Genomic DNA, 51,014 nt, shown 5'->3' with positions numbered 1-51,014 from the left:
GCCGCCTGGGCCGCCCGGGTGGAGTCCTCGACCTCGCTGTCGGACGGCGTCGACCACAGGTACGCCGTGAGGCCGGCGACCGCCAGCGTCACCACCGCGAGCGCCACCACGGCCCAGGCCGGGACGGCGCCCGCCCGCAGCCCGGCGAGGGCGGCGCCGGGCGTCGCGCTGGGGGTCGTCGCGGGGACGGCCGCCGGTGCGGCCGGGCCCGCTCCCGCTGCCGCGGCCGCGGTCACGCCGGTCGCGCCCGGCTCATCGAGCCCGTCGGGCTCGTCCGCCGGCTCGGGCCGCTCGGCCTCGACGGCCGCACGCTCGGCGAGCGCGGCGTCGTACGCCGCCCGCTGCTCGTCGTCGAGCAGCACCTCCGCGGCCTGGTTGGCCAGCTTGAAGCGGCGGTCGGTGGGGTCGCGGTCGGCGGTCGCCGCCCTCCAGGCGTCCTTGATCTCGGCCTTGGACGCCGTCGCGTCGACGCCGAGCAGGTCGTACCAGCTGGGGCTGCCGGGACCGCGCGTGCTGTCGGGGGAACTGGTGGCCATCACTGCGCCTCCGAGGCCGACTCGTAGGAGTCCACGAGCCACGTGCCGTCGATCTTGTCCAGGCTCATCACGTAGCGGAACGGGACGGTCGCGGGCTGCCCCTGACCGCCGCCACCGGGGAAGGACGTCTCGAACGTCCCGGCGACGAGCACCTCGGCGGAGTCCTCGTCGATCACCGAGACCCCGGTCGCGAAGACCTCCGCGGAGCGGCTCGCCTGCGTCTGGGCGACGGTCTGCTCCGCCAGCGGAGCGCCGTTCTGCTCGAAGTCGCCGGCGAGCTTCGGGGTCATCACCGCGGCGACCTGCTCGCGGTACTCGGGCATCTGCTCCCCCTCGAGCATCTCGGGACCGTAGGTCCCCACCCGCAGTGCGAGCTGCCGCGCCTGCGCCATGGCCGCCTCGCGCTCCGACTGGAGCTCCTCGGCGTCACCCTGGCGATCGGCGAGCAACCAGATCAGCAGACCACCGGACACGACGAGCGCGACGACCAGCACGCCGAGCAGGGCACGGCGGAAGGTGCTGGAACCGGTGCTCGTCGGGTCGGTGTCGTGGTCGCTGCTCGTCACTCCTGCGGGCCCAGCAGGGGCTGGAGGTACAGCCACTTCCACGACTCCTCTCCGAACGACGACGGGGCGAGGCTACCCGGGGACCGGTACGCCGACGGGACCCGGTCGCCCCAGTGGACGCGCTTCCGGTCGGGGTCGTAGGTCGCCACGACCGGCGCGCGGTAGGCGGCCCCCGCCCGGTTGAGGTGCTGGGCGCCCCGGGCGTTGGACACGGCCGCGGGCTCGGTGCAGCGGGCCTGCATGTTCATCGGCGCGTTGCTGCCGTCCTGCGGCGGGCGCTGGTTGGTGCTCTCGTAGCCCTTGTTGCAGACGTGGGAGTCCTGCTGGAGGATGAATCCGAAGTGGGCGTCGTACAGCCCGGTGTCCTTCGACTTCGACACCACCGTGAAGCCGCCCTCCACCACGTAGGGGTAGATCACGAGGATCTGCTCCACGCCGTCGAGGTGCTTCACCACGACCTCGCCGGTCGTGACCAGGTCGTTGATCAGCGCGCCGAGCGCGACGTCGTTGTCCTTGAGGAACGTGCGCAGCTGGTTGGCCGTCGCCGAGCCGTTCTCGATGACCCGGCGCAGGTCCTTGTCGGCCGCCGCCAGCGAGCCGCTGAACAGCGAGAACTCGCGGGCGAAGGTGCGCAGCGCCCCGGCCGAGGCGAGCTGCCCCTTGAGGACGGTGTTGCTGTCCTTGATGAGCGCGGTGGTCACGTCGAAGTTCGCGTTGGCCTCGCGGATGAACGCGTCGCCGGAGTCGATCATCCGGGCGAGGTCCTCGCCCGTGCCGGAGAACGCCTTGCCCATCTCCGTCACCGTCGTCTGCAGCGCCTCCTGGTCCACCGACTGCACGGTGTTGGACAGGTTGGTGAGCAGCGTCTGGGTCTTGATCGGGGTCCGGGTGTCCTCCTCGGCGATCTCGGAGTCCTCGCGGAGGTAGGGCTCGCTGTCCGCCTGCGGCTGGAGCTCGACGTACTGCTCACCGACCGCGGAGCGGTTGCCGACCACCGCGAGGGTGTCGGCAGGCACGGTGTCGTAGTCGTTGTCGATCGACAGGTGCACGTCGACGCCGGCGTCGGTGAGCTCCATGTGCTCGACCTGGCCGACCCGGACGCCGCGGTAGGTCACCTCGGCGCCGGTGAAGATGCCGCCGGACTCCGGGAAGTGGGCGACGACGGTGTAGGCGTCGTCGACCACGAGCCGGTCGAGCCGGGCGTACCGAGCCCCGACGTAGCTCACGCCGATCAGCGTGATCAGGACGAAGACCAGGAGCTGGATCTTGGTACGGCGCGTGATCATCGGGTCACCATTCCGGGGACGAGCAGGTGCACGAGGGTGGGGTCGTAGACCGCCATCAGCTGGCCCATCGTCGGGCCGTGCTGCGCGGACCACCGCTCGGCGAGCGGGCCGTGGGCCGCCCGGCCGAGGCCGCCGGTGATCCCGTCGAGCGGGCCACCGTCCTCGGCGCTGCTGGACGGGGTCGGCAGCCCGGGCACGAGGTTCAGCTCGCGGCAGACGTCCTTGTTCTCGTTCTGCGGCTTGCGGCACTCCTCGCGGAGCTCCTCCAGCGACTCGGCGTCGCTGATGACCTTCTTGCAGGCCTTGCTCTGCAGGTCGCCGCTCTCGATGCACTTCTGGACGTTGTCGACGATCACGGTGGGGTCGATCACCGACGGCAGGTTGGTCGGCGGCGTCGGGTTGTTCTTCGTGATCTTGAAGTCCATCTCGATCGACAGGTTGGTGTAGTCACCCATGTGCAGGTTGCGGGCGACCTGCGGGTCACGGCCCACCACCTCGTCGACGAACGGGTAGGTCAGGAAGACGTGGAACGCGTTGGCGAAGTCGTCGCCGGCGTTGCCGAGCTCGGTGAGCACCGGGCTGAGCTGGCGGAACGACTCGATGGTGGACCGCTTCGACTCCCGGATCACGCGGACGCCGACGTCGCCGAGCCGGTTGAGCGCCTTGAGCATCCGGACCAGGTCGTCGCGCTGCTTGTCGAGCGAACGCAGCGCGCTCGGCATCTCCTCGAGGGCGAGGTCGATGTCGTCGGTCTGCTCGTTGACGGAGATCGCGAGCCGGTTGAGGGACTCGATGGCCCGGACGATGTCGCCCTTGCCGTCGTCGAGCTGGCTCATCAGCAGCTCGATCTGCGAGAGCACCGACTTCGCGGAGTCCTCCCGACCCTCGAGCGCCTCGTTGAGCTCGCTCGCGATGGTCTTGAGCTGTGCGACGCCGCCGCCGTTGAGGACCAGGCTCAGCGCGCCCAGCACCTCCTCGACCTCGGGGTTGCGGCCCGAGCGGTCGAGCGGGATGGTGTCGCCGCTCTCGAGCGCGCCGGTCGGGGTCTCGTCCTGCGGTGCCGAGAGGGAGACGAACTTCTCGCCCAGCAGGCTGGTCTGCCGCAGCTCGGCCACCGCGTTGTCCGGGAGTTCGACGTCCGAGCGCACCTCGAGGGTCACCTTCGCGACGTAGCCGTCGAGGTCGACCTCGGTCACCTCGCCGACGCTGACGTCGTTGACCTTGACGGTCGACTTGGGCACCAGGTCGAGCACGTCGCGGAACATCACCGTGACGACCATCGGGTCGGCGCCGGTGTCCGTGCCGCCGGGGAGCGGCAGCTCGTACACGTCGAAGTCACAGGCGCTGAGGGTGAGCGAGGTCGCCACCCCCAGCAGCAGCAGCTTGAGTCGCTTCACTGCGCCACCTCCACCAGGCCGCCGAGGGTCGGGTCGTGGCGCTCCTGCCAGCCGGGACCGCCCATGGCGCCGAACGCCGTGCGGTTGAGGCCGGGGAAGCCGCCGTTCTGGATCGCCTTGCACATCTCGCCGGAGGTGTCCGCCTGGCTGACGATGCCGCACAGGAAGGTCTCCGGGTCGGCCGCGGCCACCTCGCCGACCTCGCCCTGGTTGGCGCGGGTGTCGAGGGTTCCGGCCTGCGGGTTGTAGGCGAGGTACAGGTTGTTCAGCGCCAGCGGGGCAGCATCGAGGATCTCGTCTAGCGCGCCGCGCTGCTTGGCGAGCACCTTCGCGAACCGGCTGAGCCCCTTGATGTTGCGGCCCAGGATCTCGCGGTTGTCGCGGACGAAGGACTCCACCTCGGTCATCGCCGTGGCGAGGTTGTCGAGCGAGGCCCGCAGCTCCTGGCGCTCGCCCGAGAGCATCTCGGAGACCTGCGCGAGGGACTGGTTGAACTCGCGGACCGTGCGGTCGTTCTCGGCGAGGGTGCCGATGAAGCCCTGCAGCGCCCGGGCGGAGCCGAACAGCTCCTCCTTGTTGTTGTCGAGCGTCTGGCTGAACTTCGAGAAGTCCTTGATGGTCTGGTGGAACTGCTCGCCCTGGCCGCCGAAGTTCTCGGCAGTGGTCTCGAGGAGGTCGGTCAGCGCGCCGTCGCGGTTGGCTCCGTTGGGGCCGAGCGCGACGTTGAGCTTGTCGAGGCCGTCGTAGATCTGGTCGAGCTCCAGCGGGACCGAGGTCCGGTCCTGGTCGAGCTCGGCGCCGTCCTCGAGCACCTCGCCGCTGCCGTCGTGGACCGGGGTGAGCTGGATGTAGCGGTCGCCCACGATCGAGGGGGCGATGATCACGGCCTTCGCGTCGGCAGGAATCTTCGTGTCGCCCTCGTAGGACATCGTCACGACGACGTCGGTGCCCGACGGGGTCACCGAGTCGACGGTGCCGATCGGGACACCGAGGACACGCACGTCGCTGCCCTCGTAGATCGAGATGGTCCGGGGGAAGTGCGCGACGAGGGTCTTGCGGTCCTCACCGCCGAACATCGTCACAGCGGCCGCGGCCAGCAGGGCGACGATGACGCCCGGGATGATCAGCTTCTTGATGCCAGGCATGTCACTCACCCGCCTGCGGGACCGGCGGGAAGTTCTGGATGTAGGTGTCGAACCACGGGCCCGTTCCGAGCGTGTTGGCGAACACCCGGTAGAAGGGCGCCATCAACCGCAGGCTGTTGTCGATGTTGTCCTCGTTCTTGTTGAGCACCCGGACGACGTTCTCGAGGTGCGTCAGGGCCGGCTTGAGGTCGGCGCGGCTCTCGCGCACCAGGGTGGTCAGCTCCTTCGAGAGCCGGGTGGTGGAGACGAGCAGCCGGTGGACGGCGTCGCGCCGCTGCACCAGCGCCTGGAAGAGCACGTCGGCGTCCTCCATCAGCGCGATGATGTCCTGGTCGCGCTCGTCGAGCACCGTGGAGACCCGCTCGAGGTTGCCGAGCAGCTGGTTGATCTGCTCGTCCCGCGCCGCGACGTTCGCGGAGAGGCGCGAGACGCCGTCGAGGGCCTCGCGGAACTCCTCCGGGGTGTTGCGGGTCAGGTCGGCGAGCGTGGTCAGCGACTTCGCGAGCTGGTCGGTGTCGATCTGCTCGGAGGTCTCGGCGAGGCCGGAGAAGGCCTCGACCACGTCGTACGGCGAGCTGGTGCGCTCCACGGGGATCTCGGCCCCCTCCTCGAGCTGGCCCGAACCGGCCGGCTCCAGCGAGAGGAACATCGCGCCGAGCAGCGTCTTCACCTTGATCGCCGCCGCGGTCTGGGTGCCGAAGTCGGCGTCCTCCTCGACCCGGAAGGTCACCCGGACGTGGTCGCCCTCGAGCTCGACGGCCTCGACCTTGCCGACGCGGACGCCGGCGATGCGGACCTCGTCGTTGGCCTTGAGGCCACCGGCCTCGCTGAAGGCAGCGTGGTAGGTGTCGCCGCCGCCGATCAGCGGCAGGTCCTGGGCCCGGAAGGCGGCGAGGACCATCGCGGCCAGCACGGCCATGCTCACGGCCCCGACGATCACGGGGTTGCGGTCACGGAAGTTCTTCATCCGAGGTCACACCTGTCCGATTCGGTCTGGTACTCGATCGGGTGGGACTTGCCGGCGAACTGGACGTCCGCCTTGAACGTGCAGAGGTAGAAGTTGAACCACGAGCCGTAGATCGCGGTCCGGCCGACCTTGGTCAGCTTGATCGGCAGCACCTGCAGCGCCCGGTCGATCTCGGCCTTGTTGCGGTCGAGATTGCCGGCCGCGCGGCGCAGCTGCTTGATGTCCTCGACGAAGGGCTCGCGGATGCCGTCGACGAGGTCGGCGGTCTCCAGCGACAGCGCGGAGATCTGGTCGAGCGAGCCGAGGATGGCCTGCCGGTCCTTCTTGAGCCCACCGATGAACTGGCGGAAGGTCACGATCAGCTCGCTGAGCTGCTCGTCGCGGTCGCCGACGTGGTCGAGCGCCTCGTTGAGGTTCTCGATGAGCTGGCCGAAGACCTGGTCGCGCTCGGCGAGGGTCTGCGTCACCGACGCGGTGTGCGCCAGCAGCCCCTCGAGCGTGCCGCCCTCGCCCTGGAAGACCTGGATGATCTCGTAGGAGAGCTGGTTGAGGTCGGAGGGCGACAGCGCCTGGAACAGCGGCTTGAAGCCGTTGAACAGCACGGTCAGGTCGAGCGCCGGGGACGTCTGCGAGACCGGGATGGTCGCGCCCTCCTCCAGCGGGGAGGCGTCCCCGATCTCCTGGCTCAGCGAGATGTAGCGCTGGCCGACGAGGTTGCGGTAGCGGATCGCCGCGTTGGTGGCGCCCGTCATCGGGGTGTCCTCCTCGACGGAGAACGTCACCAGGGCGCGGGTCCGGTCGGTGATCTCGATGTCCTTGACCGTGCCGACCTTGACGCCGGCGACCCGGACGTCGTCGCCCTCCACCACGCCAGTGGCGTCGGAGAAGACGGCCTTGAACTCCTTGCTGCCGGCGAAGGAGATGTTGCCGATCGTCATCACGAGCACGGCGGTGGCCATGGTCGTGACGAGCATGAAGATGAGGAGCTTCACCGCCGCCGAGGCGGTCTTCGCGTCGAGACCCATCATCGCTTGGCACCCCCTCGCAGCTCCGCCGCACAGCTGCGGCCGTGGTCCGCGAGCCGACCGACGCGGCTCCGCGCTTCGCGGGTGGTCATCGGTAGCTCACCTCCGCTCCGCGTGCCATCGGGCCGATCAGCAGGACGCCCAGGTCGGGCACGTCACCGGCGGTGACGCCGAGCGAGGGGCCGAGCAGGGACTTCAGCAAGGTGGACTCCCGGGAGCTGCCGGCGACGCCGAAGCCGGTCGGAGCGAGGTCCGCGGCGCCGACGCCGAAGCCCGGCGTGGTGCGGCTGGTGCCCTTGCCGGTCGGCTCGTCCACGCCGTCGTCCATGTTGGGCTGCGAGCGCACCGGGTTGGACTGGGAGTACGGCGGGTTCGGCAGCCGCAGGCAGTTGGGCCCGCGGTCCTCGCCGAAGCGCGGCTTGTCCTGCGGCTTGTAGCCACGGGGCTGGTTGGGCAGCGGCTCGAGGTTGATGTGCAGGGTGAAGTTGCGGAACGCCTCGGCCTGCAGCTTGCCGGCGTTGACGATGCCGCCCGCGAGGCAGGGGAACTCCGGGGAGTACTTGGCCAGGACCCGCAGCTGCTGCTCGCTGACCTCGCCGAGCCGGATGATGTTGTCGCCGTTGCGCTCGAGGAAGTCGCGCGAGGTGTCGGAGAACGCGGCCACGTCGGTGAACAGCGCGTTGACCTCGGCCTCCTTCTCCTCGAGCGTCGTCGTGGTGGTCACCGACGTCCGCAGGATGTCCGCGACCTCCGGCATGATGTCGGCGTAGACGTCGGAGACCTCGGCCGTGAGGCGCAGGTCCTCGACGATCTCGGGGATCTGCGGGTTCAGCCGCTTGAGGTAGCTGTCGACGGTCTCGAGGTTCTCGCCGATCAGCTCGCCGCGGCCCTCGAGCGCGGTCGCCATCGCGTTGAGCGTCATGTTGAGCTCGGCGGGCTGGACCGTGCGCAGCAGCGGGTAGAGGTCGGAGAGGACCTTCTCGACCTCGATCGACACCTCGGTGCGCTCGATCGTGGCACCGGGCTCGATGGGCTCGGACGCGCCGTCCTCCTCCGGGACCAGGGAGACGTACTTCTCGCCGAACAGCGTCTTGGGCACGATCGAGCCGGAGACGTCGGACGGAATGGTCTCGGTGTGGTCGGGGTACAGCCCGAGGGTGACGTCGGCACCCTCCGCCGTCGGCTGGAAGTCGAGGACCTCCCCCACGATGACGCCGCGGATCTTCACGTCGGCGCGCTCGGGGAGCTGCAGGCCGATGTTCGACGTCTTGAGGGTGACCTCGTCGTAGTCGGCGAACTTCTTGGTGAAGATCGCGTAGGTCAGGTAGACCGAGGCGAGCAGCATGGCCATGAAGGCCACGCCGAGGATCTTGTGGCTCTGGGCAAGTCTCATCGCACGCTCACCCCGCCAACCTGACAGTGGTGGTGGTGCCCCAGATGGCCATGGACAGGAACAGGTCGATGACGTTGATGGCCACGATGCTCGTGCGGACAGCGCGGCCGACGGCCACGCCCACGCCCGCTGGACCTCCCGATGCGGTGTACCCGTGGTAGCAGTGGATGAGGATGACGACGACGGCGAAGACGAGCACCTTGCCGAACGACCACAGCACGTCCCCTGGTGGCAGGAACTGGTTGAAGTAGTGGTCGTAGGTGCCGGTGCTCTGGCCGTAGAACTGGGTGACGATCAGCCGGCTCGCGAAGTACGACGACAGCAGGCCGACGACGTACAGCGGGATGATCGCGATCATGCCGCCGATGACGCGGGTGGCGACGAGGAACGGCATGGACGGGATCGCCATCACCTCGAGTGCGTCGACCTCCTCGGAGATCCGCATCGCGCCGAGCTGGGCGGTGAAGCCGCAGCCGACCGTCGCCGCGAGGGCGATGCCGGCCACGAGGGGCGCGATCTCACGCGTGTTGAAGTAGGCGGAGACGAACCCGGAGAAGGCGGCCGTGCCGAGCTGGTTGAGCGCGGCGTACCCGGACAGGCCCACCTGGGCGCCGGTGAAGAAGGTCATGCCGACGATGACGCCGACGGTGCCGCCGATGACGGCGAGCGCACCCGAGCCGAGGGTGACCTCGGCGAGGATCCGCATGATCTCGCGGGGGTAGCGCGCGACGGAGCGGGGCAGCGCCCGCAGGACGCGCAGGTAGAAGGCGAGCTGCTCGCCCATCGTGTCGAGCGACGACAGCGGCTTCTGGTACACGGTCTTCAAGGTGGCCACGGCGTCAACCCGTCTTCGGTGGGACGACTTGCAGGTAGATCGTGCTGAGCACGAAGTTCACGATGAAGAGCAGCAGGAACGTGATCACGACCGACTCGTTGACCGCGTCGCCCACGCCCTTCGGTCCGCCCGCGGCATTCATGCCCTTGTAGCAGGCGACGATGGCGGCGATCAGTCCGAAGACGAGCGCCTTGATGAAGCCCATCCACAGGTCGGGCAGCTGCGCCAGCGCCGTGAAGCTCGCCAGGTAGGCACCCGGGGTGCCGTCCTGCAGCATCACGTTGAAGACGTAGCCGCCGGCCACGCCGACCACGGTGACCATGCCGTTGAGGAAGACCGCGACGAGCATGCAGGCGAGGACCCGCGGCACGACCAGGCGCTGGATCGGGTCGATGCCCAGCACCATCATCGCGTCGAGCTCCTCGCGGATCTTGCGGGCGCCGAGGTCCGCCGCGATGGCGGAGCCGCCGGCGCCGGCGATGAGGAGCGCGGTGGCGATCGGGCCGGCCTGCTGGACGACGGCGAGCACCGAGGCGGAACCGGTGAAGGACTGGGCGCCGAACTGCTTGATGAGCCCGCCGACCTGGAGTGCGATCACGGCACCGAAGGGGATCGCGACCAGCGCGGTGGGGATGATCGTGACCGAGGCGATGAACCAGGCCTGCTGGAGGAACTCCCGGGTCTGGAACGGGCGCCGCGGCAGCTGGCGCGCGACGTCCAGCGCGAACGCGAACAGCTTGCCGGCTGTCCCGATCGGCGCCAGGACGCGCGAGGCGGTGAGGGTGGCCATGCTGCTCGTCACGCCCCGGTGGCCATGGACATGTTGTCGCTGAAGGAGCCCGGGGGCGGGGTGACGCCGTTCTCGCGGCACCAGGCGCCCGGCTCGCGCTGGCTGCGGCGCGGGATGCCGTTGGACGGCTCGAGCTGCAGCGGGATCGGCGGCAGCGGCGGCAGCTCCTGGTCCGCCTCGGCCGCGAGCTCGTCGGCGTCCTTCTCCTCGGACATGCCGATCGGGCCGACCCGCTGGGCGTTGAGGAACTGGCGCACCACCGGCTCCTCCGACGACAGCAGCATCTCGCGCGGACCGAACATCGCCAGGTGGCGGTGGTAGAGGAGCCCGATGTTGTCGGGCACCGTGCGCGCGGTGTTGATGTCGTGGGTGACGATGAGGAAGGTCGCGTCGATCTGCGCGTTGAGGTCGACGATGAGCTGGTTGAGGAAGGCCGTGCGGACCGGGTCGAGACCCGAGTCGGGCTCGTCGAAGAGCACGATCTCCGGGTCGAGCACCAGGGCGCGGGCGAGACCGGCGCGCTTGCGCATACCGCCGGAGATCTCACCGGGAAGCTTGTCCTCGGCGCCGATGAGACCGACGAGGTCCATCTTCTCCATGACGATGTCGCGGATCTGCGACTCGCTCTTCTTCGTGTGCTCGCGCAGCGGGAAGGCGACGTTGTCGTAGAGGTTCATCGAGCCGAACATCGCACCGTCCTGGAACAGCACGCCGAACAGCTTGCGGATCTCGTAGAGATCGCGCTCGGAGCAGCTCGCGATGTCGGTGCCCTCGATCACGATCGAGCCCTCATCGGGCTTGAGCAGCCCGATCAGGGTCTTGAGGAACACCGACTTGCCGGTGCCGGACGGTCCGAGCATCACGCAGATCTCGCCGGCCGGGACCGTGAGGGTGACGTCCCCCCAGATCAGCTGCTTGCCGAACGACTTGGTGAGGTGCTCGACCTGGATCTCCACACCCATCCGGTGCCTCCCTCTCGACTCTCGGTCGTGCCAAAGTTTCCCCGGGCGCGAACGAGCGAATCCCGAGCCCCCACTCGCCAGTAACAACGCGAGCTGGGCGGAGAGGTTACGCGCGTCCCCCGACTTCGTTCGCTGCTCCCCCTTCCCTGAGACCCGTGGTGTGACACCTGTGGTCCAGACCGTCGCGCGGCCGAGCCCGCGCGCCGTCCGGGGCCACCGACGCACGGGTTCCCGAGAAGGCCCGCCGACCGTAGCGGACGACCGTGGCGGGCGTCACAGCGGCCCCTTCGTGGTCGCGTGCGTCCGCAAATGACGAACGGGCGGCCACCCCGCAGGGTGACCGCCCGTTCGCGCGAGCGTCAGAGAGACGTCACTTGAGGGTGACGGTGGCGCCGGCGCCCTCGAGGGCCTCCTTGGCCTTCTCCGCCACGTCCTTGGCAACCTTCTCCAGGACCGGCTTCGGGGCGCCCTCGACCAGCTCCTTGGCCTCCTTCAGACCGAGGGAGGTCAGGCCGCGCACCTCCTTGATGACGTTGATCTTCTTGTCGCCGGCCGACTCGAGCACGACGTCGAACTCGTCCTGCTCGGCAGCGGCGTCGCCGCCGGCCTCGCCGCCGCCGGCGGCGGGGGCAGCAGCAACGGCAACCGGAGCGGCGGCGGTGACGCCGAAGGTGTCCTCGAACTGCTTCACGAACTCGCTCAGCTCAATGAGGGTCATCTCCTTGAACGCGTCGAGCAGCTCGTCGGTGGTGAGCTTCGCCATGGTGGCGTTTCCTTCCGTTCGGTGGCCCGCACGGTCGTGCGAGCCGGGTTTCAGGTGGTCGGTACCTCGGCCGGTCAGGCCTCGGTGGCTTCGCCCTCGTCGGAGGCCGCGGGGGCCTCGTCAGCGGGAGCCTCGGTCGCCTCCGTGGCGGCCGGGGCCTCCTCGGCGGCGGCCTCTGCCTGGTCGGCGGCCTCAGCCGCCGGGGCACCGGCACCACCTGCGAGGATCGAGGGGTCCTGCTCGGCCTTGGCCTGCAGGGCGCCGGCGAGCCGGGCAGCCTGCGAGATCGGGGCGTTGAGCAGGTAGACGGCCTGGCTGAGCGACGCGAGCATCGCGCCGGCCAGCTTGCCCAGGAGCACCTCGCGCGACTCGAGGTCGGCCAGCTTGGCGACCTCCTTCGCGTCGAGGGGCTTGCCGTCCAGGACGCCACCCTTGATGACGAGGGTGGGGTTCGCCTTGGCAAAGTCACGCAGACCCTTGGCCGCCTCGACGACGTCGCCGTTGATGAAGGCGATCGCGGTCGGGCCGGTCAGCAGGTCGTCGAAGCCTTCGATGCCGACCTCGGAGGCGGCGATCTTGGCGAGCGTGTTCTTGACCACGGCGTAGTTGGCGTTCTCGCCGAGGGAGCGCCGCAGTTCCTGCAGCTGCTTCACGGTGAGACCGCGGTACTCGGTCAGCACAGCGCCTGCGGATGCGTTGAACGACTCAACGATCTCCGCGACGGCTGCCTGCTTCTCTGGCCGCGCCATGGGTCTCCTTCCGGGCTGTGAGACCGCCCCGCCCCGGAAAAGACGAACGCCCCGGGCGCAGGAGCCCAGGGCGTGGAACGCGCTGCCGAGGCAGCTGTCATGCTCTGTCACCTGCGCTGGCCGTCCGCTTCGCGGAACCTTCGGTCGTGCTGCTGGTGCAGCCCGGCAACCGGCGGTCTCTGGTTTCGGTGATGAAGACTACGGGGCCGGCGTCCGAGCGCCAAATCGTGGCGCCGGAGCCGGGAGCGACCGGCCCGGATCCACCGTTCGTCCGACCCGCTGTCCCCCGTCTGGAGGAATTGTGGGCGTTCTCCGGCGGGCGCGGCGCGGTTCTGCTCCCATGAGGGAATGGACCACCAGATGCACTCGCTCAGCGACGTCCTGGAGCTGGCGGAGGCCCGCCTGCAGGGCGCCGCACACGCACCCGGACGGGTCTGGCCCACCGGCTTCGACCCGCTCGACGAGAACCTGATGGGCGGCTTCCGCGGCGGCGAGCTCGTGCTGCTCGCCGGCCCCCAGGGTCTCGGCAAGACCACCCTCGCGCTCCAGATGGGCCGCAACGCGGTCCGCCGGGGCCGACCGGTGGCCTACTTCTGCTTCGAGCACGAGCCGCAGCTGCTGCTCGAGCGCCTCGTCGCGATGGAGGCCGGCGAGATCGCCGGGTACGACGCCCCCGACCTGCGCCGCATCCGCAACGCCTTCGACGCCAGCGACCACCGCGCCGGCTCGATCGCCGAACGGCTGTCGGACAAGAGCGGCGCAGCGGAGGCCCTCAAGCGCGTCCAGGAGTACGCCGACCTCTACCACCTGCACCAGTCGAGCGGCCGGTCGACGACCGTCGACGCGATCGCCCAGGCCGCCGAGGCGATTCGCGACGAGCACGGCCAGCAGCCGCTGATCGTCGTCGACTACCTGCAGAAGGTCAGCGTCCCCGGCACGACGCTGCCGGACGAGGAGCGGATCACGCACGTCGTCGAGGGACTCAAAGACCTCGCACTCGACCTCGACTCGCCGCTGCTCTCGATCGCGGCCGCCGACAAGGCGGGCATCGAGTCCGGCCGCCGGATGCGGACGTCCCACCTGCGCGGCTCCTCGGCGCTCGCCTACGAGGCCGACGCGGTGCTCATCCTGAACAACAAGTTCGACGTCGTGGCGCGGCACCACCTCGTCTACGACCTCGGCGCCGCCGAGCGCTTCAAGTCGTGGGCAGTGCTCTCCATCGAGAAGAACCGCAACGGCATCGACAAGATCGACCTCGAGTTCCGCACCCGCCTTGACCAGAGCAGGTTCGAGGAGCAGGGCTCCGTCGTGGTCGAGCAGCTCATCGACGAGCGGGTCTTCGTCGAGTGACCCCGAGATGACCCCGAAATGACACCGACCCGCCCGAGACTTTCGGGCGGGTCGGCGTTCAGGTGGTCCTGAGGTCAGGCAGTGGCCTCGTCCTCGACCGCGACGTTGCGGGTGCGGTTCGGGTCGACCTGGATGCCCGGGCCCATCGTCGTGGAGACGGTGACCTTCTTGATGTAGCGGCCCTTGGAGCTGGCCGGCTTGAGCCGCAGCACCTCCTCGAGGGCGGCGGCGTAGTTCTCGGCGAGCTGGACCTCGGAGAACGACGCCTTGCCGATGATGAAGTGCAGGTTGGCGTGACGGTCGACGCGGAACTCGATCTTGCCGCCCTTGATGTCGGACACGGCCTTGGCCACGTCCGGCGTCACGGTGCCGGTCTTCGGGTTCGGCATGAGGCCGCGGGGACCGAGGACGCGGCCGAGGCGACCGACCTTGCCCATCATGTCCGGGGTCGCGACGACGGCGTCGAAGTCGAGCCAGCCGCCGGCGACCTTCTCGATGAGCTCGTCGCCACCGACGACGTCGGCGCCGGCCTCACGCGCCGCCTCGGCCTTGTCGGCGTTGGCGAACACGAGCACACGGGCGGTCTTGCCGGTGCCGTGGGGGAGGTTGACGGTGCCGCGGACCATCTGGTCGGCCTTGCGCGGGTCGACGCCGAGGCGCATGACGACGTCGACGGTCTCGTCGAACTTCTTCTTGCTGCCGGTCTTGGCGATCTTGATCGCGGCGAGCGGGGCGTAGATCTCGTTCTTGTCGAACTGCTCGGCCGCCGCACGGTAGGTCTTGCTGCGCTGCATGTCTGGTTTCTCGTTTCTTCCAGTGTGGTCAGGTGGGCCAGCGCGGCCCTGCCACAGATGTGTGGTCTGGTCCCGTCGCGCTCAGCGCGAGGAGGGGCAGGTCAGTCGGTGGTGACGCCCATGGAGCGAGCGGTGCCCTCGACGATCTTCATCGCAGCGTCGATGTCGTTCGCGTTGAGGTCGGGGAGCTTGGTCTGGGCGATCTCGCGGACCTGGTCCTTGGTCAGCTTGCCGACCTTCTCCTTGTGCGGGACACCGGAGCCCTTCTGCAGACCAGCAGCCTTCTTGATCAGCTCCGCGGCCGGCGGGGTCTTGGTGATGAAGGTGAACGAGCGGTCCTCGTAGATGGTGATCTCGACCGGGATCACGTTGCCGCGCATGGACTCGGTCTGGGCGTTGTACGCCTTGCAGAAGTCCATGATGTTGACGCCGTGGGGACCGAGCGCGGTACCGACCGGCGGGGCCGGGGTCGCGGCGCCAGCCTGCAGCTGGACCTTGACCAGTGCGGCGATCTTCTTCTTGGGAGGCATTCCAGGTTCTCTCTTTCGTGGTCATGACGGGGGTTTCCCTGCCACTGGTGGTACGCCGCTCCATTGTGGGGCGGTGGGCGCCCGATCGGAAAATCGGGCGAGGCACGGGGACAGGGCCCGAGCAAGCTCGGACCCTGTGCTCAGACCTTCTGGATCTGGCTGAAGCTCAGCTCGACCGGGGTCTCGCGGCCGAAGATCTCGACCAGGGCCTTGACGCGCTGCGACTCGGCATTGATCTCGGTGATGGTCGCGTGCAGCGTGGCGAACGGGCCGTCGACCACCATGACCGAGTCGGAGACGTCGAAGTCGGCGACCTCGACCGGCTTGCGGGCCGGGGCGGCAGCGCCGGCGGAAGCCGGGGCGGCAGCGGCGGCGGCGGTCTCGGCCTGCGCGACCACGGTCGGGGCGAGCATGCTCTCGACCTCGGAGAGGGAGAGCGGCACCGGCTGGTGGCTGTGGCCGACGAAGCCGGTGACCGACGGGGTGTGGCGCACGGCGGCCCACGACTCGTCGGTGAGGTCCATGCGGACGAGCACGTAGCCGGGGAGCACGGTGCGCTTGACCATCTTGCGCTGGCCGTTCTTGATCTCCGCGACCTCCTCGGTGGGGACCACGATCTCGTGGATGTAGTCCTCCATGTTGAGGGAGATGATGCGGTTCTCCAGGTTCGACTTCACCCGGTTCTCCATGCCGGAGTAGGTGTGGACGACGAACCAGTCGCCGGGCTTGGCCCACAGCTCGCGGCGGAACTCCTCGAGCGGGTCCTCGTCGCCGGCGTCCTCGTCGGCCTCGTGACCCTCCGCGGCCGCGTCGACGTCGGCGGTCTCCTCGGCGTCGTCGGAGTCGGCGTCCTCGCCGGTCTCCTCGTCGGCCGACTCCTCGACCTCGACAGCCTCGGGAGCGTCCTCAGGGGTCGCCTCGACCTCGACGGCCTCGGGGGCGTCGGTGAGGGTCGCCTCGTCGCCGGCCGTCTCGCCGGTCTCGAGCGGGTCGTACTGGTCCGACACGTGCTGCTCCGTCACTCGTTGTGCGATCTGGGGGTCCGGCCTGGCCGGACCGGGGCGGTGTACCGCCGTGGACTCCTGCGCGGGACTACTGCGACTGGCCGGCGAAGACCTCGAACGCCAGCTTGCCGAAGCCGAGGTCGAGGGCGGAGACCAGCGCCATGAAGAAGACGACGAAGACCATGGTCACCAGGAAGTAGGTGACCAGCTGCTCCTGCGTCGGCCAGACGACCTTCCGCAGCTCGGCAACGACCTGGCGGTAGAACGTGACCGGGCTCGTCCGCTTCTCGGCGTCGTGGTCGCGGCGCACTGCGCTGCTGTCCGACACGTCCTCACCTTCCTTCGTCGTCCTGAGCGTCCTGCCCAGGGGTCTTGCAGGGCACGAGGGACTTGAACCCCCAACCTTCGGTTTTGGAGACCGATGCTCTGCCAGTTGAGCTAGTGCCCTTCGCGATTCGCTCCCCGCAGCCTGCCGAAGGGCATGCCGCAGCATGTGGAGGAACCACCGGATGGCGAGTCTACGGGGTCGGACGATGCCGCGTCCAAACGCCCGTCCGGACGCCGCCGCGGACCGCCCTACGATGGGGCCCATGACCTCCACCACTCCCGCCCAGCCCGGACCTCGCGACCGTCGCATCTCCCAGCGGATCGGGGGGATCGCCGAGTCCGCCACGCTCAAGGTCGACGCCAAGGCCAAGGCGCTCAAGGCGGACGGTCGCCCGGTCATCGGCTTCGGCGCCGGCGAGCCGGACTTCCCGACGCCCGACTACATCGTCGACGCCGCGGTCGAGGCCTGCCGCGACCCGCGCAACCACCGCTACACCCCCGCTGGCGGCCTCCCCGAGCTGAAGAAGGCGATCGTCGAGAAGACCCGCCGCGACAGCGGCTGGGAGGTCGAGCCGTCCCAGGTGCTGGTCACCAACGGCGGCAAGCAGGCGATCTACGCCGCGTTCGCGACCATGCTCGACCCGGGCGACGAGGTCATCGTGCCCGCGCCGTACTGGACGACGTACCCCGAGGCCATCCGACTGGCGGGCGGCGTGCCCGTCGAGGTGCTCGCCGACGAGACCCAGGACTACAAGGTCACCGTCGAGCAGCTCGATGCCGCGCTGACTGACCGCACCAAGGTGCTGCTGTTCGTCTCCCCGTCGAACCCGACCGGCGCGGTCTACACCTCCGACGAGATCCGGGCGGTCGGCGCGTGGGCCGAGGAGAAGGGCCTGTGGGTCCTCACCGACGAGATCTACGAACACCTCGTCTACGACGACGTCGACACCGGCTCGCTGCCGGTGTTGTGCCCCCAGGTCGCCGACCGCACGGTCGTCGTCAACGGCGTCGCGAAGACCTACGCCATGACCGGCTGGCGGGTCGGCTGGATGATCGGCCCCGCCGACCTGGTCAAGGCCGCCACCAACCTGCAGTCGCACGCCACCTCGAACGTCGCCAACGTCGCCCAGCGCGCCGCCATCGCCGCGGTGTCGGGCGACCTGGCAGCCGTTGACGAGATGAAGGTCGCCTTCGACCGCCGTCGCCGCACCATCGTGAAGATGCTCAACGAGATCGAGGGCGTGGTCTGCCCGACCCCGCACGGCGCGTTCTACGCCTACCCGTCCGTCAAGGGCCTGCTCGGCCGTGAGCACGACGGTCGGCACATCGAGACCACCACCGACCTCGCGGAGTACATCCTCGAGAGGGCGGAGGTCGCCGTGGTCCCGGGTGAGGCTTTCGGCTCCCCCGGCTACCTCCGGCTCTCCTACGCCCTGGGCGACGACGACCTCGTCGAGGGCGTCACCCGACTGCAGAAGCTGTTCGCCTGACCACCCGCCGAGCTGCCACCAGTTGCCCCGCCCCCGGGAAACTGGCGGCAGCTCGGCCACACCACGGGGGAAACTGCTGGCAGCTCGGCACCGGCTACGGTGACCTGACCTGACCCGACGTGAACACGCACGGCCCGCTGAGGAGGAGGCTCCGCTGAACGGACACCAGCGCAACCTCCACACGCTGCCCAAGGCCCACCTGCACCTCCACTTCACGGGGTCGATGCGGCACGACACGCTCCTCGAGCTCGCCGAGCGCGACGGCATCCATCTGCCCGACTCGCTGGTCTCCGAGTGGCCGCCGGAGCTGTCCGCGGCCGACGAGAAGGGCTGGTTCCGGTTCCAGCGGCTCTACGACGTCGCCCGGTCGGTGCTGCGCACCGAGGACGACGTGCGCCGGCTGGTGCTCGAGGCGGCCGAGGACGACGTCCGCGAGGGCGGCCGCTGGCTGGAGATCCAGGTCGACCCCAGCGGGTACGCCGCCCGGTTCGGCGGGATCACGGCCTTCACCGACCTGGTGCTCGACGCGGTGGCGTCGGCGTCGCGCGAGACCGGCCTGGGCATGGCGCTGGTCATCGCCGCCAACCGCACCCGCCACCCGATGGACGCCCGCACGCTCGCGCGCCTCGCCGCGCAGTACGCCGACCGCGGCGTCGTCGGCTTCGGGCTGTCCAACGACGAGCGCCGCGGGACGACCTCGGAGTTCTCCCGGGCGTTCGAGATCGCGCGCCGGGCCGGGCTGGCGATGGTCCCCCACGGCGGCGAGCTGCGCGGCCCCGACCACGTCCGAGTCTGCCTCGACGAGCTCCACGCCGACCGGCTCGGCCACGGTGTCCGGTCGGTCGAGGATCCCGAGGTGCTGGCGCGGGTCGTCGACAGCGGAGTCGCCCTCGAGGTGTGCCCCGTCTCCAACGTGGCCCTCGGGGTCTACTCCGACCTGACCTCGGTCCCGCTGCCCGAGCTGCTGGCCGCCGGGGCGACCGTCGCGCTCGGCGCCGACGACCCGCTGCTGTTCGGGTCCCGGCTCGCCGGCCAGTACGCCACGATGCGCGCCGCCCACGAGCTCGACGACGCCCAGCTCGCCGAGCTGGCGCGGATGTCGATCCGGGCGTCGTACGCCCCGGACGACGTCAGGAAGACCGTGCTCGCCGACATCGACGAGTGGCTGGCGACACCCCCGGGACGGTGAGCCTCAGAGCTCGAGGCCGACGAGCACCGGCTCGTTGACCAGGCGGATGCCGAACCGTTTCTCGACGCCGTCGCGGACCTCGCGGGCGAGCGCGACCAGGTCGTCGGCGGAGGCGTCGCCGCGGTTGGTGAGGGCGAGGGTGTGCTTGGTCGACAGGGCGACCCGGCCGCCGTTGAGGTCGAGCCCGTAGCCCTTCGAGAAGCCCGCGCGCTCGATGAGCCAGGCCGCGCTGGTCTTCACGGTGCCGTCGGGCTGCGGCCACGCCGGCGCCCCCTCGGGCACGAGGTCGGGGTCGACCATCGGGTTGGTGAAGAACGACCCGGCGCTCCACGTGTCGTGGTCGGCGGCGTCGAGCACCATGCCCTTGCCGCCGCGCAGCGCCAGAACCGTCTCGCGGACGTCGGTCAGCGGGGCCCGCTCCCCCTCGTCGACGCCGAGCCGGCGCGCGAGCTCGGCGTACCGCACGGGCGCGCCGAGGTCGCCCTGCGCGAGCTGGAAGGTCACGTCGAGCACGACGTGGCGCCCCGGGTCGGCCTTGAACCGGCTGTGCCGGTAGCCGAAGCCGCAGTCGGCGTTGGCGAAGGTGCGGATGCCACGCAACTGCCGGTCCCAGACCCGCACCGTGGCGATGGTCTGCGAGACCTCCTGGCCGTAGGCGCCGACGTTCTGGATCGGGGTGGCGCCCACGGCGCCGGGGATCCCGGAGAGCGCCTCGATGCCGACCCAGCCGCGGTCGACGGCGTGGGCGACGAACGCGTCCCAGTCCTCCCCGGCCGCGACGCGCACCAGGACGCCGCCGCAGGAGACGCCGTCCTCGACGTCGGGGTGGATGCCCCGGGTCGCCACCTTCACGACGGTGCCGGGGAAGCCCTCGTCGCTGACGACGAGGTTGCTGCCGCCGCCGAGCACGAGCACCGGCTCGCCGGCGTCGTCGGCTGCCGAGACGGCGGCGACCAGCTCCTCCTCGGTCGTCGCGGTGACGAACCGACGGGCGGGGCCGCCGAGCCGCAGCGTGGTGTGGTCGCGCAGGTGCGCGGACGGCTCAGCCACGCAGGACTGCCTTCGGCATGCCGAGGACCTTCTGGCCGCCGCAGGTGACGGTGAGCGAGACGGTGGTGACGCCGTCCTGGTCGGCGGCCTCGCCGGCGACCTCGATCTCGACGCCGCCCTCGGCGGGCACGACGACCGGGTTGGTGAACTTGCAGCCCAGGCTGGCGACCTCCCGGCCGGGGAACCAGTCGGCGACGGCCCGGGCCGCCAGCGCCATGGTGAACATCCCGTGGGCGATCACCCCGGGCAGGCCGACGCTGCGCGCGACCTGCTCGTCCTGGTGGATCGGGTTGTGGTCGCCGCTGGCCCCGGCGTAGCGGACGAGGTCCTCGCGGGTGACCGTGAAGGTGCGGGTTGGCAGCTCGCTCATGCGTCCGCCCCCCGGTGGACGAGGGTGGCGGAGGTCGAGCAGACCGGTGCGCCGGAGGCGTCGGTGATCTCGCTGGTGGTACCGATGATGTCGTTGCCGGCGATCTGCCGCAGCGACGCGACCGTCAGCGTCGCGGTGAGCACGTCGCCGGGCCGCACCGGGCGCTCGTAGGCGAACTTCTGGTCGCCGTGGACGATGCGGGACAGCTCGATCCCCTCCGCCTCGAGGAAGGCGTTCATCGCGTCGAAGGCGAGGACGATCGGGAAGGTCGGCGGGGCAACGGCGTCGGGGCCGCCGGCGTACTCGCCACCCGTGGCGGCGACGAAGGCCGCCACCTTCTCCTCGGTGACGTCGTACGGCGCGGTCGGCGGGAAAGTCCTCCCGACGAGCGACTGGTCGACAGGCATGGACGCCACCCTAGTCCGGTCGCCGGGCGGGAAACGCGTCGAGGGCGGCCACCCGGATGGGTGACCGCCCTCGACGGAAGGACAGGATGCCGCTCAGCGGGTCTCGCGGTGCGCGGTGTGCTTGCGGCAGCGGGGGCAGAACTTCGCCAGCTCGAGCCGGTCGGGGTCGTTGCGGCGGTTCTTCTTCGTGATGTAGTTGCGCTCCTTGCAGTCCACGCAGGCGAGCGTGATCTTGGGGCGAACGTCGGAGCTCTTGCTGGCCACGGGAAGTCCTTCTGGTTGGTACCTGGGTCGAACTGAGTAGCGGGGGCGGGACTCGAACCCGCGACACCACGATTATGAGCCGTGTGCTCTAACCACCTGAGCTACCCCGCCACGGGGACAGGGCAACCCGGCCAGAATACCGGCCGGACGACCCACACCCAGAGCCCCTTTACGGAATCGAACCGTAGACCTTCTCCTTACCATGGAGACGCTCTGCCGACTGAGCTAAAGGGGCAACGAGCGAGAACAATACACACGACTGCGCGGCAACGAAAAATCGGCTGCGCACCCCCAGCGGGACGCCCTTCTCAACCGTCGATCCTGGGCCAGGGCGCAGCCTCCTCGAGCTCGTAGGCGAGCTCGATCAGGGTGGCCTCACGACCCCAGCCGGCGCTCAGCATCATGCCCTGCGGGAGCCCCTCGGCGGTCATCGCGAGGGGCAGGCTGAGCGAGGGGTCGCCGGTGGCGTTCTGCAACGGCGTGAAGGCCACCCAGTCGAGCAGCCGCTCCATCAGGTCGTCGTAGTCCCGCGTCGGCGCGAGGTGCCCGATCGTGGGCGTCGGCGCAGCCAGGGTCGGCGTGAGCAGCACGTCGTACCGGCGGAAGAAGTCGCGCGACCACCGGGTCGTACGCCGGAGCCGGACGATCGCCGACGGGAGCTTGTGGAGCCGGCGGGCGGAGTGCCGGGCCAGGCCGTGGGTGAGGTTGTCCAGCTGGGTGGGGTCCCACGACGGCCCGAACGCGCGGGCGCCGGTCCGCACGGTGAAGAGCGCCAGCATCGACCAGTACAGCAGGAAGTCGTCGGCGAACCGGGCCGGCGCCGGCTGCGGCACGGGGTGGACCCGGTGGCCGAGCTCCTCGAGCAGCGCGGCCGTCTTCCTGGTCAGCTCGGCGACCTCGGGCGAGGCGGAGCGGCCGATCCCCTCGGTGACGACCGCGACGTCGAGCCGCGCCTTGCCCGGCCGGGTGAGGTCGCCGACGGGCGGCAGCGCGAGGTTGCGCCAGACGCGCTCGGCCTCGCGGTAGAAGGCGGCCGTGTCGCGCACCGACCGGGTCAGCACACCGTCGGAGACGATGCGGACCGGCATCTCGCGCAGCAGCGGGTCCTGCGCCAGCCGGCCGCGGGTGGGCTTGAGTCCGACGAGCCCGTTGACCGAGGCGGGGATCCGGATCGACCCGCCGCCGTCGTTGGCGTGCGCCAGGGGGACCACCCCCGCGGCCACCATCGCCGCGGAGCCGGCCGAGGACGCTCCGGCGGTCCGCCGGAGGTCCCAGGGGCAGCGGACCGGGCCGAGCCGCGAGTGCTCGGCGGAGGCGTTGAGACCGAACTCGGACATCTGGGTCTTGCCCAGAGGCAGCAGGCCGGTGGCGAGGTACTGGCGCGCGAGCTCCCCGTCCTCCCGCGCGACCCGGCCGTCGTAGGCGTCCGTGCCCTGGCGGGTGGGCATGCCGGCGACGTCGACGTTGTCCTTGAGGAAGGTGGGGACTCCCGAGAAGAAGCCGCCGCGCGGCTCCCTCGCCTCCGCCCGCGCCCGGTCCCAGGCGCGGTGGACGACCGCGTTGAGCTCGCCGTCGACCTTCTCGGCGCGGGCCACCGCAGCCTCGACGACCTCGGGGATCGACACCCGGCGCCGGCGGACCAGGTCGGCGAGTCCCACCGCGTCGTGGTCGCCGAGGGCGTCGTCGGCGAAGGCGTGGACCCTGCTCGTGCCGGCAGCCATGGCGGCACGGTACCGAGCGCCGGGCCCCTCGTCAGCAGCCCTCGTCGGCGGCTGGGTCAGCGGTCTGCAGCACCCCGCCGGTGGCAGCCGACGAGGTGGTCGTCGACGAGGCCGATGGCCTCCATCAGCGCGTACATGGTCGTCGGGCCGACGAAGACGAAGCCGCGCCGCTTCAACGCCTTCGAGAGCGCGACCGACTCCGGCGAGGTGGTGACCACCTGCTCGGACGTGGCCGGCGCCGGCGACCGGTCGGGACGGAACGACTCGACGAGGGCCTCGAGGCCGCCGTCGTCGCGCAGCGACACGGTTGCTCGCGCGTTGGTGATCGCGGCCTCGATCTTGCGGAGGTTGCGCACGATCCGGGCCTCGCCCATCAGCCGCTCCACGTCGGAGGCGTCGTACGCCGCGACGGCGTCGGCGTCGAAGCCGGCGAAGACCTCGCGGAAGGCGGGGCGCTTGACCAGGATGGTGCGCCACGAGAGCCCGGACTGGAACGCCTCCAGGGTCAGCCGCTCGAGGTAGGCGGCCTCGCCACGGACGGGCAGCCCCCACTCGGTGTCGTGGTAGACGAGGTTGTCGGGGTCGCCCGCCGCCCACGGGCAACGGGCGATGCCGTCGTCGCCGATCACTGGTCCGGGCACGTCCCGGATCCTGCCAGAGCCCGCCGACGGCGGGACGGGTCGCGCCCGCTCCCCCGACGGCCGCTCAGCTGCGGTACTCGGGGTTCTCCCAGTCGAAGCGGGTGCCGGCGTCCCACTCGGAGCGCTGGTTGCCGTAGCCGGGCACACCGCCGGCGTCCTTGAGCATCCGCGCGAGGTGCATCAGGTTCCACGTCATGAAGGTGGTGTTGCGGTTGGTGAAGTCGTTCTCCGGGCCGCCGCTGCCGGGGTCGAGGTACGACGGCCCCGGGCCCGCCTCGCCGATCCAGCCGGCGTCCGCGTTGGGCGGGATCGTGTAGCCGACGTGGGCGAGGCTGTAGAGCACGTTCATCGCACAGTGCTTGATGCCGTCCTCGTTGCCGGTGATCAGGCAGCCGGCCACCCGGCCGTAGAAGAGGTACTGGCCCTTGTCGTTGAGCTCCCCGCTCAGCGAGTACATCCGCTCGATGAACTGCCGGGTGACGCTCGCGTTGTCCCCCAGCCAGATCGGCCCCGCCACGACGAGGATGTCGCTGGCCAGGATCCCGGGGTAGAGCTCGGGCCAGGCGTCGGCCTTCCACCCGTGCTCCCGCATGTCGGGGTAGACCCCGGTCGCGACGTCGTGGTCGACGAAGCGGATGACCTCGACCTCCACGCCGTGCTTGCGCATGATCGCCGCGCTCGCGTCGACGAGCCCCTGGGTGTGGCTTCGCTCGGGACTGCGCTTGAGCGTGCAGTTGACGTACGTCGCGCGGAGGTCGCTGAAGTCGTGCTCGCGGTCACTCGCCATGCCTCCACTCTCAGGGGTGGTCCGGCCGGGCACAACGGCCCGTCAGGACCAGTCACCCCGACCAGCCTTGCCCAATGCGTTAGTGGCCGCTAACGTATTTGGTGTGACCGACGCCCTCTCCGCAGCTGCCGAGCCCACGCGGCGACGCATCCTCCAGCTGCTCGCGGCGCAGGAGCGCACGGTCAGCGACGTCGCCGCCCACTTCCCGGTGACCCGCTCCGCGATCTCCCAGCACCTGCTCGTGCTGGAGGCCGCCGGGCTGGTCACCGCGCAGAAGGTCGGCCGTCAGCGCATCTACCGGGTCGACCCGCGGGGCCTGCGCGAGCTGCAGGCCGAGATCGACCGGTTCTGGACCAGCGAGCTCGACCAGCTCGTGGCCGACGCCCACGCCCTCAACGACCGCCGGAACGACCCGGCCGAACAAGGAGAACAGCCATGACCTACACCAAGAGCGTCCTGCTCCCCGTCTCCCCCGACGAGGCCTTCGCGCTGATCACCGAGCCCGAGCGGCTGCGGCGCTGGCAGACCGTCACCGCCCGCATCGACCTGCGGGCCGGCGGCGAGTACCGCTGGACGGTCACCCCCGGCCACGTCGCCGCCGGCACCGTCGTGGAGGTCGAGCCCGGCCGACGAGTCGTCCTGGGCTGGGGCTGGGAGGGCCACCCGGAGCTGGCGGCCGAGGGCTCCACCGTGACCTTCACCGTGGAGCCGGTCGAGGGCGGGACCCGGGTCACGCTGGAGCACGCCGGCCTCACCGACGAGCAGGCCGTCCACCACGCCGAGGGCTGGGAGCACTTCGTCGCGCGGCTGGAGAAGGCCGCCACCACGGGGGATGCCGGGCCGGACGAGTGGGCGGCGATGCCACAGGCAATCGACGAGCTCTCCTCGGCCGAGGCCACCCTCGCCGTGCTGCAGCCGGTGCTGCGCGGCCTCACTGCTGAGGACCGCAGCCGGCAGACCCCCTGCGCGGAGTACGACGGGCACGCGCTGGCCGAGCACCTCACGCGCTCGATCGTCGGCATCGGTTCCCTGGCCGGCGCCAAGGTCGTCACCCCTGAGGAGGGCTCGCTCGAGCACCGCATCAGCACGATGGCCGGTCAGGCGATCGAGGCCTGGACCCACCGGGGCCTGGAAGGCGGCACCGAGGGCGAGTCCGGGCTCACGGCTCGCGAAGCCGTGGGGATCCTGTCACTGGAGTTCCTGATCCACGCGTGGGACTTCGCGCAGACCAGCGGCCAGCAGGTCACGGTCTCCGAGGAGCTCGCAGGCTACGTCCTCGGCATCGGCGAGCAGCTGATCCCGGGCGGTCGCTCCGGCGGCTCCTTCGCCGAGCCCGTCGCCGTGCCCGCAGGCGCCGGCGCCCTCGACCGCCTGGTGGCCCTGTCCGGTCGACAGGTCCCCGTCGCCGCCTGAGGGACCGACGGCCCTTCACCCCCGACTCGGAAACCACCGAAGATCCGGACAAGGAAACAAGGAGAGCCCTCATGGCCAAGTTCATGTTCATCTACCACGCACCCGCGATGCCCACGGACGCCCCGGCCCCCTCCCCGGAGGAGATGCAGGAGGTCATGCAGGCCTGGATGCGGTGGGGCGAGAAGGTCGGCGACGGGATGGTCGACTTCGGCACGCCGCTGGCCGGCGGCGTCCGGGTGACCCCCGACGGGACCAGCGACAGCGACCGCGAGGTCGCCGGCTACACGATCATCGAGGCGGCCGACAGGGACGCCGCGCTCGCGCTGGCCCAGGTGCACCCGCACCTGGACATGCCCGGCGGCTGCACCATCGAGGTGCACGAGTGCCAGCCGGTCCCCGGCATGTGACGCAGCACGTGACAGGGCCTCGAAGGTCCGTCGAAGGAGGGGACGTGGAGCTCCCGAAGCACACCGACGAGGACAAGGCGCGCTTCCGCGACCTCGTCCCGGAGGCGCCCGGCGTCGAGGTGAAGCCGATGTTCGGCAGCCTGGGCGCGTTCGTGAACGGCAACATGTTCGCCGGGCTCTTCGGGACCGACGTCGGGGTGCGCCTCGACGAGGCGACCCGTGCTGACCTCGAGGCGGTCGAGGGCAGCGGCCCGTTCGGCCCGCCCGGACGACCGATGCGGGAGTACGTCGCGCTGCCGGCGTCGCTCGACGACGATCAGGCGTCGGCGTGGGTGGAGCGGGCGCGGGCCCACGTGGCCACCCTCCCGCCGAAGGTCAAGAAGTAGGACGCCCTGCGCACCTCACGGGGTCTCGAGGCTCGGCCGCGGGGCGGCCTCGCGCCTCGACCACCGGTGGCCTAGCGGCGTTCCTTGAGGCGGGCGTTCGGCAGCGCCGGGGCGGGGATCGGCGCGAGGTGGTCGTCGACGACCACGCCGAAACGGCCGTCGGCGACGTCCTGACCGTCGTCGACGACGGCGCCACCACGGGTGATCTGGGCCTGCCACTCCTCGCGGAAGGCGACGACCTCCTCGTGGCTGCGGCCGACGAAGTTCCACCACATCACGATGGACTCGCCGAACGGGGTCCCGCCGAGCAGCAGCACCCGCGCCCCCTCGTCACCCGCGGCGAGGCGGAGCGACGGCCCGCCGGGCGGGACGTAGGCGAGCTCGTGCTGCTTGGTCTCCTGCCCGGCAACGGCGACCACGCCGGTGTCGACGAGGACGCCGTGCTCGAACTCCGGGTCGACGTCGGCCTCGAGCACCGCTCCGGGCTCCAGCAGCACCTCGGCGCCGAGAAGCGGGCTGTACGTCGGCACCGGCGAGGTGGACCCGAGCAGCGAGCCGAGGAAGACCCGCCCCTCCCAGCCCTCCCCCGTCACCGGGTCGGGCACGTGGTGCCGGAAGCCGGGGTCGGTGTGGCGCGAGGCGTCGGGCAGGGCGACCCACAGCTGGGCGCCGTGCAGCACCTCGACCTCGCCGGTCGACACCTCGGAGTGGCTGATGCCGCGGCCGGCGGTCATCAGGTTGACCTCGCCGGGCCGCACCATCGCCTGCGCGCCGGTGGAGTCGCGGTGCTCGACCTCGCCGGTGAAGAGCCAGCTCACCGTCTGCAGCCCCGTGTGCGGGTGTGGGGCCACGACCATGCCGCCGGTGTCGGCGACGTCGTCGGGGCCGTAGTGGTCGACGAAGCACCACGCCCCGATCAGCGAGCGGTGCCGCTGCGGCAGGGTGCGGCGCACCGTCATCGCCCGGGGGCCGCCCAGCGGCACCTCCCGCGGGACCATCACCTCGACGGCCAGCTCCGGGCCGCTCTCGCAGGTCAGCAGGTCGGGGTCGCGCTCCGGGTTGCTCACCCTCCCAGTGTGCCCCCGCCCGCCAGCGGCCCAGCCGCTACGAGAGCTGCGGCGGGTCGGTCTCCCGCTTCTCCTCATCACCGCGCCCTGCAGGGGTGACGGTGTGCGCGAGGGTCGCGTGGCGCGCCGCGGCGTCCGTCGTCGTCCGCTCGAGCCGCACCACGATCGACTTGTACGTCGGGGTGTTGCTGCCCTCCGCGGTGGACTCCAGCGGCACGAGCGGGTTGGTCTCCGGGTAGTACGCGGCGGCGCAGCCGCGGGGCTGGTCGTAGGCCACGACCCGGAACGCCGGCACCCGCCGCTCGACGCCGTCCCACTCGCTGACCAGGTCGATGTGGTCGCCCTCCGTCAGCCCGAGCGCCGCGACGTCCTCGGGGTGGACGAAGACCACGCGCCGGCCGCCCTCGATGCCGCGGTAGCGGTCGCTGAGGCCGTAGATCGTGGTGTTGAACTGGTCGTGCGACCGGATCGTCTGCAGCAGCAGCCGCCCCTCGGGCACGGTCAGCACCTCCAGAGGGCTGACCGTGAACATCGCCTTCCCAGCCTTCGTCGGGAAGGTACGGGTGTCTCGGGGCGGGTGCGGCAGGGTGAAGCCGCCCGGCTGGTCGACCTTCTCGTCGTACGCTGCGCAGCCGGGGACCACACGCGCGATGGAGCGGCGGATCTCGGAGTAGTCCTGGCGGAACCGGCTCCACGGCACGGGCGAGTCGGTCAGCGTGGCCTCGGCGATCGAGCAGACGATGTCGACCTCGGAGCGCAGGTGCGGCGACGCGGGCTTCAGCGGCCCCTGGGAGGCGTGGACCGCCGACATCGAGTCCTCCACGGTGACCCGCTGCGGCGAGCCGCCGGTGTGGTCGCGCTCGCTGCGGCCGAGCGCCGGCAAGATCAGCGCCTCGCGGCCGTGCACGACGTGGGACCGGTTGAGCTTGGTCGAGACGTGCACCGTCAGGTCGGCGTTGCGCATCGCCGCCTCGGTGGCCGCGGTGTCGGGGGTGGCGGACACGAAGTTGCCGCCCATCCCCATGAACACCCGGGCCCGACCCTGGGCGAGGGCAGTGATCGCGGCGACGGTGTCGAGGCCGTGCTCGCGCGGCGGCTCGAAGCCGAACTCGGCGGCGAGGGCGTCGAGGAAGTGCTCGGGCGCGCGCTCCCAGATTCCCATCGTGCGGTCGCCCTGCACGTTGGAGTGGCCGCGCACGGGGCACAGCCCCGCGCCGGGCTTGCCGATGTTCCCCTGCAGCAGCGCGACGTTGACGATCTCCTTGATGGTCGCGACGGCGTTGCGGTGCTGGGTGATGCCCATCGCCCAGCAGAAGACGGTCCGGCCGCTGCCGGCGAGCATCCGGGCCAGCTCCTCGATCTCCTCGCGCCGCAGCCCGGTGGCCGCGAGGACCGCGGGCCAGTCGACGTCGCGCCGCGCCGCGGCGTACTCCTCGAAGCCTGTGGTGTGCCGCTCGACGAAGTCGCGGTCGACGGCGCCGCGCTCGAGCAGCAGCGACCCGAGCGCCTGCAGCAGGGCGAGGTCGCCGTTGGTGCGGATCTGCAGGTAGAGGTCGGCGAGGCCGGTGCCGGGGCCGACGACGCCGCGCGGGGTCTGCGGGTTCTTGAAGCGCACCAGGCCCGTCTCGCGCAGCGGGTTGACCGCGACGATGCGGGCGCCGTTCTTCTTGGCGGTCTCCAGCGCGGTCAACATCCGCGGGTGGTTGGTGCCGGGGTTCTGGCCGAGGATCACGATGAGCTCGGCCGAGTGGACGTCCTCGAGCCGCACCGAGCCCTTGCCGATGCCGATGGCCTCGGCCAGCGCCACCGACGTCGACTCGTGGCACATGTTGGAGCAGTCGGGGAGGTTGTTGGTGCCGTAGGAACGGGCGAGGAGCTGGTAGGCGAACGCCGCCTCGTTGGAGGTCTTGCCCGAGGTGTAGAAGACCGCCTCGTCCGGGTCGATCGCCCGGAGGTGACGGCCGATCGTCGCGAACGCGTCGTCCCAGGAGATCGGCTCGTAGTGGGACGCGCCCTCGCGGAGCACGAACGGCTCGGCGATCCGGCCCTGCTGGTTGAGCCAGTAGTCGGTGTGCTCGGCGAGCTCGGCGACCGGGTGGCGGGCCATGAAGTCGCGGTCGAGCAGGTCGCGGGTGGCCTCGTCGGCGACCGCCTTGACGCCGTTCTCGCAGAACTCGGCGGTGTGGCGGTGGGCGGGGTCGGGGTCCGGCCAGGCGCAGCCCTGGCAGTCGAACCCGTCGGTCTGGTTGAGCTTGAGCAGGGTCCGGCCGGAGCGGACGACGCCCATCTGGTCGACGGCCCTCTTCAGGGCGATGGCCACGGCCTCGGCGCCGGCGGCCGCCTTCTTGGGCGCGCCGACCTCGACCTGTGCCTCGTCGATCTCGTGGACCCGCCTGCGTCGACCCATGCCCCCATCCTGTCCCACCGCGGAAGCGAGTGGAATCAGCTGTTGGAGTAGACCGCCGGGCCGCCGTCGCCGGTGTCGGGGGTGCTGTCGGGGCCGCGTCCGGCCCAGGTCCAGGCGTACGCCGGGTCCTCGGCCGCGAGGCCGCCCTCGCCGAGCTCGAGCGGCGCGAAGGTGTCGACCATGACGGCCAGCTCGTCGAAGTACTCCGCGCCGAGCGAGGCCTCGATGGCCGACGGCTGCGGGCCGTGCGCGTGGCCGCCGGGGTGCAGCGAGATCGAGCCGATGTTGATGCCCGAGCCCTTGCGCGCCTCGTAGTCGCCGCCGACGTAGAACATGACCTCGTCGCTGTCGACGTTCGAGTGGTAGTAGGGCACCGGGATCGCCAGCGGGTGGTAGTCGACCTTGCGCGGGCAGAAGTTGCAGATGACGAAGTTCCAGCCCTCGAAGACCTGGTGCACCGGCGGCGGCTGGTGGACCCGGCCGGTGATCGGCTCGAAGTCCTCGACGTTGAACGTGTAGGGGTACAGGCAGCCGTCCCAGCCGACCACGTCGAACGGGTGGGTCGCGTAGACCATGCGGGTGCCGACGATCGCGCCGCCGGTACGGTGCTTGACCAGCACCTCGACGTCGGTGCCCTCGACCAGGAACGGCGCGTCCGGCCCGTGCAGGTCGCGCTCGCAGTACGGCGCGTGCTCGAGGAACTGCCCGTAGCGCGAGAGGTAGCGCTTGGGCGGCGCGATGTGGCTGTTCGCCTCGATGGCGTAGAGCCGGCTCGACTCGGCGGGGACCCAGCGGTGGGTGGTGGCGCGCGGGATCAGGACGTAGTCGCCGGTCCGGTAGCTGACCACGCCGAAGACCGTCTCGACCGTGCCGGAGCCCGACTGGACGTAGACGCACTCGTCGCCGATCGCGTTGCGGTAGTACGGCGACGGGTCGGTGCCGGTCACGACGTACGCGATGCGCACGTCGTTGTTGCCGAGCACCAGCCGGCGGCCGGTGACCGCGTCGGCGGTGGCGCCGTCAGTGCCCTCGGGGAACAAGGTGTGGAGCTTGAGGTGACGCGGCTTCAGCGGGTGGTTGGGGGTGCGGGTCTGGTCGCCGAGGTCCCACACCTGGCTGTCGACCAGCGCCGACGGGACGCCGCGGTGGTAGAGCAGCGAGGAGTCGGACGAGAAGCCCTCCTCACCCATCAGCTCCTCGCGGTAGAGCCGCCCGTCGGGGTCGCGGTGCTGGGTGTGGCGCTTGGGCGGCACGTCGCCGACGCTGCGGTAGTGGGCCATGGGCTCAGCCTTCCACGATCAGGGGCTCGCTGGGATGTCCGGCTGGCATGGTGACACGTCCGATAACCGACCGTCCGGCGGGCCGATTCCCGACCGCTGCCGCACCGCCCGGGAGGCCCGAAAACGATTCGCCCGCCGTCGGTGCCGAGACCTACGCTCGGTATCACCATGCGCGACTTCCCCCCTTCCGTGACGTCGTACTGGACCCCGGAGGGGACACCGGACGGCTCGCAGCAGAGCGTCCCCGACACCCGCAGCCCGCTGCGCTTCCTGCGGTGGATGCTGCGCCAGCAGGGGTCGATCGTGTGGGTCGCCACCGCGCTCGGCGTGCTGTGGCAGCTGCCGCTGATCGTCGGTCCGTGGATCTTCGGCCGCGCCATCGACGAGGGCCTTGTCCCCGGCGACACCACCGCGGTGGCGATCGGCGCCGGAGCGCTCCTGGTCGTCACGATCATCGGCGCCGTCTTCGGCATCGCGCTCCACACCCTGGTCGTCCGCAGCTGGCTGATCAGCCTCTACGGCACGACCAAGATGGTCACGCGCAAGGCCGCCCAGATGGGGCACGTGCTGCCGCGCCGCTCCCCCACCGGCGAGATCCTCAGCGTCGCGTCGAGCGACTCCGACGAGTTCGGCGCGATGACCGAGATCATGGCCCGCGCCGGGTCGCAGCTCGTCTCGTTCCTCGCGGTCGCCGCGATCGTCCTCGCGACCTCGCCGCGGCTGGGCGTCGTGGTGCTGCTCGCCGCGCCGGTGCTGGTCGGTGTCGCGCTCCCCTTCCTGAAGCCGCTGCACCGTCGGCAGTCCGTGGAGCGCTTGCGCAACTCCGAGCTGACCTCGCTGGCCACCGACATCGTGGCGGGGCTGCGGATCCTGCGCGGCATCGGGGGCGAGCGCACTTTCGGCCGCAACTACGCCGACCAGTCGCAGCGCTCCCGCGCTGCCGGCGTCTCGGCCGGCATCTGGCAGGCCGTGATCGAGGCGCTCGGCGTGCTGTTCTCCGGCGTCTTCCTGGTGCTGCTGCTGTGGCTCGGCACCCGCGAGGTGCTCGCCGGCCGGCTCACCATCGGCGAGCTCGTGGCCTTCCTCGGCTACGGCCTCTACCTCATCGGCCCGATCCGGACCTTCTTCGAGTTCGCCCAGAAGATCACCCGGGCCTTCGTCAGCGCCCGCAAGGCGATCGCGATCTTCGAGTCACAGCCGCCGTGGCACGAGCCGCAGGCACCGCGCCGGCTCGACCCCGCGGCGCCGCTGGTCGACGGGGCGAGCGGCCTCACCGTCCACCCCGGCCTGCTCACCGTCGTCGTCAGCGCGGTGCCCGACGACTCGGCGGCGCTGGCCGACCGGCTCGGCCGCTACCTGCCGCGCGACACCGAGCCGGTGAGCGAGGAGCTCGACGAGGAGCTCAAGGGCCGCGCCGCCCGCGCGGCCCGGTCCGAGCGGGCCCGTCGGCGCGCCGAGATCGCCCGCCGCGACGCCGAGCGCACCCGCGGCGCGTGGGGCGTCCGGCTCGGCGACGTCGACCTCGCCGACGCCGCGCTCGCCGACGTGCGCCGCACCATCCTGGTCAGCGACACCGGCAGCCAGCTCTTCGCCGGCACCCTCCAGGACGCCGTCGACCCCCACCGCCGGCTCAGCCGGCCGCAGGCCGAGGAGGCCCTGCTCGCCGCGAACGCCGAGGACGTCTACGACGCACTCCCCGGGGGTTGGCAGGGGCTGCTCGACGAGCGCGGCCGCGGCCTGTCCGGCGGGCAGCGGCAGCGCGTCGTGCTCGCCCGGGCCCTCGCCACCGACGCACCGGTGCTGGTGCTGGTCGACCCCACCTCGGCGGTCGACGCCCACACCGAGGCCCGGATCGCCGAGCGGGTCAGCCGGCTCCGCGCCGGCCGCACCACCGTCGTGTGCACGGTGTCCCCGCTGTGGCTGCACCACGCCGACCGTGTGGTGCTGCTCCACGACGGCCGTGTCGTCGCCGAGGGCCGCCACGACGACCTGCTGGTCGACCACCCGGCGTACCGCGCAGTGGTGGCCCGAGCGATGGACGAGGAGGTGGCCCGATGACCACGACCAGCCACCGGACGAGCGACCGGACGGGCCCGATGGACACCGCGACGTCGGCGCTCCTCGCCTCGTCGGCGGAGACCTGGGACCACCACCTCGACGACGCCCCGGCGGTCGACCCGCGGCTCCGGCCTCCCCGCGACGCCGGCACCACCGAGCGGCTCGCCGCCTGGCGGCTGCGCCACCACCTGCGGCGTGAGGAGGCCGAGCGGGTCTACGACGCGTCCCGCAACCCGGTGCGCGGCTGGCCGGTCGCCGACGACCAGGCGGTGCTGCGGTTCTTCCGCTCGCTGATCGCGAGCCGGCGCCGGATGTTCCTGGCGCTGGTCGTGCTCAACGCCCTCGCGGCCGGCACCGGCCTCGTCGTGCCGCGGCTGCTCGGCGTCCTCGTCGACCGCACCGTCGACGAGGCGGGTCGCGGGCTCAACACGCTCGCCCTGCTGGTCGTCGGCGTCGTGCTCGCGCAGGCGCTGTTCACGTTCCTCGCGCAGCGCACCTCCACGCTGTTCGGCCAGGACCTGCTGGCCTCCGCCCGCGAGTACATCGTCCGCACGATCCTGCGGCTGCCCGTCGGCCAGGTGGAGAGCGCCAGCACCGGCGACCTCGTCACCCGGGTCACCCGCGACGTCGGCACGATGAGCCGTTCGGTGCAGTTCGGCCTGCCGATGGCGATCATCTCGCTGCTCACGGTCGTGCTGTCGATCATCGCGATGCTGGTCAACTCAGTGCTGCTGGCGCTGCCGTCGCTGCTCGTGATCGCGACCAGCTTCCTCGCCGTGCGCAGCTACCTTCGGCGCGCGCCGAAGGGCTACATCACCGAGGGGTCGACGTACTCCCGCATCAACACCACCCTCACCGAGACGGTCGAGGGCGCCCGGACCGTGGAGGCGCTCGGCCTCGCGGAGCGCCGGGTGGCGCAGGGCGACGACGACATCGAGGTCTCGGCCCAGGCCGAGCGCTACACGATGTCGCTGCGCAACCTGCTCTTCGCAGTCATCGACGTCGCCTTCAACACCCCGCGCGTCGTCACCCTCGTGGTCGGCGCCTGGGGCTACTCCCGGGGCTGGCTCTCCCTCGGCCAGATCACCGCGGCGGTGCTGTACGTCGAGGCGCTGAGCGGGCCGCTCGACCGGCTGGTCGGCGAGCTCGACAGGCTGCAGGTCGGCGCCACCTCGACCGCCCGCCTCCTCGGCATCGCCGAGGTGCCGCCCGACCGCACGCCGGGCGAGGCGCTGCCCGACGGCCAGCACCTGGTCGGCCGCGACCTGCGCTTCTCCTACCGCGAGGGCCACGACGTGCTGCACGGCGTCGACCTCGAGCTCCGCGACGGGGAGCGGCTCGCGGTCGTCGGTCCCTCGGGCTCCGGCAAGTCGACGCTGGGCCGGCTGCTGTCCGGGATCAACCGGCCGCGGACCGGCTCGGCGACGGTGGGCGGGGTCGAGCTCGTCGACCTGCCGCTGGAGGTGCTGCGCACCGAGGTCGCCCTGGTCACCCAGGAGCACCACGTCTTCATCGGGACGGTCCGGGACAACATCGTGCTGGCCCGAGAAGACTCCCCCGACGACGACGTCTGGTCGGCACTGGCGGCGGTCGGCGCCCGCGACTGGGTGGAGCGGCTTCCGCGCGGGCTCGACACCCGGATCGGGTCCGGCCAGCAGGCGCTGACCCCGGCGCAGGCGCAGCAGGTCGCGCTCGCCCGGCTGATCATCGCCGACCCCCACACGCTGGTGCTCGACGAGGCGACCTCGCTCATCGACCCGCGGACGGCACGCACCCTGGAGGGCTCGATGAACGCGCTGCTCGAGGGCCGCACCGTCGTCGCCATCGCCCACCGGCTGCACACCGCCCACGACGCCGACCGGATCGCCGTGGTGATCGACGGCCGGATCGCCGAGCTCGGCAGCCACCACGAGCTGGTCGAACGTGAGGACGGGGAGTACGCCGCGCTCTGGCGAGCCTGGACGTCCTAGAGTGGCGCGGGTGACACCGACACCAGGGACGAAGGCCACGCACGAGCCCCTGCCCGCCGTCTGGTCGCGGCTGGTCGACGACGCGGCGGTCTTCCCGCCCGGCGACGCCCCGCTCGACGAGGCGGTGGCGGCGTACACCGCCCGCGGCGACGAGTGGTGCGCCGACCTGGTCGGCTCGTTCGTCGTCACCGACGTCAAGGTCCCCGAAGTTGCGGACGCCGCCCCCGGGACACCGGTCAGCCTGTCGATCGTGGTGACCGGCGGTGCCGGCGCGATCGCCGGCGCACTGCGGCTGGCGGACAAGGCGGGGCAGCCGGTGGCCGGGATCGAGATCGCGCTGCGCGACCTCGACGACCTGTCCGGCAACGCCCGCCGGGTCGTGGCGGCCGTCGACGCCGCCCGCGGCGAGGGGCTCCTGGATGACGGGACCCCCGTCTTCGTGGAGCTGCCGCAGCAGCCGCCGTCGGCTGCGTGGCTGGCCGCCGCCGACGAGGTCGCCGCCGCCGAGCTCCGGCTGAAGTTCCGCACCGGCGGGGTCGAGGCCGCGATGCACCCGGACGCCGCCACGCTCGCCGGCTGGGTCGACGCCGCGCTCGACCGCGAGACGCCGTTCAAGTGCACCGCCGGCCTGCACCACGCGGTGCGCCACACCACCGGCGAGGGCTTCGAGCAGCACGGCTTCGTCAACGTGTTGCTGGCGACCCGGGCACTCTTCGACGGCACGCCCGTCGACGCGGCCGCCGAGCTCCTCGAGACCCGGGAGCCCGACGCCGTGCTGGCCGGCTGGCGCGCGGCCGGCGACGACGCGATGGCCGGTGCCCGCCGCTGGTTCACCTCGTTCGGCTCCTGCAGCGTGACCGACCCCCTCGACGACCTCACCGCCCTCGGACTGCTGGAGGCCCCCCGATGACCGCGACCACCTGGGTGGAGGGCGCCGCCGGCTCCCTCTTCGACGTCGACAACCTGCCGTACGGTGTGTTCTCTCGACCGGGCGAGGAGCCGCGGGTCGGCGTCCGGATCGGAGACCTGGTGCTCGACCTCTCCCCCGTGGCCGCGGCGGAGATGCTCGACTCGCACCACGTCTTCCAGGAGCGCAGCCTCAACCTCCTCATGTCGGAGGGGCGGCAGGTGCGCGAGTCGCTGCGCACCTGGCTGACCGGGCTGCTGACGGAGGAGGCCGAGCGGGACCTCGTCGAGCCGCACCTCATCCCGCTGTCGGAGGTGACGCTCCACCTGCCGGTCGAGGTCGCCGACTACGTCGACTTCTACGCCTCCCTCGACCACGCCTCGAACGTCGGCCGCATCTTCCGCCCCGACCAGGAGCCGCTGCTGCCCAACTGGAAGCACCTCCCCGTCGGGTACCACGGCCGCGCCGGCACGGTCGTCGCCAGCGGCACCCCCGTGGTGCGGCCCTGTGGCCAGCGCAAGGCACCCACCGACGATGCCCCGACGTACGGCCCGTCGGCCCGGCTCGACATCGAGGCCGAGCTCGGCTTCGTCGTCGGCACCCCGTCGCCCCTCGGCGAGCGCGTCGGCGTCGACGACTTCTCCGAGCACGTCTTCGGCCTGGTGGGCCTCAACGACTGGTCGGCCCGCGACATCCAGGCCTGGGAGTACGTCCCGCTCGGGCCGTTCCTCGGCAAGTCGTTCGCGACGTCGATCTCCCACTGGGTGACGCCGGTCGAGGCGCTCGACGCGGCCTGGGTCGACCTGCCGGGGCAGGACCCCGCGCCGCTGCCCTACCTGCAGGGCAAGGCAGCGCGCGGGCTCGACATCGAGGTCGAGGTCGAGCTCAACGGCAAGGTCGTCGCCCGACCGCCCTACCGCTCCATGTACTGGTCGCCGGCCCAGATGCTCGCCCACATGACCGTCAACGGCGCCTCGCTGCGCACCGGCGACGTGTTCGCGTCGGGGACCATCTCGGGCCCGGAGCCCGACCAGCGCGGCTCGTTCCTCGAGCTGAGCTGGGGCGGCAAGGAGCCGTTCGAGGGCCGCACCTTCCTGGAGGACGGCGACGAGGTGGTGCTGCGCTACACCGCGCCCGGCACCGCCGGCGGCCGGATCGCGCTCGGCGAGGTCACCGGGCGCATCGAGCCCGCCAGCGACTGAACCCGTCGCGGCCGCGGGCTGGCTAGCCTGAAGCGGTGCAGCCCGTGCAGCCCGTTTAGCTCGGCCAGTACCCGCCGCCCCGTCACGTGGTCGCGCAGATCAGCGACCCGCACCTCGTCGCGCCCGGGGAGCGCAAGTACGACCTGATCGACCCCGAGCCCTACCTGCGGCTGGCCCTGGAGCGGCTGACCCGGATCGACCCGGCCCCTCAGGCGCTGGTCTTCTCCGGCGACCTCGCGGACCGGGGCGAGCCGGCGGCGTACGCCCGGCTGCGCGAGCTGGTCGAGCCGGTGGCGGCGGCGCTCGGCGCCGAGGTGGTCTGGGTGATGGGCAACCACGACGAGCGGGCGGCGTTCTCGGCGACGCTGCTCGACCACGAGGACGAGGCGCCGCAGGACCGGGTGCACGACGTCGACGGGCTGCGCATCGTCGCCCTCGACACCAGCGTCCCCGGCTACCACCACGGCGACCTCACGGACGACCAGCTCGACTGGCTGGCCGGGGTGCTGGGCGACCCGGCGCCCCACGGCACGCTGCTGGCGCTGCACCACCCGCCGGTGCCGGTGCCGATGCTGCGGGCCGCGGAGCTCATCGAGCTCGCCGACCAGCACCGGCTCGCCGAGGTGGTCGAGGGCACCGACGTGCGCGCCATCCTCGGTGGCCACCTGCACTTCACGTCGTGGTCGACCTTCGCCGGCGTGCCCGTCTCGGTCACCTCGTCGACCTGCTACACCTCCGACCCGGCACCGGACGGCCGCTTCGTCTCCGGCGTCGACGGCCACCACGCGGTCACCGTGCTCCACCTGTACGACGACCGCGTCGTGCACACCGTCGTTCCGGTGGCCGAGGCGCCCGAGGCGAGCGGCTTCCCGGCCGAGGCGGCCGCGCTGGTCGAGGCGCTCAGCCCCGAGGAGCGACGGGAGCTGATCTCGCGCAAGGACTCGCCGTTCTACCGTGGCGAGCTGCCGGTCTGACCGAGCTCAGCCAGACCGCCGCACCGGCACCGGCAGCCGCGACCACCACGAGCGGGACGGGACCGAGCTGCCCGAGGTCGACGCGACCGATCGCAGCGAGGACCAGGAGCACGGCCGGGCAGCACGCGGGACCGAGAGCGGCGGCCATCAGCCGCGAGGCCACGGGGGACTGCCCGGGCCGCTCGGTGAGCATGAGCACGACGCCGAGGACCAGTCCCGCGAACAGTCCCACCGTCGTGCCCACCAGGGCTCCGACGACCGTCGAGCCGACCGGGTCGGCCACCAGCGGTCCGACACCGTGCGCCGGCGTCGTCAGCCAGCCCGAACCGGCGCCGAGCACGACTCCGAAGGCGATCCCTGTCGTCGGACCGGCGACGAGCCACCACAGGCGCGTCCGGTCCCCCCGTTCCCCGTTCACGCCGCACACCCTAGGCGCCGGTCGTCGTCGGGCGTCGGCCTCAGGCGTCGGCGTGCACCATCCCGGCGTGCAGCGTCTCGGCGTAGTGCTCGGCGAAGAGCTTGGCGACGAGCTCGCCGCGGCTGCCGACGCCGACCTTCTCGAACACGGACTTGATGTAGTCGCGCACGGTGTGGGCCGACAGGAACAGCTCGGCCGCGATCTCGGGGGTGGACAGACCGGTGGCGATGCCGCGGACGACCTCCCGCTCCCGCGGGGTCAGCCCGTAGGCCTCGACGATGATCGGCGCGACCTCGGCGCTCTTGGCGGGCTCCACGACGACCACGACCGGACCGTCGCCGTCGTGCTCGTCCAGGCAGGAGGCGTGGAGCACCACCCAGCGACCGCCGCGATCGCGCAGCCGCACCCGGACCGGCCCCTCGTCGTGGCCGCGCGCGACGGCCCGGGCCCGCGAGACCAGCGGCTGGAGCGGCGTGTAGAGCTGGAGCCTCTCCGGATGGGAGCAGTCGGCGAGCAGCCCGTCCCAGGTCTTGTCGTCGACGTTCGGGCCGTAGAGGTGGGAGAGCCACTCACGCGCCTCGCGGTTGGCCGACAGCAGCAGCGCGCCGTCGCCGAAGAGCATCACGCCGGGTGCCAGCAGGGAGGCGTTCGGAGCGGAAGCCCGGATGCTGAAGCGGCGCAGGGCAGCGCCGACCGCCGGGGACGCGGCGAGCAGCACCTCGAGGTCGTTGCTGGTGAAGGGGTCACGCCCCTTGTCGCGATAGAGGGCCGCCACCGCCCACGTCGTCGGCCCGGTCCGGAACGCCACGCGCGCCTCGTCGGCGTACCCCTGCGGCTGGAGGAAGTCGCGGTAGCGGGCGCTGCGGACCGGCGTGCCGCCCGTGGCCAGGCGCAGCGCGCCGACGGGCCGCTCCTGCCGGGCGAGGTCGCGGAACTGCAGGGCGTCGCTGGTGTTGAACTCCCCGTGCCAGAACGTCCAGCACAGGGCCGGGTCCATGTTCTGCACCCGGCTGGGCGTCAGGGCGAGCAGCGTCGAGGGGTCCACGCCGAACCACATCGCGCCGTCGAAGGGGACGACCTTGCCGACCTGCGCGCTGAGCTCGCCGAGGAACGCGTCGACGGTCGTGGTCCGCTCCTCTGAGCGCTCGACGGCCGCGACCAGCCGACGCCCTTCAGCGGTGGCGGTCATGGGAAGAAGGTAGACCCGTCGCGACCCGGGGGCTCCCCCTTATTTGAGGGGGACCAGACCGGGGACGACCCACGCCCGCGGGGTGCCGGCGCAGGCGGGCCGCGCCGACGCTGGAGGGGATCCCAGACGACCCCCGAGCGACCGGAGGACCCCGCATGTTCGGCCCCCTGCCCACCACCGACCCCGTCGAGCTCGCGCCCGAGACCTTCCTCATCACCAACATGGCGCCGCTCGGCCCGAGCGAGTACCTGCCGGTCAACTCGATGCTCATCCGCGGCGACGAGCCGGTCATCGTCGACACCGGCGCCCCCATCCACCGCGAGCTGTGGCTGCGCCAGGTCTTCGACCTGGTCGCGCCGGAGGACGTCCGCTGGATCTTCCTGTCCCACGACGACGGCGACCACACCGGCGCGCTGCACGACGTGCTCGACCTGTGCCCGAACGCCACCCTCGTGTGCAACTTCTTCTCGACCGACCGGCTGGCCCTCGAGAAGGCGCTGCCGATGAACCGGATGATCTGGCGGGAGGCGACGCAGTACTTCGACGCCGGCGACCGGCGGCTGCGGCTGGTGCTGCCGCCGATCTACGACGGCCCCGCGACCCGCGGCATCATCGACGAGACCACCGGCGTGATGTGGGCGGTCGACTCCTTCGCCGCCCTCGCGCCCGGCGTCGTGCACCACTACGAGGACATCCCGCAGCCGATGTACGACGAGACCTTCCGGCTGGTCAACAGCCTCGTCTCGCCGTGGCACGAGTGGCTCGACCCGGTGAAGTACAACCGCCACGTCGACTCGGTCGAGGCGCTGCGGCCCGAGGTCATCGCGTCGGCGCACGGACCGATCCTGACCGGGATGGCGATCCACGACGCCTTCGACCGGGTGCGCGACCTCGCCGGCCAGCCGATCGTGCCCCGGCCGGGCCAGGAGCTGCTCGACGAGATCCTCGCCCAGACCATGGTCGTCGACTGAGACGAAGGGGCCGTCCACGGCTGCGCCGCGCCCGTGGACGGCCATCTCCCTCCTCCGACACGACTTCGGCGTGGGGTGTTGCGTCGCCCACCGATCAATGTCTACTGTCTCAGTAGAGTTAGATCAGATTGGACGACGTCGCATCCGCTTCCTGCTGACCCACGACTCGTGGACCGGACGCGGAGCAGACCCACCCGGAACGTGAAGGAGCTCGACCATGACCGAGACCACCGCCGCCACCACTGACAACGGCGTCAACGTCGAAGCCCTGCTCGGGGCCCGTGCCGCCATCACCGACGACCCCGCCCTCGGCCAGTTCACCTGGCGCGCCACCAACACCTGGATCAACGGCACCCACAGCCGGGGTGAGGTCGAGGGGTTCTACGGGCTCTCGGGCGAGCAGACCCACACCAGGAAGTTCACCTTCGACGCCGACCACCCGCCGCAGTTCGCCGCCGAGGACAACGGCGCGGCACCCGTGGAGATCGTGCTCGTCGCCCTGGGCGGCTGCCTGACGGGAGGCGTGGCGTCGGTCGCCCAGCAGCGCGGGATCCAGCTCCGGTCGGTCAAGGCCACGATCGAGGCCGACCACGACCTCCGCGGCATCCTCGGCGCCGACCCCGAGGTCCCCAACCGGTTCAGCGCCGTCCGCGTGGCCTACGAGGTCGACGCCGAGGCCTCGCCCGAGGACATCCGCGCCCTCGTGGCGCAGTCGCAGAAGCGGTCCGCCGTGTTCGACCTGCTCACCAACCCGACCGCGGTCACGGTCGACGTGGCAACCGCCTGATGCCCACCGTCACGACCGTCGTCGTCGGCGCCGGGCACAGCGGGCTGGCCATGAGTCGCTGCCTGACCGAGCGCTCGATCGACCACGTGGTCCTCGAGCGCCGGCAGGTGGCGAACTCCTGGCGCACCCAGCGCTGGGACTCCCTGCGGCTGCTGACGCCGAACTGGATGACCCGGCTGCCCGGCTGGGAGTACGACGGCGACGACCCAGACGGGTTCCTCACTGGCCGCCAGGTCGCCGACCTGATCACCGACTACGGCGACCCGGCGCCGGTGAGGACCGGCACCGAGGTCGTCTCCATCGGGGCCGTCGAAGGCGGCTTCGAGGTCGTGACGGACCAGGAGGTGTGGCGCGCACGGACCGCGGTGGTGGCCGCCGGGCTCACCCGGGGCGTGGCACCCGCCGTCGCCGACGCCCTCCCGTCCGGCCTGGTGTCGCTGCACGCGATCGACTACCGCAACCCCGACCAGCTGCCCGACGGCGGCGTCCTGGTCGTGGGCCCGTCCTCGAGCGGGGTGCAGATCGCCGAGGAGCTCCAGCGCTCCGGGCGGCCCGTGACCCTCGCGACCGGGGAGCACGTCCGCCTGCCCCGCCGGTACCGCGATCGCGACATCCTCTGGTGGATGGAGGCGTCCGGGATCCTCGACGAGCGGTGGGACGAGGTCGACGACATCGTGCGCGCCCGCAACCTGCCCTCCATGCAGCTGGTCGGGGGCGCGCGCACGCTGGACCTCAACACGCTGCAGGCGGGCGGCGTCCGGGTCACCGGCCGGCTGGCTGGGATCCGGGACAGCCTCGCACAGTTCTCCGGGTCGCTGCCCAACGTCTGCGCACTGGCCGACCTCAAGCTGGGCCGACTCCTGAAGACGATCGACGAGTACGCCGGTGGCACCGGCGAGCGGTTCGAGCCGACCAGGGTGCCGGACGCGCCGCTCGGCCTGGACCTCTCCTCGGGTGAGATCCGGTCGGTCGTCTGGGCCACCGGCATCAAGCCCGACCACGGCTGCCTCCGGGTTCCGGTCCTCGACCGCGGCGGCCGACTGCAGCACGACGGCGGCGTGACCGCCTGTCCTGGGCTCTACGTGATGGGGCTGCCGGTGCTGCGCCGGCGGCGCTCGACGTTCATCGGAGGTGCCGCCCTCGACGCGGTCGAGCTGGCCGACCACCTGGCAGGGCACCTCGCCGGTCAGCACGCAGGCAGTCCCGGCATCAACCCGCTCGCATCCCACCGACAGCACAGGACAGCCTCATGAAGACCGACCCACGCGCCACGTCCTTGGCCACCCTCGTGGCGGACCGCGACCTCGAGGAGCTCGGCAGGCGACTCACGGCCGACGTCCGCGTGCGGGCGATGCTGCCGGGTGGTCCGGTCGAGCAGCACGGACGGGACGAGGTCCTGAGAAAGTTCGACGACTGGTTCGGTGACTACCGCACGGTGGTCCTCGAGGACGCCGCGGGAGAGCTTGTCGGTGACCGGCTCCTCGTGCACTACCGGCTCCGCTTCGAGCCCGACGAGTCGCCGCGCGTCCTGACCCAGACCTGGGTCTCGTCCCTCGACGCCGCGGGTCTGCTCTTCCGTATCGACCTGGTGTGCTCGGGATTCCGGGAGGCGTCATGACCCAGACCACGATCCCCGCGCTGCAGCACTGGGGCGACTACGACCGCGACAACCCATTTCCGCTCTTCGCCGAGGTGCTCGAGCGGGGACCGGTGCACGAGGTCACGCTCACCGACGGCCACCGCGCCTTCCTGGTCGTGGGCTACGACGCAGCCCGCGAGGCCCTCAACCACCCCGACCTGTCCAAGGACATGGAGGCCGCGCTCGACGCAGAGGGCGCAGTGGTCGCGGAGGGGCTGCCCGGGCGCGACTTCGCCCGGCACATGCTGAGCGTCGATCCCCCCGACCACAGGCGGCTGCGCGGGCTCGCCACTCCCGGCTTCACCCGTACCCGACTGACCGGGCTCGAGGACCGGATCGTCGCCACCGTGGACGCGCTGCTCGACGACCTCGCCACCCAGCCGGGTCCGGTTGACCTCGTGGCCGGCTTCGCCCTCCCCCTGCCGTTCTCCGTCATCGGCGAGCTGCTCGGCATCGAGCGGGAGGACCAGGTCCGACTCGCCGGCTGGTTCGCGACGCTGATGACGCCGTACGCCGGTGACACGCCTCCCGCTGCGGCCGTCGCCGCCTCGGACTCGATCGTCGGCTACCTGGGACAGCTCGTCGACGCCCGGCTCGCCGAGCCGACGGACGACCTTGTGGGCGACCTGGTGGGCGACCTGGTGGGCGACCTGGCCCGGGCCACCCACGCGGGCACGATCAGTCGCAAGGAGCTGCTGTCCTCACTGTTCCAGCTGATCGTCGCCGGGCACCACACCACCACCAGCCTGATCGGCAACGGTGTCGCCGCGCTCCTCCGTCACCCCGAGCAACGGGATGCGCTGGTCGCCGACCCGTCCCTGGTCCCGCAGGCGATCGAGGAGTTTCTGCGGTACGACGCGCCCGTGCCCCACTCGACGTTCCGCTACGCGACGAAGGACCTCACGATCGGCGGGGCCGAGATCCCGGCCGGCGTCCAGGTGATCGTCAACCTGGCGGCCGCAGGACGCGATCCGGCGCGCCACGCGGACCCCCATCGGCTCGACATCGCCCGGCCGTCGGCGGACCACCTGGCATTCGGTCACGGCATCCACCACTGCCTCGGGGCCCGACTGGCCCGCCTCGAGGCCAGGATCGCGTTCACCCGGCTCCTGGCGCGGTTCCCCCGCTTCCGGCCGGCGGTTGCCCACGAGGAGCTCCGCTGGGACCACGGTGACGGGCTCGTGCTGCGCGGGCTCTCCGCACTGCCGGTCCACCTGTCCTGAGGCAGGGCGGACGTCCCGGCGACTGTCGTCAGGCGGTCGCCGGCACCGCGGGATCGGCCAGCGGCAGCAGCTCGGCGAGGGCGGTCACGAGGTGCTCGCGCACCTCTGGCACCGTGATGCCGGGGACGGAGTCTGCGACGCAGCCGACGCTCTCCGGGCGCAGCTCCAGCCCGAGGTGGTCGTACGCCGCCATGAGGGCCGCGCGCGCGGCCTCGGCGCGCTCGACCATGACGACCGCGCTGAAGAGGTACCCGGCCCGCGTGATCCGCTGCCCGGTCCCGACGAGCTTGACGACGCCGCCCGTGTTGACGCTGTACTCGCCGTCGCAGTACTCCCCCGGCACACGGCCGAGCCGGGCGTCGACGCCCAGCCCGCGCAGGGCGCGGGTGACCACGTCGCCGAAGAGCTCGAAGCGGGCCTTGATGTGGGACCGCGGGTCGGGGTGCGGCGCCCAGAGGTGCAGCACGAGCGACCCCTCGTCGTACGCCGCCAGGTGGCCGCCGACCGGGCGGGTCATGGGGGCGAACCCCAGGGCCTGCGCCGCCTCGGCCGCGGCCGGGTAGCCGGGCCGCAGCATGTCCCGGCGGCTGAAGGCCGCCGTCGCCGTCGGCACGGCGAGGTCGAGCACGGCGGCGGCGCCGTCCGCGAGCGACGCGACCGCGGCGAGGACCCGCTCGACCTCGGCGTCGGGCCCGCGGGGCGCGAGGGCCCGCTCGACGGTGGCGACGTGGTCGCCGAACGCCTCGTTCACCGGCTGCCCTCCTGTCGCTGCCGACGGTACCGCCACGGAGGTTCGGGGCCGCACTCAGCGAGGGTCAGACGCCCTCGCGCTCGCTGAAGCCGGGGTGGACGAACGCCTCGCCCCGCTTCATCTGCTCCACCGCGCCCGGGTGCTCGCGGTGGAGGTGGGTGACCGCCTTGCGCCGGTAGCGCAGCACCTGCCAGACCCCGAGGCCCCAGAAGAGATACTGCACGGAGAGGGCGACCCGGAAGTCGTCGAGGCCGTACGCCGCCACACCGCCGGGCTCGCGGACCTCCAGGACCCAGCCGACCAGCGCCATCGTCAGCAGCGAGGCGCTGAAGCCGCCGATGTTGACCAGGCCGTTGGCGCGGCCGGTCGCCTCGAGCGGGATGAACGTGCGGGCGAGGTCGAAGCCGACCATCGAGGCCGGGCCGCCCGAGGCGGTCGTGAACGCCATGACCACGAGCAGCCACAGCGGCGCGGGCTCGTCGCGCAGCAGCACCGCCGCCCAGCTGGTCGCCATCGCGGCGACGATGCCGACGACGATCCACGAGCGGTAGAAGGGGAAGCGGCCGACCGCCCAGCCGAGTACCAGGCCGCTGACGACGACCCAGCCGATCATCGCCATCAGCAGGGTGCCCGCCGCGGCCTCGGACATCCCCTGTCCTCGCACGAGGAACGGGAAGCCCCACAGCATCGTGAAGACCGTCATCGAGAACTGCGAGACGAAGTGGGTCCACATGCCCAGCCGGGTGCCGGGGTTGCCCCAGACCAGCCGGAGCGTGCGGGTGAGCGCCCGCAGCTTGACCTTCTCGATGCCCGAGCGCCGGTAGGGCGAGTCCTTCACCAGCAGCAGCACGGCGACCATCAGCACGACGCCGACGGAGGAGGCGAGCGCGAAGGCGTCGGTCCAGCCAAGGTGCTGGAGCGCGAGGGTCAGCGGCGCGGCCGCCACGACCGCGCCGAGCTGGCCGACCTGCCCGGTGAGCTGGGTGACGAGCGGCGCCTGGCGCACCAGGAACCACACCGAGACCAGCCGGATCGCGGACACGAACACCATCGCGTCGCCCGCTCCCAGCACCGCCCGCGCCATGACCGCCGACGGGAAGCTCTCGGCGTACGCGAAAACGAACTGGCCGGCCGTCATCAGCACGAGGCCCGACAGCAGCATGACCCGCGGCCCGAACCGGTCGAGCAGCACACCGACCGGCACCTGCATGCCGGCGTACACCGCGAGCTGCAGCACCGTGAACAGCGCCAGCGCGGTCGCCTCGATCTGGAAGCGGTCCGCCGCGAGCAGCCCGGCGACGCCGAGCGAGCTGCGGTGGAAGACCGCGAGGACGTAGACCGAGAGCGCGACGACCCAGATCGCCCAGGCGCGACGCCGACCGACGTCGTGCACCTGCTCCAGCGCGGTCATCGGCTCACGCGGGAAGCAGACCTGGGCACGCCCGAAGGCTCTCACAGGGGTGGTCGCGCGACCCGGCGCCCGACTCACGACGAACGGGGGTCTTGCAAAGGTATTACCTTTCATGCACCATGGCGCGAGCTGTTGTGACCGTCCTCACCCTGGAGCCCCCATGGAAGCCATCCAACCCGTCCACGGCACCGCCACGCTGCTGCTGATCGCGGCCGCCGCGGTCGGCCTGCTGCTGTTCCTCATCATCCGGGTGCGGCTGCACGCGTTCATCTCGCTCGTGCTGGTCAGCCTGCTGACCGCCGTCGCCGCCGGGATCCCGCTGGCCGACGTCCCCACCGCCCTGCTGTCCGGCTTCGGGGCGACCCTCGGGTCCGTCGCGCTGCTCGTCGGCTTTGGCGTCATGCTCGGCCGGCTGCTCGAGGTGACCGGCGGCGCCCAGGTCCTCGCCGACACCCTCGTGAGCCGGTTCGGCGAGCACCGCGCCCCGTTCGCGCTGGGCGTGGCCGCGCTGCTGTTCGGCTTCCCGATCTTCTTCGACGCCGGCCTCGTGGTCTTCCTCCCGATCATCCTCACTGTGGCCCGCCGTTTCGGCGGCTCGGTCCTCTACTACGCGCTGCCGGCCGCCGGCGCGTTCGCCGCCATGCACGCGATCGTGCCGCCCCACCCGGGCCCGGTCGCCGCAGGCACCGCCCTCGGGGGCGACATCGGCGTGATCCTGCTGGTCGGCGTCCCGGTCGCCGTCGTCGCCTGGTACGTCGGCGTCTACCTGCTCTCGAGGGCCCTCGGCCGCCGCATCGACGTGCCCGTCCCCGACCTGCTCTTCGGCGAGATGAACGACGGCCGCCAGGAGCCCGGCGGCAACGAGGGTGGTGCTGCGCCGGCCGGTGGCACCGGCACCCTCGTGCGCACGGCCCCGCCGTTCACCGTGGTCCTCTCGCTGCTGCTGATCCCGCTCGTGCTGATCTCCTTCAACACCGTGCTGACCACGCTGGTCACCAACGGCACGATCGCCAAGGGCACCACGTGGGTCGAGGCGCTGCAGCTGGTCGGGACCACGCCGGTCGCGCTGCTGGTGACGCTGCTCGTCGCCATCGCCGTCCTCAGCAGCCAGGTGGGCTCGCTGCAGCAGACGATGAACGTGCTCGACCAGGCGCTCGGGCCGATCTGCTCGATCATCCTGATCACGGGCGCCGGCGGGATGTTCGGTGGCGTGCTCCGCGCCAGCGGGATCGGCGCCGCGCTCACCTCGTCACTCTCCGACCTCGGCCTGCCGCTGCTGCTGCAGGCATTCCTGATCGCGACCGCGCTGCGGGTCGCCCAGGGCTCGGCCACGGTGGCGCTCACAACCACCGCCGGCCTGATCGCCACGCAGGCAACCGGGCTCGGCGACCTGCACGTCGCCCTGCTCGTGGTGGCCATCGCGGCCGGCGCGACCGTGCTCTCGCACGTCAACGACTCCGGATTCTGGCTGGTCAGCCGGTTCTTCGGGATGGACGAGCGGACCACTCTCAAGACCTGGACCGTCATGGAGACGACGCTCGGCCTCTCCGCGTTCGGCCTCGCCGTGGCACTGTGGCCGGTCGCGAGCCTGGCGTGAGGTCAGCGGGGCCGGCCGAGGTCGGAGACGACCTCGGCGCAGATGGCAGTCATGGCGGCTCGGGCCGCCTCCGGCTCGCCGGCGGCCACGGCTTCTGCCACGACCTGGTGCAGCCGTCGCGCCTCCGGCTTGGGCGTGGGCGGCATCAGGTCGTGGTCGGTGCGACCCCGCAGCACCTCCTCGACGACGTCTCCGAGAGCGGCGAACATGACGTTGCCCGAGGAGCGCAGCAGCAGCCGGTGGAAGGCGACGTCGTGCTCGAGGAAGGCCTTCAGGTCGCCCGCCGCGCCGGTCGCCTCGAGCTGCCCGGCCAGTCGGACGATCTCGACGCGCTGCGCGGCGTCCGCATTCGCGGCGGCCAGCGCCGCCGAGGAGGGCTCCACCGCAGCCCGGAGCTGGGAGAGCTCATGAAGGTGGCCCACCCGCTCGTCGCCGTCGAGCCGCCATCGGATCAGCTCGGGGTCGTAGGCGTCCCACTCGTCGCGGCCGAGGATCCGGATGCCGGTGCGGCGCCTGCTTTCGACGAGCCGCATGGCCGCGAGCACCTGGACCACCTCGCGGGCGATCGTGCGGGAGACGTCGTACGTCTCGCAGAGCCACTCCAGCGTGATGACCGACCCCTCCGCCACGTCGCCGCGCACGATCCGTGGACCGAGGTCGGCGAGCACAGTGCTGTAGCGGGTGGACACGTCGGTCAGCGTAGCCGTGCGCGCATCCCCCAGGAGCACGAGCGACAGCGCCCGGGCGGGCCACGATGACGCCCACCCACCACGCACGCCACCTGGTGGTCATGGGCGTCTCCGGCACCGGCAAGACGACCGTGGCCGAGGCTCTCGCGAGCCGGCTCGGCCTGTGTTTCGTCGAGGGCGACAGCCTGCACCCGGAGGCCAACATCACCAAGATGTCCGCCGGCACACCGCTGGACGACGACGACCGCCGGCCATGGCTGGAGACGCTCGCTGGTCTGCTTGCCAGTCACCACGCAGACGGGGTGTCGACGGTGCTGACCTGCTCGGCCCTGAAGCGTTCCTACCGCGACGTCCTGCGGTCCCGGGTGCCCGCCGGCACCGTGGGGCTCGTGCACCTCACCGCCCCGTTCGAGGTGCTCCGCGAGCGCATGGAGGCCCGCGACCACTTCATGCCGGCCTCGCTCCTCCAGTCCCAGCTGGACACGCTCGAAGCGCTCGGACCGGACGAGCCCGGGACGGCGTACGACGTCACCCGACCGCTCGACCACGTGGTCACGGAGGTCGTCGGCAAGGTCGCGCCGTTCGTGCGCGGCGCATACAGACCAACGGAAGGCCGAGTGCGGGAACCGGACGACGGCGTGGGGACGTCCGAGTGACCGAGTGAGCGAAGGAGGTCGCATGCGGTTCATACGGGTGGGGATGAGCGTCGTGTTGATGTTGGTGGCGGTCGCCTGCGGGGAAGCCGGCGAACCAGAGACGAAGGTGGCGAAGGCGTCCACGTCAGGTGTGGCGGCCACGGCGCTGCCGTGCGATGAGTCCGAGCAGACCTATGTGGCGTGGGACGTGCCGGGCCCTGGCCGCCCCACGCCCGAAAAGGCGGTCGCACCGTACGCGGGCGCACTGACGCTGGTGGCGCAGAAGCGACCCAAGGCGACGACCGTGCTGGGTCTTCGCGCCGACGGGTCGCTCCTCCGCGTGTACGACGTGACCAAGGGCGACGATGGCTGGTGGCCGGATGGCTACCGGGAGTGCTCGAGCTGACGCCCAGTCCTCTACACGTCCTCCACAGATCTCGGCCGGCCCCTTGTGGGTGTCGGTGGCCTCACGTAGAGTCGAACACATGTTCGACGGGGGAAGTGCCCACGGCAACGGGGCCAGTCAGGCCGCCACCGCCGTCGCGCTGCCCGCCGAGCAGATCTCCGGGTGGACCGGCCAGCTCGCGGAGGTGCCCCGTGACCGGATCAGCGACGCCGAACGGGTCGACCTGATCACCGAGCTCGAGCGGCTCAAGGCCGCCGCCGCGGCCGCGCAGGCCAAGCTGGCTGCGGACCTCGACGCCTCCCAGCGCGCGGCGCAGGAGGCGGCCGGACTGCCGGCCCGCAAGGTCGGGGTCGGGATCGCCGCCCAGGTCGGACTGGCACGCCGGGAGTCGCCCAACCGGGGTGCGCAGCACCTCGGCCTGGCCAAGGTCCTGGTGGCCGAGATGCCCCACACCCTCGCCCGGCTCGCCGCCGGCGATCTCTCCGAGTGGCGGGCCACCCTGCTCGCCCGGGAGACCGCCTGCCTGACCCGCGAGCACAGGCAGTACGTCGACCAGCAACTGTGTTCGGACCCGGCCACCCTCGAGGGGCTGGGCGACCGCGCCGTGGTCGCGGCCGCGCAGCGGCTCGCGATCATGCTCGACCAGGAGGCCGTGGTCCGCCGCCGCGCCAAGGCCCACGACGAGCGCCGCGTCTCGCTGCGCCCGGCGCCCGACACCATGACCTGGCTGACCGCGCTGCTCCCGGTGGAGCAGGGGGTCGCCGCTTTCGCCGCGCTGACCCGCGCCGCCGACGGAGCCCGTGCGTCCGGTGACGAGCGGGGGCGCGGGCAGGTCATGGCCGACACCCTCGTCGAACGACTCACCGGCCAGACCGTCGCGGGCGACGTG

Annotated in this window: 51 protein-coding genes, 3 tRNA genes and 1 pseudogene; 21 read left to right on the top strand and 34 right to left on the bottom strand. The window is 71.6% G+C overall.

Annotation, left to right across the window (positions count from 1 at the left end):
- The 13 genes from ACFP2E_RS16010 to rplJ all read right to left on the bottom strand — a co-directional run.
- A partial coding sequence (locus tag ACFP2E_RS16010) for a DnaJ domain-containing protein (protein ID WP_378539351.1) occupies positions 1-536 on the bottom strand: 536 nt, incomplete at its 3' end.
- Complete coding sequence (locus ACFP2E_RS16005; RefSeq protein ID WP_378523799.1) at positions 536-1,102, bottom strand: hypothetical protein; 567 nt, start codon at positions 1,100-1,102, stop codon at positions 536-538. The genes ACFP2E_RS16010 and ACFP2E_RS16005, both read right to left, overlap by 1 nt.
- A complete protein-coding gene (locus ACFP2E_RS16000) occupies positions 1,099-2,388 on the bottom strand; it encodes an MCE family protein (protein ID WP_378523798.1) in 1,290 nt (429 codons plus the stop codon). The genes ACFP2E_RS16005 and ACFP2E_RS16000 overlap by 4 nt, the downstream gene beginning before the upstream one ends.
- Positions 2,385-3,785, bottom strand: coding sequence for an MCE family protein (locus ACFP2E_RS15995; RefSeq protein WP_378523797.1), 1,401 nt, complete (start codon positions 3,783-3,785; stop codon positions 2,385-2,387). Before ACFP2E_RS15995 ends, ACFP2E_RS16000 begins: the two co-directional genes overlap by 4 nt.
- Positions 3,782-4,930 carry an MCE family protein gene (locus ACFP2E_RS15990; protein WP_378523796.1) on the bottom strand — a complete coding sequence of 383 codons (1,149 nt, stop codon included), beginning with the start codon at positions 4,928-4,930 and terminating at the stop codon, positions 3,782-3,784. The genes ACFP2E_RS15995 and ACFP2E_RS15990 overlap by 4 nt, the downstream gene beginning before the upstream one ends.
- Position 4,931: 1 nt before the next feature.
- Positions 4,932-5,897, bottom strand: coding sequence for an MCE family protein (locus ACFP2E_RS15985; RefSeq protein WP_378523795.1), 966 nt, complete (start codon positions 5,895-5,897; stop codon positions 4,932-4,934).
- On the bottom strand, positions 5,894-6,925 hold the full coding sequence (locus ACFP2E_RS15980; RefSeq protein WP_378523794.1) for an MCE family protein: 1,032 nt from the start codon (positions 6,923-6,925) through the stop codon (positions 5,894-5,896). The genes ACFP2E_RS15985 and ACFP2E_RS15980 overlap by 4 nt, the downstream gene beginning before the upstream one ends.
- 85 nt (positions 6,926-7,010) lie before the next feature.
- On the bottom strand, positions 7,011-8,315 hold the full coding sequence (locus ACFP2E_RS15975; RefSeq protein ID WP_378523793.1) for an MCE family protein: 1,305 nt from the start codon (positions 8,313-8,315) through the stop codon (positions 7,011-7,013).
- Positions 8,316-8,322: 7 nt separating this feature from the next.
- Positions 8,323-9,099, bottom strand: coding sequence for an MlaE family ABC transporter permease (locus ACFP2E_RS15970; protein ID WP_378524177.1), 777 nt, complete (start codon positions 9,097-9,099; stop codon positions 8,323-8,325).
- Positions 9,100-9,154: 55 nt separating this feature from the next.
- The gene (locus tag ACFP2E_RS15965) at positions 9,155-9,940 is read right to left on the bottom strand and encodes an MlaE family ABC transporter permease (protein WP_378523791.1); all 786 of its coding nucleotides are present in this window, start codon (positions 9,938-9,940) and stop codon (positions 9,155-9,157) included.
- 8 nt (positions 9,941-9,948) lie between these two features.
- Complete coding sequence (locus ACFP2E_RS15960; RefSeq protein ID WP_378523790.1) at positions 9,949-10,902, bottom strand: ABC transporter ATP-binding protein; 954 nt, start codon at positions 10,900-10,902, stop codon at positions 9,949-9,951.
- Positions 10,903-11,272: 370 nt separating this feature from the next.
- On the bottom strand, positions 11,273-11,665 hold the full coding sequence (gene rplL / locus ACFP2E_RS15955) for a 50S ribosomal protein L7/L12 (protein ID WP_378523789.1): 393 nt from the start codon (positions 11,663-11,665) through the stop codon (positions 11,273-11,275).
- Between the two features lie 74 nt (positions 11,666-11,739).
- Positions 11,740-12,414, bottom strand: coding sequence for a 50S ribosomal protein L10 (gene rplJ, locus ACFP2E_RS15950; RefSeq protein WP_378523788.1), 675 nt, complete (start codon positions 12,412-12,414; stop codon positions 11,740-11,742).
- 348 nt (positions 12,415-12,762) lie between these two features.
- Between rplJ and ACFP2E_RS15945 the strand changes: the two genes are divergently transcribed.
- A complete protein-coding gene (locus ACFP2E_RS15945) occupies positions 12,763-13,764 on the top strand; it encodes a DnaB-like helicase C-terminal domain-containing protein (protein WP_378523787.1) in 1,002 nt (333 codons plus the stop codon).
- A gap of 74 nt (positions 13,765-13,838) precedes the next feature.
- Here the strand turns inward: ACFP2E_RS15945 and rplA are convergent, their stop codons facing one another.
- From rplA to ACFP2E_RS15920, 5 genes are all read right to left on the bottom strand, one after another.
- Entirely contained in the window at positions 13,839-14,558 is a 720-nt protein-coding gene (gene rplA, locus ACFP2E_RS15940; protein ID WP_378523786.1) for a 50S ribosomal protein L1, read from the bottom strand.
- A gap of 101 nt (positions 14,559-14,659) precedes the next feature.
- On the bottom strand, positions 14,660-15,088 hold the full coding sequence (rplK, locus tag ACFP2E_RS15935) for a 50S ribosomal protein L11 (RefSeq protein WP_378523785.1): 429 nt from the start codon (positions 15,086-15,088) through the stop codon (positions 14,660-14,662).
- A gap of 140 nt (positions 15,089-15,228) precedes the next feature.
- Positions 15,229-16,095, bottom strand: a complete 867-nt coding sequence (nusG, locus tag ACFP2E_RS15930; RefSeq protein WP_378523784.1) for a transcription termination/antitermination protein NusG — start codon at positions 16,093-16,095, stop codon at positions 15,229-15,231.
- A gap of 85 nt (positions 16,096-16,180) precedes the next feature.
- Positions 16,181-16,420 carry a preprotein translocase subunit SecE gene (secE, locus tag ACFP2E_RS15925; RefSeq protein WP_378523783.1) on the bottom strand — a complete coding sequence of 80 codons (240 nt, stop codon included), beginning with the start codon at positions 16,418-16,420 and terminating at the stop codon, positions 16,181-16,183.
- Positions 16,421-16,467: 47 nt separating this feature from the next.
- A tRNA-Trp gene (locus ACFP2E_RS15920) sits at positions 16,468-16,540 on the bottom strand.
- A gap of 142 nt (positions 16,541-16,682) precedes the next feature.
- Here ACFP2E_RS15920 and ACFP2E_RS15915 point away from each other — a divergent pair.
- The gene (locus ACFP2E_RS15915; RefSeq protein WP_378523782.1) at positions 16,683-17,909 is read left to right on the top strand and encodes a pyridoxal phosphate-dependent aminotransferase; all 1,227 of its coding nucleotides are present in this window, start codon (positions 16,683-16,685) and stop codon (positions 17,907-17,909) included.
- Positions 17,910-18,063: 154 nt separating this feature from the next.
- The gene (locus ACFP2E_RS15910; protein WP_378524176.1) at positions 18,064-19,098 is read left to right on the top strand and encodes an adenosine deaminase; all 1,035 of its coding nucleotides are present in this window, start codon (positions 18,064-18,066) and stop codon (positions 19,096-19,098) included.
- A 3-nt stretch (positions 19,099-19,101) separates the two neighbouring features.
- Here the strand turns inward: ACFP2E_RS15910 and ACFP2E_RS15905 are convergent, their stop codons facing one another.
- From ACFP2E_RS15905 to ACFP2E_RS15865, 9 genes are all read right to left on the bottom strand, one after another.
- Positions 19,102-20,148: a UDP-N-acetylmuramate dehydrogenase gene (locus tag ACFP2E_RS15905; RefSeq protein ID WP_378523781.1), complete on the bottom strand. Its 1,047-nt coding sequence runs from the start codon at positions 20,146-20,148 to the stop codon at positions 19,102-19,104.
- Positions 20,141-20,518 (bottom strand): MaoC/PaaZ C-terminal domain-containing protein, encoded by a 378-nt coding sequence (locus tag ACFP2E_RS15900; RefSeq protein ID WP_378523780.1) that lies wholly within the window; start codon positions 20,516-20,518, stop codon positions 20,141-20,143. The genes ACFP2E_RS15905 and ACFP2E_RS15900 overlap by 8 nt, the downstream gene beginning before the upstream one ends.
- The gene (locus ACFP2E_RS15895) at positions 20,515-20,925 is read right to left on the bottom strand and encodes a MaoC family dehydratase N-terminal domain-containing protein (RefSeq protein ID WP_378523779.1); all 411 of its coding nucleotides are present in this window, start codon (positions 20,923-20,925) and stop codon (positions 20,515-20,517) included. The genes ACFP2E_RS15900 and ACFP2E_RS15895 overlap by 4 nt, the downstream gene beginning before the upstream one ends.
- 93 nt (positions 20,926-21,018) lie before the next feature.
- Positions 21,019-21,189, bottom strand: a complete 171-nt coding sequence (rpmG, locus tag ACFP2E_RS15890; RefSeq protein WP_121804265.1) for a 50S ribosomal protein L33 — start codon at positions 21,187-21,189, stop codon at positions 21,019-21,021.
- Between the two features lie 37 nt (positions 21,190-21,226).
- A tRNA-Met gene (locus tag ACFP2E_RS15885) sits at positions 21,227-21,300 on the bottom strand.
- 51 nt (positions 21,301-21,351) lie between these two features.
- Positions 21,352-21,424, bottom strand: a tRNA-Thr gene (locus tag ACFP2E_RS15880).
- A gap of 73 nt (positions 21,425-21,497) precedes the next feature.
- The gene (locus ACFP2E_RS15875) at positions 21,498-22,910 is read right to left on the bottom strand and encodes an amidase (RefSeq protein WP_378523778.1); all 1,413 of its coding nucleotides are present in this window, start codon (positions 22,908-22,910) and stop codon (positions 21,498-21,500) included.
- A 56-nt stretch (positions 22,911-22,966) separates the two neighbouring features.
- Entirely contained in the window at positions 22,967-23,551 is a 585-nt protein-coding gene (locus ACFP2E_RS15870; protein ID WP_378523777.1) for a DNA-3-methyladenine glycosylase I, read from the bottom strand.
- Between the two features lie 64 nt (positions 23,552-23,615).
- Complete coding sequence (locus ACFP2E_RS15865) at positions 23,616-24,338, bottom strand: flavodoxin family protein (protein ID WP_378523776.1); 723 nt, start codon at positions 24,336-24,338, stop codon at positions 23,616-23,618.
- Positions 24,339-24,441: 103 nt separating this feature from the next.
- Between ACFP2E_RS15865 and ACFP2E_RS15860 the strand changes: the two genes are divergently transcribed.
- From ACFP2E_RS15860 to ACFP2E_RS15845, 4 genes are all read left to right on the top strand, one after another.
- Complete coding sequence (locus ACFP2E_RS15860; protein ID WP_378523775.1) at positions 24,442-24,777, top strand: ArsR/SmtB family transcription factor; 336 nt, start codon at positions 24,442-24,444, stop codon at positions 24,775-24,777.
- Positions 24,774-25,751 carry a TIGR03086 family metal-binding protein gene (locus ACFP2E_RS15855; protein ID WP_378523774.1) on the top strand — a complete coding sequence of 326 codons (978 nt, stop codon included), beginning with the start codon at positions 24,774-24,776 and terminating at the stop codon, positions 25,749-25,751. The genes ACFP2E_RS15860 and ACFP2E_RS15855 overlap by 4 nt, the downstream gene beginning before the upstream one ends.
- A gap of 71 nt (positions 25,752-25,822) precedes the next feature.
- Complete coding sequence (locus ACFP2E_RS15850) at positions 25,823-26,158, top strand: YciI family protein (RefSeq protein ID WP_378523773.1); 336 nt, start codon at positions 25,823-25,825, stop codon at positions 26,156-26,158.
- A 44-nt stretch (positions 26,159-26,202) separates the two neighbouring features.
- Entirely contained in the window at positions 26,203-26,544 is a 342-nt protein-coding gene (locus tag ACFP2E_RS15845) for a TfoX/Sxy family protein (protein ID WP_378523772.1), read from the top strand.
- Positions 26,545-26,615: 71 nt separating this feature from the next.
- On the opposite strand, the gene ACFP2E_RS15840 is transcribed toward ACFP2E_RS15845, so the two are convergent.
- The 3 genes from ACFP2E_RS15840 to ACFP2E_RS15830 are packed head-to-tail and all read right to left on the bottom strand — an operon-like array spanning position 26,616 to position 31,298.
- On the bottom strand, positions 26,616-27,611 hold the full coding sequence (locus ACFP2E_RS15840; RefSeq protein ID WP_378523771.1) for a pirin family protein: 996 nt from the start codon (positions 27,609-27,611) through the stop codon (positions 26,616-26,618).
- A gap of 37 nt (positions 27,612-27,648) precedes the next feature.
- Positions 27,649-30,018, bottom strand: coding sequence for an FdhF/YdeP family oxidoreductase (locus ACFP2E_RS15835; RefSeq protein ID WP_378523770.1), 2,370 nt, complete (start codon positions 30,016-30,018; stop codon positions 27,649-27,651).
- A gap of 35 nt (positions 30,019-30,053) precedes the next feature.
- Positions 30,054-31,298, bottom strand: a complete 1,245-nt coding sequence (locus ACFP2E_RS15830; RefSeq protein WP_378523769.1) for a homogentisate 1,2-dioxygenase — start codon at positions 31,296-31,298, stop codon at positions 30,054-30,056.
- A gap of 168 nt (positions 31,299-31,466) precedes the next feature.
- Here ACFP2E_RS15830 and ACFP2E_RS15825 point away from each other — a divergent pair, with 168 nt between their 5' ends.
- The 5 genes from ACFP2E_RS15825 to ACFP2E_RS15805 all read left to right on the top strand — a co-directional run bounded on the left by ACFP2E_RS15825 (position 31,467) and on the right by ACFP2E_RS15805 (position 38,409).
- The gene (locus tag ACFP2E_RS15825; RefSeq protein ID WP_378523768.1) at positions 31,467-33,356 is read left to right on the top strand and encodes an ABC transporter ATP-binding protein; all 1,890 of its coding nucleotides are present in this window, start codon (positions 31,467-31,469) and stop codon (positions 33,354-33,356) included.
- Entirely contained in the window at positions 33,353-35,326 is a 1,974-nt protein-coding gene (locus ACFP2E_RS15820) for an ABC transporter ATP-binding protein (protein WP_378523767.1), read from the top strand. The genes ACFP2E_RS15825 and ACFP2E_RS15820 overlap by 4 nt, the downstream gene beginning before the upstream one ends.
- Before the next feature lie 10 nt (positions 35,327-35,336).
- Complete coding sequence (locus ACFP2E_RS15815) at positions 35,337-36,236, top strand: hypothetical protein (RefSeq protein WP_378523766.1); 900 nt, start codon at positions 35,337-35,339, stop codon at positions 36,234-36,236.
- Complete coding sequence (fahA, locus tag ACFP2E_RS15810; protein WP_378523765.1) at positions 36,233-37,435, top strand: fumarylacetoacetase; 1,203 nt, start codon at positions 36,233-36,235, stop codon at positions 37,433-37,435. Before ACFP2E_RS15815 ends, fahA begins: the two co-directional genes overlap by 4 nt.
- Before the next feature lie 86 nt (positions 37,436-37,521).
- Positions 37,522-38,409, top strand: coding sequence for a phosphodiesterase (locus ACFP2E_RS15805; protein WP_378523764.1), 888 nt, complete (start codon positions 37,522-37,524; stop codon positions 38,407-38,409).
- Positions 38,410-38,867: 458 nt separating this feature from the next.
- Here the strand turns inward: ACFP2E_RS15805 and ACFP2E_RS15800 are convergent, their stop codons facing one another.
- Positions 38,868-40,016: a LuxR C-terminal-related transcriptional regulator gene (locus ACFP2E_RS15800; protein ID WP_378523763.1), complete on the bottom strand. Its 1,149-nt coding sequence runs from the start codon at positions 40,014-40,016 to the stop codon at positions 38,868-38,870.
- 155 nt (positions 40,017-40,171) lie between these two features.
- On the opposite strand from ACFP2E_RS15800, the gene ACFP2E_RS15795 reads away from it, so the two are divergent.
- The 5 genes from ACFP2E_RS15795 to ACFP2E_RS15775 all read left to right on the top strand — a co-directional run bounded on the left by ACFP2E_RS15795 (position 40,172) and on the right by ACFP2E_RS15775 (position 44,636).
- Complete coding sequence (locus ACFP2E_RS15795) at positions 40,172-40,987, top strand: MBL fold metallo-hydrolase (RefSeq protein WP_378523762.1); 816 nt, start codon at positions 40,172-40,174, stop codon at positions 40,985-40,987.
- Positions 40,988-41,204: 217 nt separating this feature from the next.
- Positions 41,205-41,774 (top strand): OsmC family protein, encoded by a 570-nt coding sequence (locus ACFP2E_RS15790; RefSeq protein WP_378523761.1) that lies wholly within the window; start codon positions 41,205-41,207, stop codon positions 41,772-41,774.
- Entirely contained in the window at positions 41,774-43,027 is a 1,254-nt protein-coding gene (locus ACFP2E_RS15785) for an NAD(P)-binding domain-containing protein (RefSeq protein WP_378523760.1), read from the top strand. Before ACFP2E_RS15790 ends, ACFP2E_RS15785 begins: the two co-directional genes overlap by 1 nt.
- A complete protein-coding gene (locus ACFP2E_RS15780) occupies positions 43,024-43,392 on the top strand; it encodes a nuclear transport factor 2 family protein (RefSeq protein ID WP_378523759.1) in 369 nt (122 codons plus the stop codon). Before ACFP2E_RS15785 ends, ACFP2E_RS15780 begins: the two co-directional genes overlap by 4 nt.
- Positions 43,389-44,636, top strand: a complete 1,248-nt coding sequence (locus tag ACFP2E_RS15775; RefSeq protein ID WP_378523758.1) for a cytochrome P450 — start codon at positions 43,389-43,391, stop codon at positions 44,634-44,636. Before ACFP2E_RS15780 ends, ACFP2E_RS15775 begins: the two co-directional genes overlap by 4 nt.
- Before the next feature lie 28 nt (positions 44,637-44,664).
- Here the strand turns inward: ACFP2E_RS15775 and ACFP2E_RS15770 are convergent, their stop codons facing one another.
- Both ACFP2E_RS15770 and ACFP2E_RS15765 read right to left on the bottom strand, forming a co-directional pair.
- A complete protein-coding gene (locus ACFP2E_RS15770) occupies positions 44,665-45,387 on the bottom strand; it encodes a hypothetical protein (RefSeq protein ID WP_378523757.1) in 723 nt (240 codons plus the stop codon).
- A 64-nt stretch (positions 45,388-45,451) separates the two neighbouring features.
- On the bottom strand, positions 45,452-46,798 hold the full coding sequence (locus ACFP2E_RS15765) for an MFS transporter (protein WP_378523756.1): 1,347 nt from the start codon (positions 46,796-46,798) through the stop codon (positions 45,452-45,454).
- 160 nt (positions 46,799-46,958) lie between these two features.
- Here ACFP2E_RS15765 and ACFP2E_RS15760 point away from each other — a divergent pair, with 160 nt between their 5' ends.
- Positions 46,959-48,395, top strand: a complete 1,437-nt coding sequence (locus ACFP2E_RS15760) for a GntP family permease (protein ID WP_378523755.1) — start codon at positions 46,959-46,961, stop codon at positions 48,393-48,395.
- 2 nt (positions 48,396-48,397) lie between these two features.
- Here the strand turns inward: ACFP2E_RS15760 and ACFP2E_RS15755 are convergent, their stop codons facing one another.
- Positions 48,398-49,084, bottom strand: coding sequence for a FadR/GntR family transcriptional regulator (locus tag ACFP2E_RS15755; protein ID WP_378523754.1), 687 nt, complete (start codon positions 49,082-49,084; stop codon positions 48,398-48,400).
- A 65-nt stretch (positions 49,085-49,149) separates the two neighbouring features.
- Here ACFP2E_RS15755 and ACFP2E_RS15750 point away from each other — a divergent pair, with 65 nt between their 5' ends.
- The 3 genes and pseudogenes from ACFP2E_RS15750 to ACFP2E_RS15740 form a co-directional block, all read left to right on the top strand.
- Positions 49,150-49,740 (top strand): gluconokinase, encoded by a 591-nt coding sequence (locus ACFP2E_RS15750; protein ID WP_378523753.1) that lies wholly within the window; start codon positions 49,150-49,152, stop codon positions 49,738-49,740.
- A 22-nt stretch (positions 49,741-49,762) separates the two neighbouring features.
- Complete coding sequence (locus ACFP2E_RS15745; protein ID WP_378523752.1) at positions 49,763-50,125, top strand: hypothetical protein; 363 nt, start codon at positions 49,763-49,765, stop codon at positions 50,123-50,125.
- Between the two features lie 79 nt (positions 50,126-50,204).
- A pseudogene (locus ACFP2E_RS15740) lies at positions 50,205-51,014 on the top strand (hypothetical protein); the annotation flags it as partial.

Origin of the sequence: Nocardioides sp. GCM10027114, from assembly GCF_042659625.1 — a bacterium.
Taxonomy (GTDB): domain Bacteria; phylum Actinomycetota; class Actinomycetes; order Propionibacteriales; family Nocardioidaceae; genus Nocardioides.
Note: the sequence above shows the minus strand (reverse complement) of the source record. Positions and strands in the feature narration are given on the sequence as shown.

Bases quoted from the DNA above. Each gene is read 5' to 3' on its own strand.
- ACFP2E_RS15795 (WP_378523762.1), top strand. From the start codon at position 40,172: ATGTTCGGCCCCCTGCCCACCACCGACCCCGTCGAGCTCGCGCCCGAG.
- ACFP2E_RS15790 (WP_378523761.1), top strand. From the start codon at position 41,205: ATGACCGAGACCACCGCCGCCACCACTGACAACGGCGTCAACGTCGAA.
- ACFP2E_RS15985 (WP_378523795.1), bottom strand. From the start codon at position 5,897: ATGAAGAACTTCCGTGACCGCAACCCCGTGATCGTCGGGGCCGTGAGC.
- ACFP2E_RS15765 (WP_378523756.1), bottom strand. From the start codon at position 46,798: ATGACCGCGCTGGAGCAGGTGCACGACGTCGGTCGGCGTCGCGCCTGG.
- ACFP2E_RS16000 (WP_378523798.1), bottom strand. From the start codon at position 2,388: ATGATCACGCGCCGTACCAAGATCCAGCTCCTGGTCTTCGTCCTGATC.
- ACFP2E_RS15915 (WP_378523782.1), top strand. From the start codon at position 16,683: ATGACCTCCACCACTCCCGCCCAGCCCGGACCTCGCGACCGTCGCATC.
- ACFP2E_RS15780 (WP_378523759.1), top strand. From the start codon at position 43,024: ATGAAGACCGACCCACGCGCCACGTCCTTGGCCACCCTCGTGGCGGAC.
- ACFP2E_RS15875 (WP_378523778.1), bottom strand. From the start codon at position 22,910: ATGGCTGCCGGCACGAGCAGGGTCCACGCCTTCGCCGACGACGCCCTC.
- ACFP2E_RS15800 (WP_378523763.1), bottom strand. From the start codon at position 40,016: ATGACCGCCACCGCTGAAGGGCGTCGGCTGGTCGCGGCCGTCGAGCGC.
- rplK (WP_378523785.1), bottom strand. From the start codon at position 15,088: ATGCCTCCCAAGAAGAAGATCGCCGCACTGGTCAAGGTCCAGCTGCAG.
- ACFP2E_RS15835 (WP_378523770.1), bottom strand. From the start codon at position 30,018: ATGGGTCGACGCAGGCGGGTCCACGAGATCGACGAGGCACAGGTCGAG.
- ACFP2E_RS15990 (WP_378523796.1), bottom strand. From the start codon at position 4,930: ATGCCTGGCATCAAGAAGCTGATCATCCCGGGCGTCATCGTCGCCCTG.
- rplA (WP_378523786.1), bottom strand. From the start codon at position 14,558: ATGCAGCGCAGCAAGACCTACCGTGCGGCGGCCGAGCAGTTCGACAAG.
- ACFP2E_RS15855 (WP_378523774.1), top strand. From the start codon at position 24,774: ATGACCTACACCAAGAGCGTCCTGCTCCCCGTCTCCCCCGACGAGGCC.
- ACFP2E_RS15965 (WP_378523791.1), bottom strand. From the start codon at position 9,940: ATGGCCACCCTCACCGCCTCGCGCGTCCTGGCGCCGATCGGGACAGCC.
- ACFP2E_RS15745 (WP_378523752.1), top strand. From the start codon at position 49,763: ATGCGGTTCATACGGGTGGGGATGAGCGTCGTGTTGATGTTGGTGGCG.
- ACFP2E_RS15975 (WP_378523793.1), bottom strand. From the start codon at position 8,315: ATGAGACTTGCCCAGAGCCACAAGATCCTCGGCGTGGCCTTCATGGCC.
- ACFP2E_RS15960 (WP_378523790.1), bottom strand. From the start codon at position 10,902: ATGGGTGTGGAGATCCAGGTCGAGCACCTCACCAAGTCGTTCGGCAAG.
- ACFP2E_RS15785 (WP_378523760.1), top strand. From the start codon at position 41,774: ATGCCCACCGTCACGACCGTCGTCGTCGGCGCCGGGCACAGCGGGCTG.
- ACFP2E_RS15830 (WP_378523769.1), bottom strand. From the start codon at position 31,298: ATGGCCCACTACCGCAGCGTCGGCGACGTGCCGCCCAAGCGCCACACC.
- rplL (WP_378523789.1), bottom strand. From the start codon at position 11,665: ATGGCGAAGCTCACCACCGACGAGCTGCTCGACGCGTTCAAGGAGATG.
- ACFP2E_RS15865 (WP_378523776.1), bottom strand. From the start codon at position 24,338: ATGGCGAGTGACCGCGAGCACGACTTCAGCGACCTCCGCGCGACGTAC.
- ACFP2E_RS15820 (WP_378523767.1), top strand. From the start codon at position 33,353: ATGACCACGACCAGCCACCGGACGAGCGACCGGACGGGCCCGATGGAC.
- fahA (WP_378523765.1), top strand. From the start codon at position 36,233: ATGACCGCGACCACCTGGGTGGAGGGCGCCGCCGGCTCCCTCTTCGAC.
- ACFP2E_RS15945 (WP_378523787.1), top strand. From the start codon at position 12,763: ATGGACCACCAGATGCACTCGCTCAGCGACGTCCTGGAGCTGGCGGAG.
- ACFP2E_RS15750 (WP_378523753.1), top strand. From the start codon at position 49,150: ATGACGCCCACCCACCACGCACGCCACCTGGTGGTCATGGGCGTCTCC.
- ACFP2E_RS15825 (WP_378523768.1), top strand. From the start codon at position 31,467: ATGCGCGACTTCCCCCCTTCCGTGACGTCGTACTGGACCCCGGAGGGG.
- ACFP2E_RS15895 (WP_378523779.1), bottom strand. From the start codon at position 20,925: ATGCCTGTCGACCAGTCGCTCGTCGGGAGGACTTTCCCGCCGACCGCG.
- ACFP2E_RS15850 (WP_378523773.1), top strand. From the start codon at position 25,823: ATGGCCAAGTTCATGTTCATCTACCACGCACCCGCGATGCCCACGGAC.
- ACFP2E_RS15900 (WP_378523780.1), bottom strand. From the start codon at position 20,518: ATGAGCGAGCTGCCAACCCGCACCTTCACGGTCACCCGCGAGGACCTC.
- ACFP2E_RS15760 (WP_378523755.1), top strand. From the start codon at position 46,959: ATGGAAGCCATCCAACCCGTCCACGGCACCGCCACGCTGCTGCTGATC.
- ACFP2E_RS15970 (WP_378524177.1), bottom strand. From the start codon at position 9,099: ATGGGCGAGCAGCTCGCCTTCTACCTGCGCGTCCTGCGGGCGCTGCCC.
- rplJ (WP_378523788.1), bottom strand. From the start codon at position 12,414: ATGGCGCGGCCAGAGAAGCAGGCAGCCGTCGCGGAGATCGTTGAGTCG.
- ACFP2E_RS15775 (WP_378523758.1), top strand. From the start codon at position 43,389: ATGACCCAGACCACGATCCCCGCGCTGCAGCACTGGGGCGACTACGAC.
- ACFP2E_RS15980 (WP_378523794.1), bottom strand. From the start codon at position 6,925: ATGATGGGTCTCGACGCGAAGACCGCCTCGGCGGCGGTGAAGCTCCTC.